Origin of the sequence: Roseibium album, assembly GCF_001404515.1 — a bacterium.
Taxonomy (GTDB): domain Bacteria; phylum Pseudomonadota; class Alphaproteobacteria; order Rhizobiales; family Stappiaceae; genus Roseibium; species Roseibium album.
In genome coordinates this window covers 346,030-403,700 of record NZ_CXWE01000007.1, presented here as the reverse complement: position 1 = coordinate 403,700, position 57,671 = coordinate 346,030, and the positions used below count along the sequence as shown (strand labels likewise).

Below are 57,671 nucleotides of genomic sequence, written 5' to 3'. Positions count from 1 at the left end.
CGCACCATTCGATAGAAGATTTCGCATGGATACGCGCCCTGCCGAATGTACCGGTGATTGCCCCGGCGGACCGCATTGAAACCGCCGCTGCGGTGAAATGGGCGGCAGAAAATGAAGGGCCCTGCTTTCTGAGACTCAGCAGGGTCGGGGTTCCTGATCTGTTACCGGCCGGCCATGTGTTTGAACCCGGCAAGGCGAACAGGCTGCGCGAGGGTGGTGATGTCACCCTGATTGCCAATGGTGTCCTGGCACACCGTGCCTTGAACGCAGCACAGTTGCTGGCGGACCATGGAATTTCCTGCAGAGTGATAAACATGGCCTGCGTCCGCCCTATCGACACCGATGAAATTATCGCAGCCGCATCGGAAACAGGTGCGATCCTGACATGTGAGGAGCACACTATCTTCGGCGGCCTCGGGAGTGCTGTCGCGGAAGTTGTCGTTGACCATCACCCGGTCCCAATGAAACGGTTGGGTGTCCCCGGTGTCTTCGCTCCCACGGGGTCCGCAAATTTCCTGCTCGACGAATTCGGGATGGCTGCGGAAAGTATTGCAGACAGCGCCAGGGAGTTGTTGCGCCGAAAAGGATAACAGATGGCACGCCAGGTGATTCTTGCAATCGATGAAGGTACGACGAATTCGAAGGCGATCTTGATTGATGAGAACGGCAGCATCATCGCGAGCGGATCCGCGCCTGTTCCTATCGAACATCCAAAACCGGGCTGGGTGCAACAAGACGCCAATGCGATATGGCAGGCGACACAACAGGCTGTCACGAGTTGCCTGAACAAGGCGCCCGACGCTGAAGTCACAGCCCTGGGCATTTCAAACCAGCGTGAATCCATCCTGGCCTGGGACAAGAGAACCGGTGAGCCCATCGGGCCCGTCATCACGTGGCAATGCCGCCGCACGGCGGAGGAATGTGACCAGTTGAAAGCCGACGGGCACGAGGCAAACGTGATCACCCGAACCGGCTTGCCTCTTGATCCGCTCTTCCCCCCCACCAAGGCGGCCTGGTTGCTACGGCATTATCCATCCGCGGATAGGGAAACCTGTATCGGCACTGTCGACAGCTGGTTGATCTGGAAGTTTTCCGGAGGCGCGCTCCACGTCACCGACAGTTCCAACGCTGCCCGGACACAATTGTACAATCTGGCCGAGGCACGATGGGATCCTGCATTGTGTGACTTGTTTGGCATCGATCAGGACATGTTGCCGGCAGTGCATGACTCGTCCCATGTCTTCGGGAAAACACAAGGCGCTGAAGTCATCCCGGACGGCATTCCAATCGCCTCGGCGATCGGGGATTCCCATGCTGCCCTGTTCGGTCATGGAGCGTTTGCCATCGGCGATGGAAAAATAACCTTCGGTACCGGGTCGTCCGTAATGACTACGGTGTCGGAATTTCTTGCTCCGCCACAAGGCATTACGACAACAATCGCATGGTCGATCAACAAGCTCCCAACCTTCGCCTTTGAAGGCAACATCCTGGTGAGTGCGTCGATCCTGCCCTGGACGGCAGAACTCCTGGGCCTGAAAAGCGTCGATGAGTTGCTGGATCTTGCTGCAACCGTCTCTGATACGAAGGAAGTTGTGCTGGTGCCGGCCCATGTGGGACTGGGCTCGCCCCACTGGGATTCGCATGCACGAGGGCTGATCAGCGGACTGTCGTTTGCGGCCGGCCGGGAACATGTGGCATTGGCCGCCGTCCAGAGCATGGCCTTTCAGGTCTGCGATGTCCTTGCAATCATGGAAGACACGTCCAGCAACATTGGACACCTTTATGTCGACGGAGGACCAAGCGGAAATCCCTTCCTGATGCAAATCGTGGCCGACCTGACAAAACGGCCGGTCCTGCCGGGCACCGATACCGAGCTTTCCGCACTGGGAGCCGCCTATCTGGCGGGCCTGGCGACTGGATTCTGGCCCGATATCGACGCGATTTCAAAACTCCCTCGTCACAAGGCGGAGATTCCGCCCCGCATGCCACCGGGCGACTGCGACGCGCTTATCGCGATGTGGAGAAACGCGATTGCCCGCAGCACTCTTAGAGTGTAGTGAATATTTATTCAAAACTGACTGCAGGAAACAACAGATGTCCCGACTAAATGAGCTTCGCATGATATCCCGCGTCGCTCAGATGTATCATGTCGAAGGTCAGCGTCAGGCCGCGATTGCCTCGCATCTGCGGATCTCGCAAGCTACGGTCTCCCGCATGCTGAAACGGGCGCAGGAAGAGGAAATCGTCCGCACAACGGTTGTTTCTCCGTCAGGTACATATGGTGACCTCGAGGCACAGCTCAGGGCGGACTTTGATCTGTCCGAAGCGTTCGTTGTTGAATGTTCGGAAGACCGTGATGGCGCGATCATGTCCCGAATTGGCGAGGCGGCTGCGCATTTTCTGGAAGCCACGCTCCAGACCGGCGAAATCATTGGTGTTTCCAGCTGGTCCGAAACCATTTTGAAAATGGTCGACAACATTCATCCCATGAAAAACGGCAAGGCCCGCTACGTGGTTCAGACCATGGGCGGTGTCGGGGATCCAAGGGTACAGGCCCATGCCAATCAGTTGACAACACGGCTGGCAAGGCTGACGGGCGCAGAAGCGCATCTTCTGAACACCCCCGGTGTTGCCCAGTCGAGGGAGGCCAAGCTTGTCCTTTTGAGCGATCCTTATGTGCGCGAAACCATGGATCTGTTCAGGAAACTCAGCCTGACCATTGTCGGCATCGGTTCGATTGAACCCTCAACCATGCTTGCGCGCAGCGGTAACGTGTTTTCATCGCGTGAATTGACGGAGGTAAAGGAAGCCGGTGGCGTGGGAGAAATCAGCCTGCGTTTCTTTGATGCCGACGGAAACTACGTGAAAACACCCCTGGATCAACGTGTCATCGGGATGACCCTGGAGGAGCATTCGGAAGTTGACCGTGTTATCGCGCTTGCTGGCGGACAATCCAAGACCAGGGCGATCCGCGCCGCATTGAAAACGGGCGTCATCGATATTCTCATCACCGACAAGTTCACCGCCCGGCGACTGGTCGGGTCCGAACCCTGATATTGCCGCCGGCTCGCGAAGGGCGGATTTTATCATTGCCCGGAAACTCAAACATGCAGCGGAACAAGGTCAGGCTGTCAACGCTCGGCTATGCGAACCTTCGCTGTCGGCATTGTACATTCACAAGATCTGCTGACACGTTCGCATAAACGTCGCTCTCGGGCTTTTGCCGCCGGAGGGGAATATCACCTAGCCTGAGAAAGAAGACCGCGGGCAAACAAGGGCATACCAGCCACCCGCACCGGACTTGCCCCTGGCTTCACCAGCCTATCCAATACAGGAAAGGACATCATTGAGTGTCCTTCCTCCGAACAAGTCCATCATCCTGCAATTCCGGCTGTCCTTCGCCTCGAATTTCGAAGCAGATCATAGTCGGCAGTTTCGTGTCTTGAATCCGGCACGCGTGCAGCCCGCTGGTGTTCTCCAGGTCAATGAGAGCGGAGAACCGTTTAACGCGGAGAAGGCACCAGATCGGTACACGTTGTATCCGCATGATGCCGGTTTGTGGAGCGGACACGGTGCTGATTAAATGAGTTACCGGAACCGGACGATGTACACTGATGTACACTGCGGATGACCCACAAGATCATGTTTCACGAATTGCTGAAAACGAAGCCCTTTGCGCTGCACTGGGCTTGCAAGACAAGACAGCAAGGTCACACACTACGATGACCACAACGCCTTGATCAGGCTTAAGTATTTGGCGGGAAACACTCTTGAAGAGTGATGGTGCCCAGGAGAGGACTCGAACCTCCACGCCCATAAGGGCACTAGCACCTGAAGCTAGCGCGTCTACCAGTTCCGCCACCTGGGCTGTGAGGGCGGCTTGTAAGGGCCGTACCCCTGCTTGTCAATCGGCAAGTGCGACTTTTTTTGATCATTCACAAGGAGCCCTTCACACCCGGCGCACAAAGGTCTAAGTAACTTCGTAAGGAGCGCGGTTTCTTCTCTTGCCCGCCCCATTCAGGATGCGACAGAAGGCATTGCAGGATGTCCACACCACTTAATGGCAAACTCGTCACGGTCTTCGGCGGATCAGGCTTTCTTGGCCGTCATATCGTTCAGGCACTCGCACGGCGCGGGTACTGCGTTCGAGCCGCGGTTCGGCGTCCGGATCTGGCAACACATCTGCAGCCGCTCGGCGCGCCCGGACAGATCATGCCGGTTCAGGCAAATCTGCGCTATCGCTGGTCGGTCGACCGCGCGATCATCGGCGCGGATGCCGTTGTCAATGCCGTCGGCATCCTGGCGCCGACGGGAAGCCAGACATTCGATGCCGTTCAGGGCTTCGGGCCCAGGGCTATCGCGGAAGCCGCGCGCGGGGCAGGACTTTCCGCAATCACCCACGTTTCGGCAATCGGGGCGAACAGCGACAGCAGTTCGGCTTATGCACGCACCAAAGCCGCCGGCGAAGCCGGCGTTCTGGAAACGTTGGCCGACAGCGTCATCCTGCGCCCTTCGATCGTGTTCGGTCCGGAAGATGATTTCTTCAACCAGTTCGCCGAAATGGCCCGGTTCTCCCCGGCCCTTCCGCTGATCGGTGGCGGCGTCACCAAGTTTCAGCCGGTCTATGTGTGCGATGTCGCCCAAGCCGTCGCACAGGCCGTAGACGGTCAACTCCAGTCTGGAGGGATCTACGAACTCGGCGGCCCTGAAATCAAAAGCTTCAGGGATTGCCTGGAAGAGATGCTCGAGATCACGCGACGCTCTCGCGCGCTGCTGCCGATCCCGTTCCCTGTTGCCAGTGCTATGGGAAAAGTCATGCAGCTGCTTCCCGGTGCGCCGCTCACGGCGGACCAGGTGGAATTGCTCAAGACTGACAATGTCGTTTCCGACACCGCGAAGTCAGAAGGCCGTACCCTGGAAGGTATCGGCATCGACCCGGCAAATCTGGCAAGCATTTTGCCGACCTACCTGGAGCGCTTCCGCGAGCACGGACAGTACGACGCGCATCGCGCCGTCTGATTTCAGCTTTGATCTGAAGTCAAAGGCGGGGTTCACCCGCCTTTATTCGTTGTGGCCTCACGTTGCCGCATCGGCAGATATCGCATACGCTCTTTCAGGTTAGGGGGAGCTGATGTCGTTTTTCGCCAAAGTAACAATGCTCTTTGTCGTCTTTGTCGATCTTCTGGGGCAAGGGTTGGTGTTTCCGATCCTCAACAGCCTGATCATGGAACCCGGCACATCGATGCTGGCCAAAGACACGACGGACGCGACGCGGCATTTCAACTACGGCCTGATCATCGGCATTTTCTTTCTCTGCTGGTTTTTCGGAGCACCCTACATATCCAAGCTTTCGGACGTGATCGGGCGGAAAAACGCCATCCTTATATGCCTGTTCGGCGCCCTTGGCGGCTACGCGCTGACTATTGCAGCGCTTTATCTCAACAGCTTTCTACTGCTCATTCTCGGTCGTGCCATTACCGGCCTGACAGCCGGTAACCAGCCAATTGCACAGGCCGCAATGATCGACGGCAGTGTAGATGACGAAGACCGGAACAGGAACATGGGCTATATCATCACCGGTGTCAGTTTCGGGCTGGTCGGTGGTCCGATCATCGGCGGTATCCTGTCCGACCCAACCATTCTGGGAAGCGTGGCGAGTGTCAAACTCCCTTTCTATGCCTGCTTCGTACTGGTTTTGATTGCGATCTTCCTGGTCCTCACCTGTTTCAAGGACCAGCACGACAAGGTCGCGGAACGGCAACCGTTCGTTTTCCGCCCTGCGGAAATTTTCGAGCTTTTGTGGCAGATCAAGAACTATCCGATTGTGGTGCGGTTGACGGTGGTCTTCTTCTTCTTCCACATCGCCAACCTGTCCTTTTACATTTTCGTGGACAATTACCTGACCAGCAAATTCGGTTACGGCACTTTCGGCGGCAGCATGGTGATGCTGACAATCGGCGTCGCGCTTGCCTTTTCGAGCACTTTTCTGGTCGTACCTGCGCAAAAGCGTTTCAGCAAGGAAGCCATCCTCGGAACAACCTTCGTGGTATGGGCCGTTTCTGCCGGTGCGTTTGTGGCATCTCCGGTCGCAATCCTGACCTTCATCCCGGTTTTCTGTTTTTACTTCGTCTTCGGCATCGCCTATCCGACATTTCTCGGACTTTATTCAGCAGCTGTAGGCGACGAAGAACAGGGCTGGGTAATGGGCGTCACCATTGCAATCTTCACACTGGTCGCCGGTGTCATTTCATTGCTTGGAGGGGAACTGATCGGCCTCGATCTGGACATTCCCTTCTTTGGTGTGATCGCTGCCGCGATCATTGCCCTGGTGGTCATGTTCCTTGCCTGGAACAAACCGGAAATCAAGACGCTAACGCGCGTATCCGGCGGCTGACATCTCGATGGCAGCCGCCGGAATTGTTCATTTCCAGAGCTTTGCGCCATACCTGTTCTGATGCAATTCTCTGTAGCCTTGTCCGGTCCGCATGAGGCCAATGTCCTTCAACTCCTCTTCATTCAGATGAGAAAGGGCACGGGCAGTTGCCCGGCGGCGAAAATACCTGCGGAGCTCGTCGGCACATATACGAAGAGCGGTGAACACAATGCTGCGGCTCTGCGCACGGCTGCGGAATACGGTGTCAATCTCATAGCTCATCTCTCATCTCCTCGGGGATCATGTCCGCCGTTTGCCGGCGACAAGGAGACAATGACAGGGCAATCCTGACAGCTGTGAGTCAGGTTTGATCTCGTTCTGTTCCCGGGATATGATTTTTTTTCCGATTAACCCTCTCAGGGCTATTTTTCATGAACCCGATTGAACGCGCGCTCGGCATTCTCCTGCTGCTGACCGGAGGCAAGCTTGTCTCGGCAACGGTGCTTGCCGAACGCTTCCAGGTGTCGCTTCGCACAGTCTACCGGGATATCGACCGGCTGATTGCTCTCGGCGTTCCCGTTGATGCAGAGCGCGGAGCAGAAGGAGGCTACCGGTTGGCGAGCGGATATCTGCAGCCTCCCGTCGCGCTTACGCGCAACGAAACGGCAGCGTTGCTGGCAGCGATGGCACTTGTGCGCAGCAGCAGGACAGTTCCCCTAGCCGACGACCTGACATCGGCCGAAAAGAAGCTGCTTGCCTCTTTGCCGAAGTCCGTTCACGGACTGCTGAAGGAAGCCGACCGGATCGTCGGGATCGAGCCCATACCGCCCGACATTTTTCACTCGGGCACAAAGGCCGAACCGACGGAAGACTGGCAACGGGCTCTCGACGGATTCATGTCCGGCATCCTGGACAGCAAGCGCGTCCGGTTCGAGCATGTCAATCCATCCCGCAATTCGGCCAAGGGGCACGATGTGGAGCCTTATGGCGTCATGTTCGACCGGGATCTGTGGTATCTTGCGGGCCGCTGCGTCGACACCGAAATGGTGAAAGTCTACCGGGCGGACCGCGTGCGCGATCTGGAAATCAGCGGCTTGTTCTTCCGGCCCGACAAGAACTTTTCCATCAAGACCATGCTCGGCGGTGCATGGCTTTCCCAGGCCATGCGCCGGTGGGAACAGGAAGAGGAAATCGCCAAGATCCTGATCACGGCCAAGCAGGCGAAGAAACTGAGCGCGGACTGGTATTATCGCCATGCGGTTTTCACGCCTGCCGGCGAGGGAAAGATCCTTGTCAGCATTCCCAGCACCGACCGAGCCCGTATCCTGCCGCTGGTGCGCTGGCTCGGCCCGGGAGCAGAACTGTTGTCTCCTGACGCGCTACGCCTGGAACTCTCCGAGGAGTATGCCGCGTTGACCGCGCTTTATCGCGCCGGAAGCCCGGTCACGAATTCAACCTAGAAAATAAAGCCCGGCGAATCCCGCTATCCCGACAAAAATCCGCCACCAGGCGAAGGGTGCGAAACCGTGCCGCGAGACAAAGTCCAGCAAGCCCTTGACCACAAAGACACCGGAAATGAAAGATGCAACGAACCCAATCACGATAAGCGTGAGATCATCGGCCGAGAGCACGTTGCGGTTCTTGTAGAGGTCATAGGCAAACGCGCCGGCCATGGTGGGCATGGCGAGAAAGAACGAGAACTCCGCTGCCGAACGCTTGTCGGTGCCCATGAGCAACGCGCCGGCAATCGTCGCACCTGATCGCGAAACACCCGGCACCATGGCCAGGCACTGGCAGAACCCGATCTTGAGACAGAGAGACAACGGATAGTCCATGACGTTTGTGTAGCGCGGTCGCAAGGGCAACCGATCAATCCACAGCAATATTATTCCGCCGACAAGAAGCGTGGTGCAAATCAGCGCAGGCGATTCAAACAGAACCTCCTTGATGAAGCTGTGCAAGAGAACGCCGATCACCGCCGCCGGGAGGAACGCAATCAGAATGCCAAAGACAAAACGCCGGCTGGTCGCATCGCTCGGGAGCGTTACCGCCAATTTCCAGAGCCTGCCGAAATAAACCGAAAGAATCGCCAGAATCGCACCGAGTTGGATCAAAACTTCAAAAGTTTTTCCCGTGCTTTCGAAGCCCAGAAAGTGTCCCAGAAGCAAAATGTGGCCGGTGGACGAAACAGGAATAAATTCCGTCAGACCTTCGACAATTCCTAAAATAAGAGCATTTACAATCGTTTGACCGTCCATTGGATGACATATCTCCGATAGCCGCGATGAAATCTGGCCTGAACAGGCAACATTGACGACTCAGGCAAAATACCTGATCGCTGCCTATTTGCCGGACCGACAAGGCAACGTCAAACCCTTGATAACCATATATGAGGCAAACTGGAGTTCGAATTCTTAGTCTTGCCACAGTTCGGGCTCTAAACCCTTTCATGCTCACGCTCTATCATCATCCCTTTTCACCGTCGTCCCGGTTCGTGCGCCTCATCCTGAGCGAGTACGGCGCGGCGTTTGAAGAACAGCATGTCGACCCCTGGGAACGGCCACAGCAACTGTTGACGCTGAACGCGGCAGGGACTGTCCCCGTACTGGTTGAAAATGAAGGTCCGGCCATCTGCGGTCCGGGACCCATCATGGAGTATCTGGACGAAACAAGGGGCTACGCGCTTTCCGACCGTCGCCTGATGCCTGACCATCCCGAAGCGCGGGCCGAAGCAAGGCGGCTGGTCGAGTGGAGCCTGACGAAATTCGACCAGGAAGTCGTCGGTCATCTCGTCCGTGAACGCATCTACAAGCAGATCATGCCCAAATCCGCGGGCGGCGGCGAACCGGACTCCGCGGCCCTTCGTGTTGCCCGGGCCAACATTCATCATCATCTCAAGTATTTCGGCTACCTGGTTGCCTCGCGCCGCTGGCTGGCGGGTGATCGCCTGTCCTTTGCCGATTTTGCCCTTGCGGCCGAGCTTTCCTGCGCGGATTATCTGGGTGAAGTGTCCTGGAGCAACGAAGAAGATGTCAAAAGCTGGTATGCACGGGTAAAATCGCGTCCCGGCATGCGTCCGCTTCTGAGCGAAAAGGTGCTGGGGATGCCGCCCGCCGCATCATATGCGGATCTCGACTTTTAACAGCTGCCGACGAACTTGGACAAGAAAACCCAAAAGCTCCTGACCGCTCTTGAAGACAAGGCGCAAACCCTCGGTTTTTGCGGGCTGAAAATTGCGCCCGCCGACAGTATCCCGGGCGCGGCAGACCGGCTGCAGGCCTATCTGGACAACGGCTATCACGGAACGATGGTCTGGATGAAAGAGACGGCTACCCGCCGTGCCTCCCCCCGAGCCCTGTGGCCGGACGTCAGGTCAGTGCTCATGCTGGCGATGAACTATGGGCCTGACGATACGCCTGAAAATCATCCGCTTGCACACCTGAACGACACAGGTACCGGCGGTCTTTCCGTATATGCACGCAACCGGGACTACCACGACGTCATCAAGGGCCGCTTGAAGGAACTGGCATCGTTTCTGATTTCAAGAGCCGGAGGAGGTGACGTCAAGGTTTTCGTCGATACGGCGCCGGTCATGGAAAAGCCGCTGGGCGAAGCCGCAGGTCTTGGCTGGCAGGGGAAACACACGAACCTTGTTTCCAGGGAACATGGATCCTGGTTTTTTCTTGGCTCCATTTTCACGACGCTCGACCTGCCGGCCAGCGGCCGCGAAACCGACCACTGCGGTTCGTGCAGGGCCTGCCTGGACAGTTGTCCTACGGATGCTTTCCCGGCGCCTTACCAGCTCGATGCGCGCCGTTGTATCTCCTACCTAACGATCGAACACCCAGGCCCGATCCCGCTTGAATTTCGCAAGGCAATGGGAAACCGGATTTATGGCTGCGATGATTGTCTTGCAGCCTGCCCGTGGAACAAGTTCGCGAGTGCGGCCAACGAAATCAAGCTTGTTGCCCGCAAAGACCTGAACAACCCATTGCTTGCCGACCTCCTCGACCTCGATGACGCCGATTTCCGGAAATTCTTTGCCGGATCTCCAGTGAAACGGATCGGACGCAACCGGTTCATGCGGAATGTCCTGATTGCGGCCGGAAATTCCGGCCAACGCGGTCTCCTGCCGAAAATAGACCGGCTGATGAACGATCCCGACCCGGTTGTCAGAGGCGCGGCGGTCTGGGCGTTTCGACAGCTTGCAGACGAGGGAGACGTTTCTGCCCGAAGCGCAACCAAGTTCGACACTGAAGCTGATGAAAACGTCCGCGCCGAATGGTTAGCCAATACTGGAGGTTTGTCCGCCCCGGAGTCGACCTCGTCACAAGAATGAGCCATAGTCATGGAATGGCCAGCAAGTAACAACTATATCGAAACAGACCGATTGGTTACGGTCCATTCTGATCATCCGATTTGGAGCCAAGACATTGTTTTTTAAGCCTGCATCTTCTTCCAACCCTCATCTGACCGGAAATCGTGCAAGATTTTTGACACTCAGCACCGCGATCGTCCTTCTCTCGGGTACTGCATTTGCCCAGGACACGGGCAAAGCCGCATTCGATGCCTATGTCGAAGGCCTGAACAACCTTGGCCTTGAATTTGAAAACGGAACGGTCGACTACGATGCAGGCAGTGACACTCTCACGCTAACGGACAGCAAGTTTTCTCTGAGTGGCAAGATCGAGGACTTCCCGGCGGAAGAAACGGATGTCACGGGCAATGACGGCGCGACCGACATCGATCCTTCCAAACTGGCGGATATCTCCTATTCGATCGCCATCAATTCAGGGACCGTCACCATCACGGGCCTGACGCACGAAAACAATAAATTCACCTCGACCAGCTGGATCTATTCCGACGACACCCAGATCGTGATTGAAGGTGCAGTGGAAGATGAAGGCCGGCTGAAAATGGATGGCCGTCTGGCTGGCATGAGCGCAACCAACTACGAGTTCGTGCTTCCCGATCTGCCGACGGAAGATGAAAGCCGCAAGGCAAGCCGATGGCTGCCATTCATAAAAGCAGCCTTGCTGACGTCTTATGACGAGGTGAAGGTCGACAATTCAGCCCTTACCATCGAGGCCTATGCCACTGAGGGCGACGCGGACACGCAGGTACTTTCCGGAACGGTCCAGATAGATGGATATCGCCTTGCAGGAGCACGGGATGGAAAGGTTGACGAATATTCGATCAACGGCATGACGCAGGTGATGAGGACGCTTGATGCGGCCTCCGGACAGATGCTGGCGCAAACAACCAGTCAGGGAAAGACTGTCTACAACACCATCGATCTCAACGGATTTATCAATCTCTTCGACCCCTCTGTTCCTGAAAACGGCGAAGAATGGACGCTGATCGGATCCGGGTCCGCGGTCGATTACAAATCGAGACAGGAAGTTGCCGAAGGCTTCGCAGTGCAAATGGAAGCAGAGCGAGCCACTCTTGACAACGTCACGATGATCAAGCGGGACAACAACGTCCTCAGCCTTCTTGATCAGGTCCTGAACAAACAGGCGCCCTCCCCCGAGGAATTGATCACGAACGTGTTCCAGTTCTACCGGTCCTTCGCCATTGGCGATGCCCGGGTCAGCGGGATTTCCGTAATAATTCCAATCGGCCCCGGACTGGAGTCAGCCGTCAAGATCAAGGAAGTGGCGATGACAGACATCGGGTCGGAAGGCATCGGTGAAATGATGCTGGTCGGTCTCGATGCGCCAAAACTTCCGGAAGGGGCTTCGGTCAAGCTGGACTGGGCCGCGATCGGAAACATCGAGTTTGCCGACTACACACCAATGGAAGAAATGATCGGCAAGCTGATCGCAGACCCAAATTACGGCGAGAACAACCCGCTCGAGGTTGCTCGCGCGTTCATACCGAGATCATTCGCGTATGAGGTCGAGGGTCTTGATGTCAACATTCCGGACGTCGGGCGGACCGAAATCGGCAAGGCCGAAATGACGATTTCGACGACCGTGCCTCCGATCCCGACCAGTCTGCACATCAAGAGCGACGGCATCCGGGTTCCTGTCAGTGCAATCGACGATCCGGAGGCACAGGCCCTGTTTCAGGCGCTTGGTCTCGAAACAATCGTCTGGTCAGACGAAGCCCGGCTTTACTGGGATGAAGCAACTCTGGATCTTCGCCTGGAACGGTTGATGCTCGAAATCGAAGGTCTTGGCCGGGCTGAGGCCTCCTTGCGGTTCGCCAATGTTCCCAAAGCCCTGTTCGAAGATCCCGAGGGACAGGGTCAGCTGGCCGCGATTTCGGCCCAGTTCGTTGACGCGTCGATCATCTTCAAGGACGCAGGCGTGACGGCAAATGGTCTCAAGTTCTTTGCCGAAGCACAAGGTCTGCCAGAAAACGTCCTGAGGGAAGCACTGGTTGCACAGGCGGCACAGGCGACCGCACCGATCCAGAATGAAGCCTTCACGAAGATGGTCAGCGACGCTGTGTCGACATATCTGAATGACCCGAAGGAACTGAAAGTGACGCTTTCACCCGCCAATCCCATACCTTTGGCGCAGATCCTCGGCAGCATGGCAGCTCCCCAGACCCTGCCCGATCTTCTGAACGTGAAGATTGAAGCGAACTGACTGAAACAGTTTTTGGAATTGAAAGGGCGGCTCAAGAGGCCGCCCTTTTGTTTGTCCGTTATTCGGCTGCCTGCTGGTGCTCGGCAGGTCCTACGCGCGCGGCACAGAACTTGAACTCCGGGATCTTGCCGAAGGGATCGAGCTGCGGGTTGGTCAGGAAGTTCGCCGGTGCTTCGAAGAAGCAGAACGGGATGAACATCATTCCGACCGAGACATCCCTGTCGGCCCGGAGCGTCAAGGTGATTGCTCCGCGGCGGGTTTCGACCGTCACCTGCTGACCGATTTCCAGGCCTGACATCTTGATGTCGCGCGGGTTCATCGAAACAACCGGTTCCGGTTCAATGGCGTCAAGAACCGTGGCTCTCCTGGTCATTGCACCGGTGTGCCAGTGCTCCAGCAGACGTCCTGTCGTGAGCACAAGCGGAAAGTCCTCATCCGGCAGCTCACTGGGCGGCACGAGGTCCGTCGGCACAATCTTGCCGCGCCCGTCCGCAGTCGGGAAGGAATGGCCGAAAAGGATCTCGTTGCCCGGCTTGTCCGGCGCGTCGGCCGGATAGGTAACGGTTCCGTCGCGCTCGAGCCTCTCCCAGGAGATGTTATTGAGCGAGGCCATGTGCGAACGCATTTCCTCATAGATTGCCGGAACACCGTCATAGGTCCAGTTCAGACCCAGGCGGTTGGCGAGATCGATGAGGATCTGCCAATCGGCACGCGCTTCTCCGGGCAGCGGAACACACGGCCGTCCGATCTGGACCTGACGGTTGGTGTTGGTGTAGGTGCCAAGCTTTTCCGCATGAGCCGACGCCGGCAGGATGACATCCGCATGCCAGGCCGTTTCCGTCAGGAAGATATCCTGAACGACCAGATGCTTCAGCGTGGACAGCGCCTTGCGGGCGTGGTTCTGGTCCGGATCGGACATGGCCGGGTTCTCGCCCTGAACAAACATGGCTTCGATGCCACCGGCGAGAATGTCGTTCATGATCTCGACAACCGTCAGTCCCCGAACCGGGTCAAGCGTCCGGCCCCAGGCATCTTCGTAACCGGCTCGGATATCCTCGTTCCCGACGGCCCGATAGTCGGGATAAAACATCGGAATCAGACCAGCGTCGGATGCCCCCTGGACATTGTTTTGTCCGCGAAGCGGATGAAGGCCGGTGCCGGGACGGCCAATCTGACCGGTGGTCAGCGCCATGGCAATCAGGCAGCGGACATTGTCGGTTCCGTGCACGTGCTGGGACACGCCCATGCCCCAGAAAATGATCGATTTCGCACTGGTTGCATATAGCCTTGCAACTTCACGAAGGGTCTGGGCTTCAATGCCGCAAACGGGTTCCATCGCCTCAGGTGTGAAGTCCCTGATTTTTTCCTTAAGGGCCTCGAAGCCGTCGACATGGGCTGCGATGTACTGACTGTCGTAGAGCTCCTCGGTGATGATCACGTTGAGGATCGCATTCAACATGGCGACATCGGTGCCCGGCTTGAACTGCAGGCCGTAATCCGCATGCCGCATCAGGTCCTGGCCACGCGGATCCATGACGATCAGCTTGCCGCCTTTCTTCGCTGCCTGCTTGATATAGGTTGCCGCGACCGGATGGTTCTGTGCCGGACGCGCACCAATAACGATCATGCAATCGGCATCTTCTGCGGCGTTGAACGGAGCCGTCACGGCACCCGATCCGATCCCTTCTATGAGGGCTGCCACAGAAGAGGCATGACACAGACGCGTGCAGTGGTCGACATTGTTGGTCTGGAAACCCTGGCGGATCAGTTTCTGGAAAAGATAGGCTTCCTCGTTGGACCCCTTGGCAGACCCAAAGCCGGCAACACCTGCGCCACCCTTGGCCTCGAATGCCGCTGTCAGGCCGCCGGCAGCCCTGTCCAGCGCTTCTTCCCAGGTTGCCTCGCGGAAATAGTCGAGGTGATTGTCCCGCGTCATGGAAATGTCGCCGCGTTTGGGCGCGTCGTCCCGCCGGATCAAGGGTTTGGTCAGGCGCTCGGGACTGGAAACATAGTCGAAGCCAAACCGTCCCTTGACACAAAGACGGTTCTCGTTGGCCGGACCATCCCGGCCATCGACCTTGACGATCCTGCCATCCTTGACCGAGACGGACGTCAGGCATCCGACACCACAGAAGGGGCAGACACTGTCGACGGTTTCCTCGGTGAAGATCTCGCGAACCTTGCCGGCCTCATCCAGAAGGCTTTTTTCCATCAAGGCGCCGGTCGGACAAGCGGAAACGCATTCGCCGCACGCAACACACGTGGAAATCCCCATCGGGTCTGCCAGATCGAAGACCGGTGCCGTGTGGGAACCACGGTCCGCCATGCCGATCACATCATTGACCTGAACTTCCCGACAGGCGCGTTCACACAGGTTGCACGCAATGCAGGCATCCAGGTTGACGGCGATCGCCGGATGGGAAACGTCCTGTTCTGGCTTTTCACAGGGAGCGAACCGGCTCTGCGTCACACCGATCGTGTCGGACCATTTCCAGAAGTCGCTTTCCGGGTCCGGGTGTGCATCCCGGCTCGGTTGATCGGCGGCCAGAAGTTCAAACACCATTTCACGTGCCTTGGAGGCGCGTTCGGTCGCGGTCTTGACGACCATACCTTCCGATGGCTCACGAATGCACGACGCTGCAAGTGTCCGTTCACCTTCGATATCGACCATGCAGGCGCGGCAGTTGCCGTCTGACCTGTACCCGGGTGCATCCTTGTGACACAGGTGCGGAATGGCGACGCCTTCGCGCTTGGCAATCTGCCAGATGGTTTCGCCTTCCTGGGCGGTGACGTCCTTGCCGTCGAGGGAGAAAGTGATCTGGCTCATCTTTCGAATTCCTCCGGGAAAAATTTGAGCACCGATGCCACGGGATTGCCTGCCGCCTGGCCAAGACCGCAGATGGACGCAGAACGCATCACTGCATCGAGATCAGCGATCTTTTCCTTGTTCCAGTCGCCGGACACCAGGAGGTGTTCCATCTTTTCCGTTCCTGATCGGCACGGCGTGCACTGGCCGCAACTTTCGTGCCTGAAGAACCGCATCAGGTTCAGCGCCACGTCGCGCATGTCATCCTGATCGGAAAAAACGACGATCGCATGACTGCCGATAAAGCAGCCGTGACTGTCAAGCGTGCCGAAATCGAGCGGTTCGTCGGCGAGCGATGCCGGCAAAATTCCACCCGAGGCGCCGCCCGGCAGATAGCCCTTGAATGTATGGCCATCTTCCATGCCACCGCAGAACTCTGCCAGAAGTTCGTTCATCGTAATCCCGGCCGGAGCGAGTTTAACGCCCGGTTCCTTCACACGTCCGGAGACAGAAAAGGATCGGAACCCCTTGTGACCCCGACGGCCTTGAGACGCGAACCACTCCGGTCCCTTCTCGACGATATCTCGAATCCAGAAGAGCGTTTCGACATTGTGATTGAGCGTCGGGCGCCCAAAGAGTCCGACCTGGGCAATAAAGGGTGGACGGTGGCGCGGCAAACCGCGCTTTCCTTCGATCGACTCGATCATTGCGCTTTCTTCGCCGCAGATATAGGCCCCGGCTCCACGGCGCAGTTCGATATCGATGTCGGTGATGATGCCCGAAATCCGCAGTGCTTCGATTTCCTTCGCCAGAATTTCCAGAACTGCCGGATATTCATCGCGCATGTAAAGATAGATCCGGGCGGCGGAAATCGCATGGGCGGCGATCAACGCGCCTTCCAGCAGGCGGTGCGGATCGTGTTCCAGATGGTAGCGATCCTTGAAGGTTCCCGGTTCGCCTTCGTCTCCGTTGATGGTCAGGTATTTCGGTCCGGGCAGATCGTTGACGATCTTCCACTTTGTGCCGGTAGGAAACCCCGCCCCGCCAAGCCCGCGAAGGCCTGCCTCAAGTACCTTGCCTGCAATCGCAGCCGCGTCCAGTTCACCTGTACGTACCTGTTCGAGCAGCCGGTACCCTCCTTCGGCACGATACTGATCCAGCCCTACGTGATCCGGAATGATCGGAGCGTTCGTGCCTTCATACAAAACCGAACGAACGGATATTTCACTTGCGTTGTCGACGGCACGTTTGCCGACCTGCACTGACGGCGCTCCTGCGCACCGTCCAATACAGGGAACTTTCTGGATCCTGACCTTTGCAGGATCGACGCCATTCTCCAGAGCGGCAGCAAGTGCATCCGCACCCTTGATTGAACAGGCGATGCTGTCGCAGACCCTCACCGTCAACGGTGCCGGCTTTTGCTCATCCTCACGAACGATATCGAAGTGATGATAGAAGCTTGCGACTTCATAGACTTCCACCTGCGACATCCGCATCTCGGCCGACAGCGCCTTGAGGTGGCGGGCCTCCAGGCACCCGTAGGCGTCCTGGATCTTGTGCAGATGTTCGATCAGCAAGTCGCGGCGACGGGGTTCGTCACCCAAAAGCGCCTGAACTTCACTCAGGGCAGCATCTTCCAACTGACGCCCTTTTGGCTGGGACGGCTTTCGTGAAAGCCCCTTGCCGAAAGACATTGGCGTTCCTCCTAAACGTCCGGAACACGCAGCCTGTTCGCGTGTTCCTGCAATGGTCCGGTGTTTAACCGAATGCTTGAACCGCGCACGGTTGCAAAGCTCTCAGTCAATTTGGCCGGATGCTAGCGTTCGAATTATGCCTTGTCTGTTTGAAAAACGACAACGGGACTTCAAATGCTGACGCTTTGAGGATGTCGTGAAAGAGAGATCACGCAGTGAGGTGAGAGAACGCATCAACGACCCGTTCATAAACCGGTCTCTTGAATGGCACGATCAGGCTTGCCAAACGGTCTGCGTGTTCCCATCGCCACGCACCGAATTCCGCCTTGTGTCCTTCCGGCGGTTCCAGAATGTTGATTTCCTCATTCTCACCTTCAAAGCGGTATGCCAGCCATCGCTGCGCCTGTCCGCGGTGCTTGCCCCTTCGGGACTTCCGAACGACTTCTTCGGGATAGTCGTATGCGAACCACTCCGGTGCCTCCTCGAGAAGTGTCACCGATCTCACAGATGTCTCCTCGTAGAGCTCCCGGCGGGCCGCCTGCTCCGGGCTCTCGCCCTTGTCGATCCCCCCCTGCGGCATTTGCCAGGAAAATTCGTAGTTGGATGAGCTTCCACCGTCATCGCGGCTTCCGATCCAGACCATACCATCCCTGTTGATCAACATGATGCCGACACAAGGGCGGTACGGCAGCCCTTCGGAAGGTTCGGGAAATCCCGGTCCGAGCGCAAGCTTTGTCACTTGTTCACCTATCTGAAATTCAAATGCTATCTGTCGATGGTCCCGCTGACAGGCACAAGTTGAAGACCGCGTTGCTCCAGGTCCTGCACCCATTTCTCCAGTTGGCGTACGGTCACCGGAAGTGCGGACCCGGATGCAACGGCCACGCCACGGGATCTTGCAATACCTTCCAGCTGCAACAGTTTCGCGTCAATATTGTCTTCGCGCGGAACTTCATCAAGCACCACATCAACTCCAGCGAAGGGAAGGCGCAGATCGCCAGCCGTTTCAGCCGACAGGCTGCGCGATGAGGTACCGTTGTCGACGAACATGAGGCCGCGAGACTTCAGCTTTTCCAGGAGATATTGCATCGACGGTTTGGTGGATGTGAACCGGGCCCCCATGTCGGGAATGGTACCCACGTAGTTTGTTGCCCGCGTCAGCAAGAATGCCAGCCTGTCCAGCATTTCTTTCGGTTGCAGGCTAACCATGAGCGTATGAGGTCCTGGATCGTTGTCCGGGAAATCAAAGGGTTCCAGTGGAAGCTGCAACAGCAGTTCGTGCCCCTTTGAACGCGCCTGCTGCATCCAGAGATCAAGGTCATCGCCATAGGGAGCAAGCGCGAAAGTTACTTCAGGCGGCATGCGGTCGATGGCATTTTGGGTCCCGGTCTCACTCAATCCCATTCCATTCACAATAATCGCGATCTTGGGAATTGAAGAGAATTCACGAATGACGGGCCGGGAATAGGCATCCAGTGGACGTACGCCGGCATCACTGACTTTCGGAAGAAAACCGTAGTCGGACCTTTCGCTGACCCTCGTATCAGGGTTGGCCGACAGACTGGTAACAGGTTCACCTGTTCCCTTGCCATCGGGACGCTGGACCATTTCATAGCGAGGTCCAAGCAGATCCCGGCCGGATTCAGGTCTCAGATTCGGTCCGAGATCACCTGCAAGACCCGGACGGATTTCAACAACCTCGATATCCTGCGAGGTCACGCCTTCCACCATGGCATCAAGCGGAATGACGGCAACCGGCTCACCGCCCAGGGGATCATCGACAACCGCCAGCCAGATCATCGTTGTCGTGACGAAAACGCTCAATAGTCCGACACCGATAAGACCGAACGGCAGCCTGACCAGCCGCCGTTTGCCCATTCCTAGGGGAGCTGTGAGATCTTCGCTCGACATGTCGTCCTGAGCCTTTTTTCCGGCAGGGCGCCGGAATCAACTTTGTTTTTGGAATACGCAGAACGAGAACGAGAAGGCTGCGCGCCGGCAATGCGGCGCGCAGTCAGACGATTAGTTTTTAACCGCGGCGCTGTCTGAAACCGGCGGGAAAGCGCTGTTGGCCTGTTCACCGCGCAAAAGATCCAGTGCCAGGTTCAGCTGTGTGTCGTCTTCCGGATCCGGCGGGACATATGCCTGGCTGCCAGACTGCTCTTCGCCATCAGCTTCCAGGTGACCGCGCAAACCGGCTTCACCCTTGGTCTCTACACGACCGACAAGCTCTTCGGGCAGTTCCTGAAGGGCTTCGATGTCCGGCACGATCCCCTTGGCCTGAATGGAAGTTCCGGCAGGCGTGTAATACCGCGCCGTCGTCAGGCGGATCGCTCCATTGGCACCGAGCGGAATGATGGTCTGGACCGACCCCTTGCCGAATGACCGTGAGCCGAGGATCGTCGCACGGCGATGATCCTGCAGGGCACCTGCGACGATTTCCGACGCAGAGGCAGAACCACCGTTAACAAGGACGATCACGGGTTTGCCGTCGGTCAGATCACCGGCGCGAGCGTTGTAGCGCTGTGTTTCGTCCGCTTCCCGTCCACGGGTCGAGACAATCTCGCCGCGATCAAGGAAGGCATCGGAAACCGCGATCGCCTGATCGAGCAGACCACCCGGATTGTTGCGCAGATCGATGATGTAGCCCTTCAGCTTGTCTTCACCGATTGCAGCCGTCGTTTCCTCGATGCCCTTTTTCAGGCCGTCGAACGTCTGTTCGTTGAACTGCGTAACGCGGACATAACCGACATCTTCTTCCTCCCGCCAGCGGACGGAACGAATGCGGATGATGTCGCGTGTGATCGTGATGTCGAATGGTTCGGCGCGTCCATCGCGGCGGATCGTGACGATGATGTCGGTGTTGACCGGACCACGCATTTTCTCGACAGCTTCATTCAGGGTCAGGCCCTGGACCTGCTCGCCATCGATATAGGTAATCAGGTCGCCGGCCAGAACACCCGCCTTGGCGGCCGGTGTCTCGTCGATCGGGGAGACGACCTTCACAAGGCCTTCTTCCATTGTGACCTCTATGCCGAGACCGCCGAATTCACCGCGGGTCTGGACCTGCATGTCCCTGAAGCTCTTCGGTGACATATAGCTGGAGTGCGGATCCAGCGATGTCAGCATGCCGTTGATCGCGCTTTCAATCAGTTGGGCGTCGTCCGGAACTTCCACATAGTCTGACCGAACACGTTCAAACACGTCGCCAAACAGGTTGAGTTGCCGATACGTATCCGTCGCTGCCGCATTTGCTGCCACTGACACATTGAGCGGCATCTGGGACATAGTCGTAACTGCCGCAGCCCCCACAAGGGCACCCACCAGCAGCAAGGAAGCTTTCCGTATCATCCGCGAGCCTTTTCTTCTTCTGTGCGCGACCACCAGGGTGTGGGATCGATCGCACGTCCGTCCTTCCGAAATTCAACATATAGGATCGGCTGGGTCGAACCCAAACCGAACGTCGATGCGCTTGCCCACTGGGTTGCGCCCATAACACCAACCGGTTCCCCGGTAAGAACAAACTGCCCCAATTCCGCGTCTATCCGGTCCAGACCGGCGAGGAGCACATGGTAGCCATCGCCGGTGTTCAGGATCAAGAGCTGTCCGAACGAACGGAACGGACCGGAATATACAACCCAGCCATCGGCCGGGGAAGTCACATTAGAACCCGGTCTTGTGGCAATAGATTGTCCTTCAGTCAAACCACCGAATTCATCTTCCTGACCAAAACCCTTGAGCATCGTACCGGCAACCGGCTGCGGCAACCTGCCCCTGGCATCGTCGAACGCAATCGCCGGAGCAATTCTTCCCGGATCCGCGAACGGATCAAAATTGCGCGAGGCATTCCTTTTTGCGGTCAAAGACGCCTGTCGTGACTTTTCAGCCGCGTCCCGTGCGCTTTCGATCTCGACTTCCAGATTTGCAATCAGCTCCTGGAGAGACCCTGCCTGTTCAGCAAGCTCCGCAGCGCGTTCCTTCTCCTCCTTGAGCACCTCAATCGACTTCAGATGTTCCTGTTTTTTGGCGCTCAATAGAAGTTCCAGTCGGGACTTTTCCTCAGCCAATCGCATCGCGTCGCCGCGAAGCCTGTTTTTTTCCTCCGCAATGACCGACTTGAGCCGCTGCAGTTCCTGCAGGTCGGCCGCCAAAGCCTCCGTCTCGACTTTCAATTCCGGCATGACCGCATTCAGAAGAATCGCACTGCGCACAGCCGACAGCGCATCACTCGGGCGCACGGCCAGGGCCGGAGGCGGGCGCTTGCCCAATCTTTGCAGCGCCGCAAGCACTTCTGCGAGAATATCCCGGCGCGCAATCAGCGACAGCCGGACAGCATCTTCATTTTCTCCCAGGCTCATCAGCCGGCGTTCAGTGTCGGTCAGCTCGGTTTCAAGACCCTGGATCGTATCGGACGTACTGATGATCTTTGCATTCAGCGTTTCCCTGTCCCGGTCAAGAGCCCGGATCTCGCGCGCAATGGCAGCCTGGCGGTCCGACGAAACGTCTATATCTCTGGAAAGCGCAGCGAGCTCCTCTTCACGCTCTGTCTTGCGTTCGAGAAACGTATTTATCTCCGAAACTTCGGGCGTGGCCGTTTCAGGCTGCTCATCGAGACTTTCGCTTGAAATTGCAGAGCCGGAGGCAAGCATCAATCCCAGCACAGCCACACTCAAGAACGGGTGTGAATACCGCCGCCTCCCAAGTCCTGGACGCACAGCCATGATGCGATCCGGTTTCAAACTGCTTCAGCTCCCAAAGGTTACCCTACCCTGCGATACACAGACTGCGTTAACGAACCGTTTACTCAAGTGACCGGTTCGTTAAGCCGGCGTCAGGAAACAGCTCCCCTTTCACCGAACCTGTGGTGCCTGTCTTGTCCATCATATCCGTTACGGGGGGAATACGGCGACATACGGGCAAAACCGTGTTTTGCTGCCACATTGACCTTAACAATCGTTCACGTCCCGACTACCGGCAAGCCTGTTTTGATGCTGGAAGTGCGGCGACCGCTCTGTCACATGCCTGAACGCAGGCGAGACGTCGATCAGGCAGTCAGGCAAGGAAAAAGCCCGCGCCGGAGGCGCGGGCTTCATTGTTGTCGGTGTTGTTTCGCTCCAAAGAGCTATCAGGCTGCCTTGCGGCGGCGAGACATTACTGCCAGCGAACCAAGACCGAAGATCATCAGGAAACCGGCCGCAGGAAGCGGTACAACAGCGGAGCCTCCGAAAGAGTCTTTTTCAGTCGCAACGATACCGCCATCGACAAGCGCATGTGTACCGAAGGAGCTGTCGCCTGCTGCGAGACGCTCGAAGGTCACGTCGAACGTGAAGGTACGGTCGACCGAACGATCGTACATGCCTTCGGCTGTGTCACCTACGCAAGCACCGGTATCCGCACCTGTACATACGACGGATACACCGATCTCGGGCAAACCGGCGCCCAGATCGTCGACGGTCACTTTCGTGTACTCGTCAAAGCTTGTGGTAACACCAGCGAGAATCGCATCGACGATGTCAGACGGCGTAGATCCACCGGCAAACGTGGTCCCGCCGACGGCATTGATAGCGCCAGCAAATGAGCCGCCACCAAAGTTCAGACCGATAACATTGACGTTTTCCGCATCAAGAGCGGCTTTTGCGTCCGCACTTGAAACAGGGCTGTTCTTGAAGGACGAATCGCCCAGGACAACAACGAAGCGGTTGGAGCCAGCACGCCAGCTAGCATTTTCCGCGACGCTTTTCAGGCCTTCATTCCCTCTTTCCGCGAAATCGCCGCCATTGTTCGGTACGCCGGCTGCAAACGTGTTGATTTCCGCGATCGTCGTAGCTGCGTTGCCGGTAAGGTCCTGCGTCACGCCATTGAATGCCGGATCTCCGTAAAAACCGGCACCCGTAGTCACGCTACCAAAACCGCCAAGGCCTGTAATGATATTGCTCGCAGCTGATTTGGCGTTTGCGATTGCGCCACCCATGCTGCCTGTCGTGTCGAAAAGAAACATGACGTCCAGCAATGCGCTGGTCGTGCCTGCGGCCTCGATTACGACAGTCTTGCTGATTGTTACCTTGTCTCCCACACCGAGAGTATCGTTGGTGTAGGTGAGCGGCGAGATCGTATCCGCTAAAGCGACACCCCCGAACACGCCCATTGCTGCAATAAAGGTTGATATTCCACGAAACATAGTAGGCTCCCCGTTTGCACTAGCACGCTTCCAATCTGGACTGGCAAACCCCGAAAAACTTGAATAAGCAAAAATCCAAATCGGAAAAATTAATAATATCAAACACGCAAACTTCCATTTACGTGATGTGCACTATAACACAAATCTATCGGAAGATTACAAAAAATTAACGCAAAATTAACATCGAGGTTAAGCCACTCTTCGAATTGAGATTTCTTGTTGTTCTTTTTCTCAAATTCGCTTTTGATCCGTATTCCGGGCTGTTACACTTTATTTGAACCAAGTATGAAAAGCTCGATACACTTTACATATTTCAATATTTTCAAATATTATTTCAATATAGACTTCAAAAATAACCATGATTTCGTAATTTTTTCTTTAACAACAATTAAACTCATTGTTTTTTACTAAATTTACTATTATAGTTACGCTAAATGCAATTTCGCGTTGGAGTTTCCCGCAATTATGCAGGCAAGATTCCGGCACAGACTTCACATCGCTTTGAAGATAACGAAAATTTGAAGAGACCCAGGTGTTGCGATGAGAGATCCAGACTCAATTTCCAGAAAATTTCTAAAATACGTTTTCCTTGCTGCTCTGGCCTTTGCCACTTCATCAGGAGCTGTGGCAGCAACCATCGAACAATATCAAGGCATGATGAAAACTGACCGCTTCGCAAAATTGCGACCTGACCAGCGTGCGGCTTTGGCGAACGCGATGGAGGCGTTGTACAATAGCGAGTTTTCCGTAAGCGAGACAATTACACGCGAACTAATTTCCACGTCACCCGACATTGCAGAAGCGTGGCAGATTCTCGGCCTCGCCCTGGCCAACCAGAACCGTTTCGAGGAAGCCGTCTCGGCGTTAGACGAATCCGCCAAACTCTACACAATCAATTCCGAACCCCTCATCATCAAGGGAGATATTCTCCTCGAGCTTGGCAGGGCGGAAGAAGCCCGTACCGCATACGAGGAAGCACTTGCACGGGATCCGGATAACTGGCGCGCGCCTCAAAGTCTTGCGCTTATGGCCGAAAGGCAAGGAAAGTGGCAAGAGGCCAGCAGGTACTATGAATCGGCTTTGAAAATTGCACCGGCTGACAATTACGAATTGGCGCTTTCGCACACGCGCCTCCTGCTTGTCTATTCCACGCCACAAGAAGCCCTGAACGTCGTTGATCCGGTGGCAAGTCAGGAAAACGCTCCTGCGGTCGTCCTCGAGACAGCCGCCCGGCTGAACCTTGAAAACGGAAACCTCGAAAGGGCGCGGTTTTTGTTCAAACGCATGGAGATACAGTCTCCTTCGGTAGCCAGTGCGATCGGACTGGCGGCGATCGATCAGGCAGAGGGTCGCATGGGATCAGCGGAACAAGCGTTGAAACGTTCGGTCGAACGTTTCCCACGCGATACGAAAGCCTATCTGGCCCTTGGCAATTTCCTCGGATCGACGAAGCGATACGGCGAAGCACTCGACACTTACGAGGGCGGGCTCCAGATTGCTCCCAACGATCCTGAACTCTTAAGAGGGGCAAGCGGCGCCGAACTGCGCCTCGGACGCACCAAGGACGCAATCAAACGCGCACGTTCGCTCGCGGAGCGCCCGGAGCATACGGCGAGCGACCTTGTCTGGCTCGCAAGCTTACTTGAGACCGAAGAAGGAAACAGGGACGAGACCCGAGCTGCCTATGCCGAGGCCATCGAGCTGCAGCCTGACAATTGGGTGGCGCTCAACAATCTTGCTTCTCTGGTCGTGGATGACGATCCAGCAAAGGCTCTTGGTCTGGCGCAAAAGGCCGCCGATATCGCTCCCAACTCGAAAAATGTACAGGACACACTTGGCTGGGCTGCGCTGAAGGCAGGAGACACGGCCAAAGCCGGTGCCATTTTTGACGAACTGCACAAGGCCGATCCGGATAACCCCGTCCTTACCTATCGTCTGGCCATGGTGAGGCTGGCGGAAGGCGACGAAGTTGAGGGCCGGAAACTTCTGGAAACTGCGCTGGCAGCCGACCCGGATTTCCGTTATGCGGAAAACGCCAGGGCGGCGCTGAACAGGTAACAGACCTGCACGTCACCAGTTCCCTGGCGGTGCGACCGTCAGGGGACTGTGCAATTTCGCTCAAACGCCCGGCCCGCGATGGTCCTTAAAAGTGCCGGTAAACAAGATCCGCCTGATCAGGTCGCTCGGCTTCATCGTCCAGTCTCGCACCCAGGCGTTCCGCGAGGCGTCGGGAGCGAACATTGTCCCGATCGATGTAACTTACCAGGCTTGGCAGGCAGCGCTCGTGTCGTGCCCAGTCGGCGAACCTTTGCGCAGCCTCGTAGCCGATACCCCTTCCCTCAGCGGCCGGATAAAGAAACCATCCGAGTTCATGTTCGGGAAAAAGCGGCCCATGGTTTATCCCGACCTGCCCGAGACAAGTGCCAGTCTCCCGGTCATCGAGCATCAAGGCACCGTTTCCCATCAGCGGCCATTGCGCCATATCGTGACAAAACAGCGCCCAGGACATCTTTTTCTGAAATGGCCCCCCCATGCCGAGCGATCGATCGCTTTGCATGAATGAATAATAGTCATCCCAATCGGCCATCGTCATCGGCCGCAGGGTCAGTCGATCCGTTTGAAGGGTCGGTATCTCGATCATGCCGTTGTTCAGTGTCCTTGAGAGCGCCATGCTGGCAGCCAATGTAGTGGTGTCTGTCATGCTTCAAATCCGGTGGTACGGGTGCCCGGAAAGGATCGTCATGGCGCGGTAGACCTGTTCCGCCAACAAGATGCGCGCAATCTGATGGGGCCATGTCATCGCGCCGAACGCCAGCTTCAGATCCGCCCGGGCGAGAAGTTCCTGCCCGTGCCCGTCAGCCCCGCCAATCGCAAACACGACCTCCGGAATGCCCTCATCCTTCCAGCTTTCGATCTTGCGACTGAAGTCCGGGCTGGTCAGGTTCTTGCCGTTCTCGTCCAGAACGACGACCCGCGCAGAACCTGAGACAGAATTCAGAAGGCCTTTTGCTTCTTCGGCCTTCCGGTCTTCAGAGCGCTGAGCGCGGCTTTCGGATAATTCGCTGACCACGATATCGGAGATGCCCAACCCGCGTCCGGTCTTGCGCGCACGGTCAATATACCGGTCGAGGAGGTCTTTTTCCGCACCGGCTTTCATCTTGCCGATGCAGGAGAATGTAAAGCGCATAAGATCCTTGCCGGTTGAAACTCCGGTCTTCAGTTTCGCGGCAAATTCGATCGCCGTTCGAGACAATTCTCGGCTCAACCTGCTTTCGACATGACAAGCTCGAAAGCAGGAACCAAGATCCCGTTCAGCCGATATATTGCGGCGCTTCGTCCGTGTCCGGTGCCCACATCTTTTCGAGATTGTAGAAACCGCGTACCTCCGGACGGAAAATATGAACAATCACATCGCCTGCATCGATCAGCACCCAGTCACAGGTGCTCTGACCTTCCACCGTTGCCGATTTCAATCCGGCCGATTTCAGATCCTTCAGCAAATGGTCCGCAATGGCCCCAACGTGACGATGGGACCGCCCGGACACAATTACCATGTGATCCGCGAGGGAGCTTTTGCCTGCGATGTCGAGAGTTATCAGGTCCTCAGCTTTGGAATCGTCAAGGCTGCTCAGAACCGTATCGAGGAGACCTGCCGCAAGATCAGCGCTTACGGAAGCCTGCAGAGGAGAGGACAATTCTGTCCGCCCACTTTCAAAGGTCATGGTCAGGTGTAGTGCCTTTCGCCGTTTATGCCGCCCTGTGTCCAACGTCGTCACGAACCAGATAGTTCGGTTTCTACGTCACCCGTTTTGAATACAGGACCGGTTGACCGTACCTCGGCCGCGTTCATCGCGACCACCCCTATAATACAGCTTCCCTTTTGGCATTTTCAAGACAGCGCCGTTTTCTTGGTAACTTTGGCAATGTCTAATGTGTTAAATTTCCGCAAATCCGTAGACGATGTGCGGTCGAGTGGTGCATGCAAAAACGTCCAGACTGGTGGGTCCAAATTCGGCAGCAGCGCCGCGTCTTCCTCGGGAAGCCTATATTTTTCATAGGCTTTTGCCATTGGCGACGAAAGAGCTGAAAGCGATGCACCCGGCCTGTCTACGATTGCGACCGGAACGGAACCGAGAATGGCGCGCCAGTCCTGCCATCGATGGAAACCGGCAAGATTGTCAGCACCCATAACCCAAACGAATCGCACTGAAGGCCGCATTGCGCGCAAAGCGGCAATTGTCCTGGCCGTATAGGGAGTACCCAGAACAACCTCGTAAGCGGTCACTTTCATTCGCGGGTGATCCGCCAGAGCGCAGGCCAGATGCATGCGCAATTCAAGTGGCGCCAGGTCGGCATGACTCTTGAGCGGGTTGCCGGGCGTCACGAACCACCAGACCTGATCAAGCCCCAGACGCCTCAGGACCGTTTCAGCAACCAGACGGTGGCCTGAGTGGGGCGGATTGAAGGATCCGCCGAACAGGCCGATGCGGTTCCCGGGTTCGACATGGGGCAGCTTCAGCCAATCTCGGTCGAGTTCCCCTCCAGGACCGAATGAAGTCATGGACGCGTCTGACCCTCACCATGAACCTTGTATTTGAAGCTGGTCAGCTGTTCGACGCCGACGGGGCCGCGCGCATGCATGCGTCCTGTCGCAATTCCGATCTCCGCTCCCATGCCGAACTCGCCGCCGTCGGCAAACTGGGTCGAAGCATTGTGAAGAACGATGGCTGAGTCCACCTCTGCCTGAAACCTTTGTGCAGAGGCACCGTCTTCCGTCAGAATGCAATCGGTATGGTTCGACCCGTAAGTGGCGATATGATCCATCGCCGCCTCAAGGCCCGGCACCACTTTGACAGACACGATCTTGTCGAGATACTCGGTCGACCAGTCATCTTCGCTGGCGGGAACGATATTCTCGCAGATGTCCCGTACGACATCGCAGCCGCGAACTTCACATCCCTCGTCCTGCAAGGCTTTCACGATGACGGGCAAGTGACCGTGCGCGATTTCCTCGTCAACCAGCAGCGTTTCCAGCGCCCCGCAGATGCCGGTGCGCCTGAGCTTCGAATTCACGACAATATCAACGGCTTTCGGCAGGTCGGCTGCCTTGTCGACGAATATGTGAACCAGACCTTCCAGATGGGCAAAGACAGGCACGCGTGCTTCTGTCTGGACACGTTCTACGAGACTGCGTCCTCCGCGCGGAACGATAACGTCGAGATTTCCATTCAGCCCCTTCAACATCTCACCGACAGCCGCCCGGTCTGTTACCGGCACGATCTGGATCGCGTCTTCCGGCAACCCGGCCGCTTTCAGTCCCTTTTGCAGTGCTTTATGGATCGCCATGTTGGATTGAATTGTGTCGGAACCTCCGCGCAACACCACGGCGTTGCCGGCCTTGAGACACAACGCACCTGCATCCGCGGTCACGTTCGGGCGGCTTTCATAAATGACACCGATCACGCCGAGCGGTGTTCGTACACGCTCTATCTTCAGGCCGTTCGGGCGTTCCCATGCTGCAATCACACCACCGACAGGATCGTCAAGGGCAACGATATCCTCCAGCGCCCTGGCAATCGCCTCGATCCGTTCTTCACTCAGTGTCCCCCGGTCGAGAAAAGCCGCCGTTTGACCATTGGCGGTCATGGCCTCGACATCGCGCCTGTTGCCGGCAAGAATATCCGGTGTCGCCGCACGCACCGCCTGCGCCATCTCGCTCAGGGCGCGGTTTTTCACAGCAGCTGGTGCCGTGGCAAGAACCCGGCCGGCAGCCCGGGCACGCTGCCCGATCTCTGCCATGAGATCTTCTGTTGTTCGGGCCTCGACCACTTCCAGCATACTCACAAACTCCTCGAATAGCGGCTCTGTGGACCGCAGAACATGCAGCGTTTTAACGTGTTCCGTTCAAAAACGCATCCTCAAGCACCAGATCATCCCGGTGGATCATTTCCGCCCGGCCCGGATAGCCGACAATCGCCTCGATTTCGCGGCTGTTGCGACCGGAGATCAATCTGGCTTCGTCGACGTCATAGGCGATGAGACCACGTCCGATCGTTCTTCCGTCCGGACGGAGGAGGACAACGGCATCACCACGAGAGAACGTACCGGAGACAGAAATGACACCTGCCGGCAGCAAGCTCTTGCCGGACTTCATTGCCCTGACCGCTCCTTCATCCAGTGTAACGTCACCGCGCGTTTCCAGATGACCGCCGATCCACGCCTTGCGCGCGCTTGCCGGGGTCGCGAGTGCCGGAAACCATGTTCCCCGCCCGCTTTCTGTCAGACGCGACAGCGGATGCAATTCCTTGCCCGAGGTGATGACCATGGAAGTTCCGGCGGCTGTTGCGATCCTGCCTGCATCAATCTTGGTTTTCATACCGCCACGGGACAGTTCTGATCCGGCGCTTCCGGCCATCGCTTCAATTTCCGCAGTTATGCGTGAAACTTCAGGCAGGAAGACGGCATCCGGGTTCTGCGCAGGTGGCGCGGTGTAGAGCCCGTCGATATCCGACAGCAGCACAAGGCAGTCGGCACTCGCCATGGTCGCGACACGGGCGGCCAGGCGGTCATTGTCACCGTAGCGGATCTCGGACGTGGCGACGGAATCGTTCTCATTGATGATCGGTACGGCGCCCATCTTCAAAAGGGTTCCGATGGTTGCCCGGGCATTGAGATAACGCCTCCGTTCCTCCGTATCTCCCAGCGTGAGCAGGATCTGGCCTGCTTTTCTTCCGTGCCTGCCGAGCGCCCCGGCATAGGCCTGCGCCAGTGCAATCTGTCCTGCAGCCGCCGCCGCCTGGCTTTCTTCCAGTTTCAGCGGTCCGTTCGGCAGACCAAGTGCGCCCCGTCCAAGGGCGATCGAGCCGGACGACACGATCAGGATGTCGGCGCCTTCGGTCGTTAGCCGCACGATGTCGGAAACAAGAGCCTCCAGCCAGTCGCGCTTCAACTCTCCCTTTTCGACCAGGAGAGCAGAACCGATCTTGATAACAATCCGCTTGAAGGAGCTGAGACTTCGGGAGGCTGAAACCGACATCAGGGGTGCCATCCCTCCTGTTCGGGAGCCGGAACCTGATTGGCGGCATCCTCCTTGTCCTTGTCGATCGCGCGCACGATCATGCGCAATGCCCGGTCCACGTTCAGGCCGCTTGCCGAGGACAGGATCAACGGTTTCTGACCACAGGATGCCTCCAGGCTTGCCGACCTTTCGGCGATCAGGTCTTCCGTCAGGGCGTCACACTTCGAAAGTGCGACGATTTCCGGCTTCTCGGCGAGCCCGCCGCCATAGGCCTTCAATTCGCCGCGCACCACCTTGTAGGATTCACCCGGATCCTCCAACCCGGAACCGTCCACCAGGTGCAGAAGCACACGCGTCCGCTCCACGTGACCAAGAAACCTGTCGCCAAGTCCGGTTCCCTCGTGAGCCCCTTCGATCAGACCCGGAATGTCCGCCATGGCAAAGCTGTTGCCATCGATCTGAACGATCCCGAGATTGGGATGGATCGTCGTGAAGGGATAATCGGCAATCTTCGGCTTGGCGGCCGATACCTTGGACAGGAATGTCGACTTGCCAGCATTCGGCAAGCCGACCAGTCCGGCATCGGCGATCAGTTTCAATCGCAACCAGATCCACTTTTCCTCGCCTTCCAGGCCCGGGTTGGCCCGGCGCGGTGCCTGGTTGACCGACGATTTGAAATGCGCGTTGCCAAAGCCGCCATTCCCGCCCTTCAGAAGATGAACCTGTTGCCCGAGTTCCGTCAGATCTGCAATCAGCGTCTCGTTGTCTTCTTCGAGTATCTGCGTCCCGACCGGAACCTTCAGCACGACGTCCTTGCCGTGGGCTCCGGTGCGATTGCGCCCCATGCCGTGAATGCCGGTTTCGGCCTTGAAGTGCTGCTTGTAGCGGTAATCGATCAGCGTGTTCAGGCCATCGACACATTCAACGATCACGTTACCGCCCTTGCCGCCGTCGCCACCGTCCGGACCGCCATATTCGATGTATTTCTCGCGCCGGAACGATACACAGCCGGCGCCACCATTGCCGGAACGGACGTAGACCTTGGCCTGATCGAGGAATTTCATTTTTCTTCTCTTTGTATCCTGTTGTCAGGCCATGACCATGGTTGGTCAAAGACTGCTCAAATAGTCTGTTCGCGTCATTTCACTTCTGATGGCCGGCAGGGTTTCACCGCGTGACACGCTTGCGCAACCGACTTCGCCAACCGGCCGAAATCCGGCTTTTTCCATCACCTTGATCGAGGCCTGGTTCTCCGTCATGGCTTCACAGGCCAGCCGTTCGTGTCCGGTGTTTTCGAACATCCAGCCGATAGCTGCATCCAGAGCCTCGCTCATGAACCCCTTGCCCCAATAAGGGCGCCCCAGCCAATAGCCGATCTCCGGGGTCTCCTGCAACTTTTTGAAGCCGACACCTCCGATCAAATCGCCTTCATGGTCAATGTGAAAGCCGAGTTCATCCGCGTCCGCGATGTTTTCCCAACGTTTCACGGATCTTGCCAGATGCTGCCGCCCCAGTTCGAGATCATAAGGGTACGGTACGCGCGACAACATCTTGGCAACTTCATAGTCGCCGAGAAGAACAGCACACCGGTCAAGATCCTCCGGGTTCGGCGCCCGGAGAACCAGTCGGCTTGTCCTGATGACCGGCTTGCTCATGCGGCTTCCTTCCGCGCCTCGAAATCGGCTCGAGACAGCCGCACGACAACATTGGAGACCCTCCGGTCAAGCGCCTTGGAGAAACGCTCGGTGATGCTGTAAGGCTTGAACCCGAGCTTGCGCAGAAGGCCCCTGGAACGGAAATTGTCCTCAAAGGCCCGGGCTGCTATGGCATCGCTGCCATAGGCGGCAAAGGCCCAGTCGATGATTGCCTCCACCGCTTCGCTGGCATAGCCGTGCCCCTGGAACGCCCGACCGATCCAGTACCCGATGGTGGGATGATCGGACAGGTCCTCAAGATCGCCCGGCGCCTCGACGGCCGCGATACCAATGAACACGCCGCCAAGCGTGATTGCATATACCGCCTCGGTCTTCAGCGGGTCCTTGCCGACGACTGTCGACAAAAAGGCTTCGGCAGAACCATCTTCGTAAGGCCAGGCAAAGGACGTCATCCACCGGGCGACCTCGAAGTCCTTGCCACCAAGTTCCATGATTGCTTCTGCATCCGACATGGCGATTGGCCGCAATATCAGGCGCCGTGTTCTCAATTCCGGCAATATGGTCATCGTCCCTGCCCCCAGCCTTTCAAGGATTTCCAAACAGCTCTTTCCAGTGTGTACCGCTCGATCGGTACGGAGCCGCCCGCACCGACGGAACGGATCATCGCCTGATCCCGATACTGGAACCCGGATTTGACCAGGACGCGGCGCGAAGCCGGATTGGTTACCCTGCACGACCCCTGAAGCTCTTCGATGTCGTTATACGCAAAAGCGTGATCCACCAGGGAATGCACCGCCTCCGTTGCGTAACCTCGACCCCAGAAGGGCTCGCCCAGCCAGTAGCCGACATGGACGACGCCGTCCTCTTCCACCGCTGCGTATTTCGCAACGCCGATCAAGCGGCCGGTGCTCTTCAGGCGAATGGCGAAGAGGGCGGAATTTTTCCGCACCTGCCCGGCCCGTGCGATCAGGGTGCGGCCATTGTCGAGTGTGAACGGATGAGGCATCGCGGCAAGGTTCGCCGCCACGGTCTTGTTGTTGGCCAGAAACACCAGGTCGGCCACATCGTCCTTGCGCGGCTTGTCGAGCCGTACATGAACCGCTTCCTGCGGCAACGGGGCCGCTGCCAAACTGCTTTCGTCTAACAATCCATCGCTTTCAACAACCATCTTTTCCTCCAGGCAAAACAAATCAAGGGAGAGATGGCGCCCCATCTCCCCCTTGGATCTTCGACTGGTCTCTGGTTGCTGACCTGTCTCGAACTGCCGGGGTCTTGTGGGACGCCGGCGTTTCGAAAATTCACGTCGGCTTTACTCCGCAGCTTCCGCCACTGGGACCACATTAATGAGGGTTCGTTTGTTGGCTGCCGCCTTAAACTGAACCTTGCCTTCCACGGTCGCGAAAATGGTGTGATCCTTACCCATGCCCACGCCGGTGCCCGGGTGCCACTGGGTGCCACGCTGACGAGCGATGATGTTGCCGGGAATCACGGCTTCCCCGCCATATTTCTTGATGCCGAGACGGCGGCCAGCTGAGTCGCGGCCGTTGCGGGATGAACCGCCTGCCTTCTTGTGTGCCATCGTTAGAACTCCTCGTTCTTCGAATACTTAATCAACAGGTGAGAAACGGCGGCTCAGTTGCCTGCCAGTTCCTTGGCCTGCTCAACCCAGTTGTCGCGTTCGATACGTCCCTTGAAATTCAGGACCTCATCAACGCGGGCGATGTCTTCCGCTGAGAAGTTGACGATCTGCTCATAGGTGGTGATACCCAGAGCGTTCAGCTTCTTCTCAAGAACCGGGCCGACGCCGGAGATCTTCTTCAGATCGTCCTTGCCTTCCGGTGCGGTGAAGAGCGGCTCAACGGCTGCTTCTTCCTTTTTGGCTTCCTTCACGTCTGCCTTGGCTTCTTCAGCTTTCGGAGCTGCCTCGGCTTTCGGCTCGTCGGCCTTCGGCGCAGCCTTTTTCGGCGCTGCCTTCTTGGCCGGCTTTGCACCACCCGTCAGAATGTCCGTCACCTTGACGAGGGTGTAGGACTGACGGTGACCATTGCGACGGCGGGAATTCTGGCGCCGGCGCTTCTTGAAAATAATGATCTTGCGGCCACGGCCCTGATCGACCACTTCCGCAACAACGCTGGCACCTTCCACGGTCGGAGCCCCAACGGTGGTGTCCGTGCCGTTGCCTACCATGAGCACGTCTTCAAAAGTGACGGTGCTGCCGGCTTCGGCGTCAAGTTTCTCGACCTTCAGGAGGTCGTCTGCGGCAACAGTGTACTGTTTGCCACCAGTTTTGATTACAGCGAACATGTCGCGCACGTCCTTCTTTTCGTTTTTGACACGCCGGTGCAGGCCATTCGGCTCAAGCAGCACCGGCTGCATTCAGGTCAAACTGAGGCGCCTGCCCCTCCGGATTGTCATCCGGCAGGCAGATCTTTGTGTCGGGTTGCGTGAAGCTAAAAGCCCGCGAGGCCTAGATCGACAAAGAAAACTCGAAAAAGATGAACCTTTTCGAGCCCGCGCAATATAGCCGCCCAGCTCTTGTTGTCAAACGGAATTATTGCAGACTGAAGGACGCGCGCGCCCGATTGACCACTCCGGGACAGCCTCAATTCCCACAGGGGTCCCCATCACCGGTCACTCTCCGGACGGTTGGAAATCCGCCTTGAATTTCAGCCGTTATGAATATGCGCGCAAAAAGTCAACGTAGGCGGTGAAGAATGCAAATCGGGTCTTGCAGGCGCGAAAGAGCTTGTCTATGTTCCGCGCCACTTGAGACCCGTTTTGTCGAAAGTGCCGCGGAGAGGTGCCGGAGTGGTTGAACGGGGCGGTCTCGAAAACCGTTGAGCGCGCAAGCGTTCCGGGGGTTCGAATCCCCCTCTCTCCGCCATGTTTCACATACTCTGCTGATTTGAGAAAGCGACTGCGGAACTGACAGACCGACCTGTCACCGACGGGTTCTTTCAAGGTCCGACGCTTAATCAGGACCCTGCCAAGCCAGGCTATTGCACGATATTGCAACAGCGCCTGCCTGATATGCATCTCGGGTTTGTTCCCGACTTTTTCCCGCGATTGAACCTTCAATATCGGAAGCGTCCGCCAAGGAAAAACCCCAAGCTTTTCGTCCCAGGAGAACAGCGCCTGACCTGCAGATGTCAGGATCAAGGCCATGCCCCCCATAACGGCGCAGGACCGTCGGGAGCGCGCGGCAAATGCCTTTCTGTTCCTTGTCGACATTCGGCCTTAACCTCTGCGTGGTGCAATCGGTCCGGAAAAGTGGCCTGATCAACGACGCGATCAGAAGAGCCGTTCCAATTGTCGTCGCGATATCCGTGATAATTTGCCTCGTTGTCACACTTGCCGGCCCTGCCCTCCGGCTTCCGTTTCTTCTCCAGTTCATTTCAAGGAACATCCATGAAACTGAAAGACAAAAACGTCATCATCACGGGCGGGGCTGGCGGCATCGGTGCGGCCCTGGCCAGAAAGTTTGCAGAAGAAGGCGCAAGGGTCACCGTGGCGGACCTGGACAAGTCCGGAGCCGAGGCAACGGCGTCGCAAATTGGCGGCCTTGGACTTGGCTGCGATGTCACCAAGGAGACCGATGTCCAGGCCGTCGTTGCTGCTGTCGAAAGCCAATTCGGACTGGTGGACCTGTTCTGTTCAAATGCGGGCATTTGCCTGAACGAACCGTCTCACTCAGCCTCCGCCGGCAACGATGTCTGGAACAGGAGCTGGAATATTCACGTGATGGCCCACGTATATGCTGCCCGTGCAGTGCTGCCCGGCATGATCGAACGAGGTGAAGGCTATCTTCTTCAGATGGCTTCCGCCGCCGGATTGCTGAGCCAGATCGGAAACGCGGCCTATTCGGCAACGAAGCACGCAGCGGTCGGTTTTGCGGAATCTCTTGCCATCACGCATGGCGCAGACGGTATCAAGGTATCTGTCATCTGCCCCCAATATGTGGCAACGCCGATGCTGGGATATGGGGACGAAAATGCCGGTAGCGATCTGCCGGGCGTGATTTCTCCGCAAGCCTTGGCGGAGACAGTCGTTCAGGGTGTTGAAAAAGAAACTTTCCTCATTCTGCCTCATCCTGACGTGGCGAAGTATATCCAGTTCAAGTCCGGCGACTACGACAAGTGGCTGGGAGCCATGCGCAAGCTGCGCGGCAGCATTCTGGACCGGGTCGGCACAACCGAGATCGAAGCCATGCATAAACTGGTTTGAACCAATGTTCGCCGGTGCATGCCAGGCAGCGCAGGCAATCCCGGCCAGCTTCCGATTGGACGGCGAGGAGCAGATGAAGCTGCCGTCAAAGAAGATCAATCCTCAATTGAGGACACACACTGCGACCCGGCCGTTTCAATCTTTCCAAATTTGGCCGTCCATGCGATCGACCTCTCCGGGCATGACCGGGCGAAGGGAAAGAGCAAACCCGGCATCCATACCTGTGGAACCAGGGTCACCACGTTTTCCAGAGTTTTGAACCTGCTGGGCGTCTGTCTCGTCGGACATTCGATGGGCAGCACAGTTGCCCCGGAGGCATGGCTGTTGTCCCGGGAACTGGTGACGCCGCTCTGCCTGGTCACCGGAACAACTTGGATCGGCAACCGCAGGATTTCGTTGTTAAATCAGCGCGACCAGTTTTCCAGATCTTCGGCAAAACCTGTCACCGCTGCCTCGAGCAGAGCCTTGCCGTGTTCCGCTGTTGCAAGCGCCGAATGAGATCCCACGCGCCCGTCCGGGAAAGCGCGGCGGTGTTCGTCAGGCGGGCCGTGCCGGTCACCCGCATGGTTCCTGATATATTCCGCCGACAATTTCTGGGGCGGTGCCGATGCGGCACCCGGAGGCAAAACGCGATGGGTAGCCTGGGTGATCGCAACTTCCGATGGCGTTGCATGCATGCCCTCCCAATCGCCGTAGAGGTCCTTTCGGAGCTTGCCCACGGCCTCGAAATCCCACCAGGAGCGGATTCGGATATCCAGGCTTTCAACGACTTCGGTCTCACCGGCTACCTGGCCAACCGGTTCCAGATTCGCGCCATGGCCGTTCAGGAAATAGAACCTTTGAAACCCTTGACCGTGCAGGCACGAAACGATCTCTGACACCATTGCCTTGAATGTCGCAACCGACACTGAAATTGTTCCCGGAAACGCCGTGTTGAAAGGCGCAGGCGTCAAGGCGAGCGTGGGCGCGACAAGTGTTGAGGTTCGCTCTCCGGCATGTCGGGCGATGGTCTGGGCACACAGTGCGTCCGTACCGATCAGGCCCATGGGGCCGTGCTGTTCGGTCGAGCCGACAGGCAGGATGATGGTCCGGCTGCGTTCGAGATACGTTTCCACCTCAAGCCAGCTGCAAAGATCAAGCCTCATCTGGTTGCCATCCATGCCTTGAGGCGTGGCCCATATTGCGCAAGCTCATCGGAAACAGCCTTGTGCGCATTCAGGCCCTGGAGGTAGCGCTGCATGCGGGAACTCAGGACGGGAGCCGTCCGGAAATGCTCCGTCAGTTCGTTGATCCACCGGCAGGTGACCGGCATACCGCAATCAGCAAGCGTCAGCCGGGGTGTGGTTTCCGGGAGCAGTGTTTCCATTTGCGCCAGTCTTTCGGCCAGGGCATCCCACTTTTCAGAAACAGCTTGCGTGCTGGGACCGAGCCCGATCATCGGAAAGAGCGCACGCAAGGCCGGTTCAAGCCGGGTGTCGTGAAATCTTGACCGTTCGCGAATTCGGGCGCGCTCAAGGCTGTCGCCCGGCAACATCTCGGGCGCGGGCCACACTTCATTGATGTATTCGGCAATTGCTTCGGAGTCGCTAAGCAAATGTCCGTCATGCTGCAGGGCGGGCAAACTGCCGCCGGGAACGAGATCTTTGTAGGTTTGAGACCCGTAGCCGCCTGGCGGAGGTACTTCTTCCCAAACCAGTTCCTTGTGACGGAGCGCGATGCGAAGCTTGGCGCAGTAAAGGCTCACGGGGATAGCGAACAGCTTTAACATGTAAGGTGGCGAGGCATTCCGGTTCGAATGCCCCTCTCCGCGTTATCGGCGTTCAAGACCTATTCCTTGAGGCGCCACTTCTTGCCCAGGGCATCAAAGAACCCGCGCTCTTCCTTGAGGGCAATCCAGGTGTTTACATAGTTGATCCATACCTGGTCGCCCTGTGGCAGCAGCATTGCAATTGGGGTCGGCGCTTTGGGTGCGCTCACCGGCACGATCATCATTTGCGGGTATTTTTCAACGAGCTTGAGTGCTTCGACGTTGGACGTGATATGCGCGTCGGCGCGTCCCGCCAGCACTTCCTGGAAATCACGCGCCGGCGCTTCGACGATCTGATGCTGCGCATCGGGGAAGAAGTCCTTGACCTGTTTTTCCTGGGTGGTGCCGAGCGTTGCCGCGACGGTTACATCGCTCTTGTTGAGATCGTCCCAGTCCTTGAACTTTTCCGCACTCGTTTCAAGAATGAGCGGGACGGTTGCCAGCGAGAAATAGGACGTGGAATATCCGGCCGCCTTCGCCCGTGCGGGAGAAACAGACGCCGATCCGGTGAGGTGATATTTGCCTGCGGTGACACCGCTGACCAGCGTTTTCCAGTCCGCCGGAACGAACTCGACCTCGACATTGAGATCCTTTGCCAGTTCGGTCATGACGTCGATGTCATAACCGGTATAGGTGTTGTTCGCGACGTCCTTCATCGTCATGGGGTTCCAGTCGCCGGTGGTGCCGACCTTGAGAACACCGTTGTTCAGAATGTCGTTGAGCGCTGATTGAGCCGTTGCCGGAAGGGTGGCAAGTGCCAGAAAGCAAAGCGTGGCTGTTGTCTTGATCAGTTTCATGCCGTTCTCCTCTCAGGATGAGGTAATGGTCCGTTGTGCACTGCAGTTTTGCCAGTTGATAAATTTATTGCACTACACTCAAATACATGACTAACTAATGGTCAAGACTTCCTTTTGTGCAATGTTGAATTTGTCCGCGAAGGCCATGATCAAAGTTGAAAATATTTCGAAGACATTCGGTGACTTTCACGCCCTGAAAAACGTTTCCCTTGAAGTGCTTACGGGCGAAAAGGTGGTGGTGTGCGGACCATCCGGCTCCGGCAAGTCAACGTTGATACGATGCATAAACGGGCTTGAACGGCACGATGAGGGCCTGATTGAAGTCGCGGACAACAGACTGACACATACAAGCTCGAGTTTGCGTGCAGTACGTTCCTCGGTCGGAATGGTCTTTCAACAATTCAATTTGTTTCCGCACCTCACCGTCAAGCAGAATTTGACACTGGGACCGGTCAGAACCCGAAAACTGTCGCAACCGGACGCCGACAAACTCGCCATGGCTTATCTGGAGCGAGTTCGCATTCCCGAACAGGCAGACAAGTTTCCCCGGCAGCTCTCCGGTGGCCAACAGCAGCGGGTTGCCATTGCCCGATCGCTTTGTATGGAACCGCAAATCATGTTGTTCGATGAGCCGACATCCGCACTCGATCCGGAAATGATCAACGAGGTTCTTGATGTCATGTCCGAGCTCGCGGGAAGCGGAATGACGATGATTTGCGTAACCCACGAAATGGGCTTTGCGAAACGCGTCGCCGACACAATGGTGTTCATGGATCATGGCGAGATCGTCGAAAAGGCACCGCCGGAACAGTTCTTCAGCAATCCCGGCACAGAACGGTGCCGGGACTTTCTTTCAAAAATTCTCGCGCATTGAGACAGAAAGAGGGCCAGATGACATTCTGCCGACTTGCAGGTCTTTGCTGCCTGACCCTGCTGCTCACGGGCTGCTCCGGGAATTGGGGCTGGTATGTTGTTGATCCGACGGTGCCTGCAGGATGGAACAATCTCAAATTTCTACTGAGCGGGCTTTACTACACGCTCCTTCTGTCCTTCACGGCGATCGTGATTTCCATCGTCATAGGCCTTGCTGTGGCGTTGCCGGCATTGTCGGCCAATCGGGCACTCAGGCGGTTCAACAGGGTCTACGTGGAACTGGTCAGAGCCGTACCCATTCTGGTCTTGATCCTCTGGGTTTATTACGGACTGCCTCAGATGACAGGGCTGTCCATCACGGTTTTCTGGGCCGGCGTGATCGCGCTTGCCCTTTCCGACAGCGCGTTTGAAGCCGAAATCTTTCGCGCAGGCATTCAGTCAATCGACAAGGGCCAGTACGAGGCCGCACACTCCATTTCGCTCAGCTACACAGACATGATGATGTACGTCATTCTTCCGCAGGCCGTGCGCCGGATACTTCCGGCACTTGGGAACCAGCTGGTTTACATGCTGAAAATGTCTTCCCTCGTCTCTGTGATCGGGATGCAGGAACTTACCCGAAAAGCGAACGAACTCGTCGTCGTTGAATACCGGCCCCTGGAAATTTATACGGTGCTTGTTCTTGAGTACCTTGTCCTGATTTTGATCGTTTCGGCCGGTGTCCGCTGGCTGGAGCGTAAATTGCAGTCAGATCAACGTGGTTAGGAGATACCATGGCAGCCTGGATCGAAATGATCTCCGACGAGGACGCAGATGCCGAATTGACGGAAGTGCTTCAGCTAGCGCGAACACCGCACGGCACGGTCGACAATGTGATGCGCGTGCATTCCCTGCGGCCCAATTCAATGAAGGGCCACGTCATCCTCTACCGGGCCGCGCTGCACGATGACGCCAACACACTGCCCGAATGGCTTCAGGAAACCATTTCATCATATGTTTCGATCCTGAACGGCTGCCCGTATTCGCTTGCCAATCATTGGGCAAATGCGCGCCATCTGATCGGCGACGACGCACGGGCGGATCAAATTGAAAAGGCCCTCACTGCTCGGCAGCCCGAAGATGCGTTTTCAGGCCTGGAACTGGAACTGCTGAATTACACTGAAAAGCTTACGCTGCGTCCCGCCGACATGACCAAATCGGATGTTGTCGCCCTGCGTGACCTCGGCGCGGATGACGGCCAGATCCTGGAGGCCAACCAGATCATCGGCTATTTCAACTATGTGAACAGGCATCTGAACGGCCTCGGGGTCACGACAGACGGAGATACCGTCGGATATTACGCATCGAAGTAGTTGCATATGGATAAAAGTTTTGCATAGAATGCAATAATTCTTCTAATGACAGGCGGAAACATGGTCTACGCTGAAGCCAAACCGATGGACTCGAACGAGATCCCGGTCATCGACATCACTTCCCTGCGAGACGGAACCGATCCGCATTCGGTGGCCAAAGATCTGCACGCGGCCAGTACCGGTCTGGGATTCATCTATATCAGCGGTCATGGCATTCCGGAGACCTGCATCTCGGCAGCCCGCAACCTTGCCTTCGACTTTTTTCGAAGCCCGCCGGAGCAGAAAGAAACCGTACGTGTGTCCGCCAGCCATCGCGGATGGCTGGCTTCGGGTGGCGCCAAAATGGGCGACAAGTTGAAGGCGGACCTGAAGGAGAGCTTCGTTTGGGGCATGCAAGATGAAAACGGCGACACTGTTGCCGATCATCCGCTCAGAGGCCGCAACCAGTGGCCCGAGTTCCTTCCGGATGTCGAACCGGCGGCCATGGACTATTTCCGCCAGGCGCATGAGGTGGCGCATCATCTGATGCGCGGTTTCGCGCTTGGTCTTGGACTTGAAGAGGGATTTTTCCTCAAAACAGCCTCACGTCCGTTGAGCAGGGCCTCGTTCGTCTACTATCCGGCCCAACCGGAAGACATGGGGGCCGACCAGTTCGGCGTTGGTCCCCACACCGATTTCGGCGTCCTGACACTTTTGTGCCAGGACGCTGTCGGCGGTCTCCAGATCGAGAACATTGACGGCGAATGGCTGCAGGCTCCCCCCATCGAGGGAACCCTGATCGTCAACGTTGCCGATCTTCTTGCCCGGTGGACCGGCGGCGCCTACAAGTCGACCCCGCACAGGGTCGTGAACAGCTCCGGTCGGGAACGTCTTTCGCTGGTGCTGGCATTTGATCCGAACCCTGAAACCGTTATTGATGCGCGGCAAATCTTCGGTGCCGGTCATATGCCTGCCGAAAGTGCCACGACCTGCGGTGAATACCTTCAGTGGCGGTTTGACCGCGCCTTCGCCTACCGGAAAACCGAGTGAATATGAACAATGACATCGACGGTGCAATCGGCGCCGCACTCAAGGATTTCAGACTTCGAAACGGATTTTCCGCCAGGCATCTTGCCGCACTGTCCGGCGTTTCCGGCGCGATGATAAGCCGAATCGAAAGCGGACAGGTCTCACCGTCGATTTCAACGCTGAGCGCGCTGGCCACCGCACTGAAAATTCCTCTTGTAAGCCTGTTTCGTGAAACAACATCGAATTACACGGATTACACGTTTGTTGAAAACGGTGCAGGCCTCAAATCGACCCGTATCGTCGACGAACATGTTCATGAATACGAAAACCTCGCGATTCATCTGCGGCGTGATCTGCAGTTCGGCGCCCGCATCGTGACACTAAAACGCCAGGAGGCCATTCCGCCGGTCTACGTGGGCAATGGTGTCGTCTTCGTTCACGCGCTCGAGGGAGAGGCCGTGTACGGCTATGGGAAACAGGAATTCACCTTGCGGGCGGGAGACAGCATTTGCGTCGACGCCGAGATGCGTCATGGAATCCTGTCAGTGCACACACCTGAATTCAGATTCCTGACAGTGCAGGCCGAGGTGCAGCGATGAGGACACCTTTCAAAACGAAAGGCGGCGTCCAAAACCTACTGCAGAATTGCATGAAGGTGAAGGCCGGTGACTTCGTTCTGATTGTTTGCGAGAATCCGGCGCTCGGCTGGTACGACACAGCGGCTCCCGGCCTTATCAAGACCGCTCTTGAGGAGTCCGGGTGCCGTGTATCGACAATTCTTGTCGGCGCCCCTGACGACACACTCCCGGCGGACTATGAAGACCAGTTGGCTGCACACGATACGATTGTTTTTCTCGCCCGTATCGGTGATCAGGACAGGTTTGCCGACAAGCTGCCCGGCAAAAATGTTGCCATGCTCTATGTGCGGAACCAGAAGTCACTGAAATCCGCCTACGCGGCAACAAACCATGATGCCATGGTTGCGATGAAGACGTCAGTCGACGCGGTGGCACGAACTTCGGATCGCGTGTCGATCATCTGTCCCCTGGGCACGCGCCTGGAAGGCCGGGTTGAGATGGAGGATGTTGTTGATGGAGAAGTCTCGGTCAAGAGATTTCCCCTCTGCGTACCGCAGCCAGTCCTTACACGTTCGATCAGCGGTCAGGTGGCGCTGAAGCGCTGGCTGACACCCACCGGTTCGCGATCTTATTCACCCGCATCTGTGCGTATCGACGGTGTTGTTATGGCGCATGTCGACAGGGGGCGAATTGTAGGATTTGAGGGTGACCGGCACAGCGTCAAGACAATTGAAGACCACTATTTCAAGGTAGCGGATCAATTTGATCTCGATAAGGATGCCATTCACTCGTGGCATGCCGGCATTCATCCGGCATGTTTCTATGAAGGCAATATCGATGATGATCCTGACCGTTGGTCAAACAATATTTTCGGAAATCCGCGCTTTCTGCACTTTCACACATGCGGAAGCTCGCCTCCGGGCGAAATCTGCTGGATGGTTCTGGATCCGACAATTGCCTTCGATGGCAAGGCACTGTGGCGCGATGGATGCCTGCAGCCGCAAAATTTTGAGCAAACTGCCGCAGTTGTGAAAGCAAGGCCGGAATTGTCGACGCTTCTTGCAGAACACCCGCTTCCGGTCGGCCTATCACAATAGCATTGGACACCGACCGTTCTTGCCGGACATCTACTCGATCGCCAACGAGCATCGGCTTGCGGGAGCATGGCGAAAAACGGTCAAAAACAAGTTGCGGGCGCGCGATCCAGTCATGCGACCTTTCTGGGACGTAGAACCTGAGGTGACGTTTGAATTTGGGGCCTTTGTACAAATGCAGGACGCGCGCACCCTTCCGTTTTTCCTCTGATCAATCAGATCACCGAAACAGAAACCGACAGGGCCTCATGATCGAATTGTGTCAGTGTTCCATTTCGCGGTAGCAGAATTCGATCCGTTCGACTTCACCCGAACATCCCAGGATCACTGAGATTCTCTGATGGTAAGGTTGCGGTCCAGGAGGACGAGACAGGCCAGAACATTCACACTGGCAAGGACGGCGTGATCCTCCGCTACGGAAGTGGTCCGCCATCGTGACTATTCGGCCTGCAGACACGGAAATAGCTTGTAGCGGTGACGCGGGCACAGCCCTGCCAACAAAAATGACGGTGTTTTCGAAGCGGGCTCATATCCAGTGAAGCGTCGAGTGCACCTCGCCCGTTGGCAGCAGCTGTATTCGTCTCAAGCCACCTTTTGTGGGCGTTCGATTGTGTTCGGGCAGTGGATGTTCATGAACCAGCTGCAGACATGTTGAAGGACCGAGAAGATATTTGACGCCGGTGCGTTCAGCCTCCGATGCGGAATGAAGATGACCGCTTGCAACGGCGCGAACATTCCCTGCGCTGTTGACGACATCCAGGAACGCGTCGGCATCTGCAAGTGTGCAATCAGGGTCCGCGCAGGTTGAAAGCGGCGGATGATGAAGACCTACCAGGACGTGCCCGTCCCACTCCTTTGCCAACCCGCCGAGTGTCAAGAGTTCAGCTTCACCCAATAGCCCGCCCTGGTCGCCCAAATTGGAATCGAGCACGACAATTCGCCAATTCCCTGCATCAATGCAGCGTCTTTCGATTCCGTTTTGCTGCAGTTTCGCGCCGAGCATCTCCGGATCATCATGATTTCCGGGTGAGACCAGCAGCGGTCTTTCGAGCCGCGCCAGTTGATCGAGCGCTTTTTCGTATGCCGCTTCATCGGCATTTTCGAGCAGGTCACCGGTGTGCAGAACCAGATCAAACCCGACATCCGAAACGCTTTCCAGAATGCGTTCAAAGGTTTCATCCGTTGTCGATCCATTCAGCATCGCTGCGGCATCAGCCAACGATTTCGGCGGGACAGACGGTGCTGTTTCAGGAGCCAGATGGGTGTCTGTAATGTGCAACACCTCAATGTTCCGGCCCGGATCGATTTCCACTTTCAAATGTCGGTCCCCCTTGTTCGGATTGGCTGAGAGCCAGGTCGGCACCGCCGTGACGGCAAGACACGCGGATCATGGCATGAGGTTCCATGTCCGATCCAGTCCACTGCTGACGCCTCGTCGTCACAAAGGCTGCGGCCACCGGTGAAACGGCTGCGCCAATGATCGAAGTCGGTCACGCTGCAAATTTAAGGGTCGTATTCCAGATCAAATGCGTGCACATACTGCACAGTGAGATTTGCGGCCGGTGTCAATTCAACCGGTTGCGCTCGAACAGGGTTCATTCGGACAAATGCAATTTCCCGAACCCTGCCGATGGAACAAGCCCGGACGATCTTGACGCCAGTTCCTGAAACACCAGTCAAATTCGACCTGAAACTCCCAGTTTGCAAGAGGTGATCATGTCCAAACCAGACCGCAAGGAAAGCGACTCGTTCGGTGCTCTGGATATTCCGGGTGACAAATACTACGGCGCGCAGACAGCCCGCTCGCTCATCAACTTTCCGATCGGCGGTGAAACCATGCCGCTGCCGCTGGTGCATGCACTCGGGATCATCAAACAGGCCGCGGCACGGGTGAACAAGGACCAGGGCAAGCTGGCACCGGATCTGGCAGCGGCCATTGATCAGGCCGCCGGCGAGGTTGCCACCGGAAAGTTTGACGACAATTTCCCGCTGGTTGTCTGGCAGACCGGGTCGGGCACGCAATCGAACATGAATGCAAATGAAGTGATCGCCAACAGGGCGATTGAAATACTTGGCGGCAAGATCGGGTCGAAGACACCTGTGCACCCCAACGATCATTGCAACATGAGCCAGTCGTCCAACGACACGTTTCCAACGGCAATGCACATTTCCGCCGCTCGTGAAATCCAGAAGTCTCTCCTGCCCGCCCTTGCCCACCTCAAGGCGGCCCTGAGCGCGAAGTCGGAAGAATGGGCGGATATCGTCAAGATCGGGCGAACCCACACCCAGGATGCGACGCCGCTCACTCTTGGTCAGGAATTTGGCGGCTATGCCGCTCAGATCGAAAAAGGAATCGGCCGCGTCGGCGAAGCATCCGACGGCCTTTATGAACTTGCGCAGGGGGGGACGGCCGTTGGCACCGGCCTCAACACCAAAAAGGGCTTCGCCGAGAAATTTGCCGCAGAAGTCGCAACCATTACCGGCCTGCCTTTCCGGACCGCACCGAACAAGTTCGAGGCACTCGCAGCACACGATGCCTATGTCTATGCGCATGGCGCGCTCAACACCGTTGCGACGTCCCTTTTCAAGATCGCGAACGACATCCGGCTGCTGGGGTCCGGACCGCGATCCGGGCTGGGTGAACTGTCGCTACCCGAAAACGAGCCCGGGTCGTCCATCATGCCGGGCAAGGTCAACCCGACCCAGTGCGAAGCCATGACCATGGTGTGTGCACAGGTCTTCGGCAACGAGACGACGATGTCCATTGCCGGCAGCCAGGGCCATTTCGAACTGAACGTCTACAAGCCCGTCATGGCCTACGCGATGCTGCAATCGATCCGGTTACTGTCGGACGCATGTATCAGCTTTACCGATCGCTGCGTTGCCGGCATCACGGCAAACGAAGACAACATCAAGGCCCTGATGGAACGATCGCTGATGCTGGTGACTGCACTGGCACCTGCCATCGGATATGACAAGGCAACCGAAATCGCGAAGACCGCGCACAAGAACGGCACTTCGCTGCGGCAAGAGGCTCTCAACCTGGGTTATGTCACCGCCGAGGAATTTGACCGGCTCGTCCGCCCGGACCAGATGATTTCCCCCGGTTAATGGCTTGTTGAACCTTGCTGAATTGGAGCAAACCTTAACCGACCACCAGGAAGCTCCAATCCACCAGTATTGTTCCAAGGCTGCAGGTTGAACCGGGAAGCAGATGGCACGTTCAATTGATACGCGCAGCCTACTGGACGTGCTGCCTTACATGTTTCCACAAACTGTCGCTGTGGGATGCGGAAAGAAAATGTCCGGCTCCCTCAACTGGCAGAACCAGCGCATCCGGCCGGTCTGACACCACCTCCCTGACATCTTCAAGATCGGTCAGGGGATCTTCGCTTCCATGCAGAATCAGGAGCTTTGCCTTGGTTTGACCTGGAAGCCGAAGGCGCTGCAGCGCGAAGGAATAGTCTTCGGCAATTCCGGACACCGATGTCTGGTACAATTCGGAAAACCATCCATACACGGGCGATGCATTGCCCTTGCCTTCCAATACATCCAGGTCCGACGCACTCGCGCTGAACATGCGATGCAAGATCCAGCGTGACCGGTTTTCGTCAGGGTAGTGAGCACTGAATTCCAGTGTCACCGAACGCGCAAGACTTTCTGTTTCGATCAACCGCCGATATGCGTTGTAGAGGTTGCTCGCGATGCCTTCCTTGTCTGGATTTGCGTGCGCAAGATTTGTCGAGACGAGTATCAGTTTATCGACCAGGTCCGGGAAGCGACTTGCAAATTCAAGCGACAGGGCACCTCCAAAGGATTGCCCAAGGAGAAACCTCTGACCCGAGGGCATGTTTCGCATCAGGAACTCTAGGTCCTTCAGGCTGGCTTCCACATGGTGCGTTTTTGCCCGGAGCCCCAGAACAGGGCGTGCATCGAGATATCCGCGGCGCACCGGGATAACCAGACGGATGCCATGGGTGCACAAATCCTCCAGCACGCCGGAAATCAGCATACCGAACATCATTCCATGACAAACGAGCACCGGGATTCCGGTCTCGGGCCCAATCTCGATCACATAGATCTTTTCGCCATCGTCTCTGCTTTGTACCAGGAGTGAAGCGCCCTGCTTGATATGGTCCGCCAGAAATCCCTCGATGACCTTTGCCTGCTGCGAAACGTCGTTGGAGAGATTCAGAACATGCACCATCTGCCCCAGCAGAATGCGCACCAGATCCAGTTGGCCATTGCACTGCATCTTTGCGGACGCACTTTTGATGTGCGCACGTTTGGTTTCTATCCCGACATCGTCGAGTTCAGATGCTTCGCGAAGTGACAAGCCGCCCAGCAACTGAAAGGCCACACGTCGCTCTGATGCCGTCAGTCCGCGCCCGCTGTTGAAGTGCATGACGACTGAATCGAATGTCTCCTGATTGATCCTGAAACCGCGGACGAATGGCGTGGATCCGGAGTGGGCCGGTGCATCATACACAGGCAGGAACCAGAAAAACGTGTTTGTGTCTCGCTGGTACAGGACCCGCCCCGCCTCCGCGCCACCGTCTGCCACGACACTTGCCATTTCGCCGAGGACAAGATCGCTCGAGGGCTCGCTGACGAAACGGGTCAGGTAATCCGACAACGTAGTGGAACCCCCACGCAGAAACCGGCCGGACCTGGTGAAATCGGCCCACTTCAGCGTTGGATTGACCTCATGTTGCTCCGACTTCAATCTTCTCAGGGCTTCGTCTGAGGCAGCTTGCACCAGGTCATCCGGAAGAACGGAAAACACTCGCTGGAATTCTGAATGCAAATTACCCGGCAATTTAAAATACCTTGCTTACAATCACTCACCCGAAAACTTCCACATTTTCTCGCCGATTGCTTTACCCATTTGGGTAACGTGGAGGCTTGTTCCCAAAACCACCCTAACACTGTTCCTTTCGAAACTTGCGGAAGTTCCGGGAGTTCCGGGAGTTTCAAATGAACCAATCTTTGTTGCTGTCTCTGCGGTCATGACATAGGCGAGCGTCGCCCAAGCAGCACCTGTGACAGATGCAGATTTGACATTCGACGATGCCGCAGTTGTCGGCACCGCGTTTGTCGTTCAAACGACCTTTGACGCAAGCGGTGTAATTGCTGGCAACAATTTGTGCTCCTTTCACCCAGTTTCGGAGTCAATATTGGCGTTGTAACCGATTTTCGCTGTCCGGTGGGGGACCTTCGCCGTTTCAGGGTCGAAACGAATTGCATCCGATGGCGGCAGAAATGCCTCTTTTGACGCGTCCGACTACGGGTTCGCAGATGGAGCTTACATCAGTTACTTGTTTGTTACCCGTTTCAGTGATGTTGAGGCCTTCCCCTTTGCAGTAGCAGCCATGATCGGGGTTCTCGTTGTCAATCCAACTGTCGCTGCTCAATTGCCAGGCGCCGTGTCGGGTCTTGCAGGCCTTGCAGCGGTGTCCGGCAGATGCGAAAACAAAAAACCGACTGGAAGAGGGTTTTAACATCGTGACATTAGCCACACCGACCTCCGTATACGCACCCGCTGTTTAGGTCGCCGAAAAGCTGACCCTTGTGAGAATTCGGTCATTCGATCGCAGCCGCGGACACGAACCACTTCCGCACGCGTTCTGCATTTTCACTCAGAGGACGGGATTTCGACCAGACGAGATAAAATCCCATGCCAGTCCGCCAGCTCCAGTCCATTCGGGCATTAAGCAGCTTCTTCCTGACCAGCGGACGAGCCAGGTGGTTCCACCCGAATGCAATGCCTTCACCGGAAATGGCGGCATTCAGAACCAGGGCGTAGTCGTTCAAACGCAAGCCTGAAGGCGGGATCGCAACATTGCATCCCTGCGCATCGAACCAGTCCTTCCAGCTGGGGCGCTCACGGACGGGTTCTTCCAGGTGGATCAGCGTATGACCGAGAATATCCGCCTTGTGCCGGAGCTCAGCAGCCGTCATCAGAGCGGGACTGGCAATCGGGTAGATAGTCTCCTCGGCAATCAGCGCGGCGTGACATCCCGGCCAACGCCCGTCGCCCCGTCGTATCGCCAGTGTGATGCCACCATCGTCTATATCCGGCTCACGGTCGCTGGATTGCAGGCGAAGGTCGATATTCGGGTGCAGGTCACGCAAGGTTCTCAGACGCGGCATCATCCAGTAGGTGTTGAAGGCGGTCGAGGCACAGAGGGTGACGATAGCGTTCCGGGCTCCCGCCTGGACTGCATGCGCCGCTTCAAGGATCTGATGCAACCCCTTGGACGTTTCCGCATAGAACCGGGCTCCGGCCGGTGTCAGCTCCACCTTCTTGTGCGACCGGCGGAAGAGTGGAGCACCGAGAGCCTGCTCAAGCCGTTTGACCGCCGCGCTGACGGCCGGTTGCTGGACATTCAGTTCTGCAGCCGCCCGGGTGAACGAGCCATGCCTGGCAGCCGCCTCGAAAATGAGAATGTAGCGCGGAGAACCGACGATCTTCCAGAGATTCTGCATAACTTCAGTTTATGCATAGAGTGACATTTTTCAATCGTCACAACATGCCTCGAAAACAGTAGCGTCACAGGATTGGTCCAGTGAAAGGTGACAGGATGGCGAGACGTTCGCGCGCGGCGCGCGGCCGCGTTGAAAACACACAGGTGGCAGCCCCGTTTGTCAAACGTGTGCTTCCCTATTTCGATCTCCTGGACGAAGAGCGGCTGGCCGCCCTGGAAGCCCAGGTCGACTGGATCTTCGAGGATGTCGGCGTTGCCTTTCGCGATGATCGGGAAGCGGTGCGGATCTGGAGAGACGCCGGTGCGAAAATCGACGGCGACATCGTGCGTGCCGACGCGGCCTGGATCCGCTCGCTTTGTGCCCTTGCTCCCCGCGAATTCACGCAGCTGGCGCGTGATCCGAAAAAGTCCGTCGTCATTGGTGGCAAAAACCAGGTGTTCGCACCAGTCTACGGATCCCCCTTTGTCCGCGATCTGGAAGGTGGGCGCCGATACGGAGATATCGCGAGTTTCGAGAAGCTGGTGAAGCTCACCTATATGCATCCCTTTCTGCACCATGGCGGTTTCGTCACGTGCGAACCTTGTGATGTGCCGGTATCCAAACGCCACCTCGACATGCTGTTCGCGCATATGACGCTCAGCGACAAACCACACCTTGGCGCAATTACCGAAATGAGCCGGGCTAGGGACAGCGTCGACATGGCTGAAATCGTCTTCGGTCAGGAGGTCATGGCGCAAAACTGCGTAATCATGGGCAACGTCAACACCAACTCTCCACTCCTGGTGGACAAGGTGGCAAGCGAGGCAGTGCGTGCCTATTGCGGACGCGGTCAGGGAATTGTCGTCGTGCCGTTCATATTGTCCGGCGCGATGGGTCCGGTTTCGACAGCAGCTTCGGTCTGCCAGGCAATGGCCGAAGCGATGATGGTCTGCGCCTTTTCGCAGATCGTGTGGCCCGGTGCACCATTCGTACTTGGAAACTTTCTCAGCTCCATGAGCCTCAAAAGCGGGGCCCCGACCTTCGGCATGCCTGAACCTGTCGTTTCGAACTATGTCATCGGCCAACTTGCACGGCGTGCCGGCCTGCCACTGCGGTGTGGAGGCTCGTTGACCGCTTCCAAGATCGAGGACGCACAGGCCGCCTATGAAAGCGCCGACTCAATGCATTCCACCATGCTGGCAGGAGCCAATTTCGTGATGCACGCCGCCGGTTGGCTCGAAGGGGGCCTATGTACCGGATTTGAAAAGCTGATCATGGATGCCGATCGTCTCGGGTCGTATCAAAAGGTCCTATCGGGCGGCCTCGACACGTCGGAGGAAGCCTTCGCGAGGGATGCCTACGGCGAAGTTGGACCCGGTGGTCATTTTCTTGGATCGGCTCACACCATGCGGAACTACCAGACGGCGTTTTACGAGCCGAAGCTTTCCGACAGTGAAAATGTCGAGAGCTGGGAGGAAGGTGGCTCGAAGGACATGCGCCAACGCGCCTTTGGACGCTGGCAGACCATGCTCGCCGACTACCAGCCACCGAAGATGGACGAGGCGACACGTGAGGAGCTGGAAGCATTTGTTGCCAGGCGAAAGGAAGAGTTGCCCGATGCCTGGTATTAGGATCACCGGCCTGAGGGCGACGCCCGTCAATATCCCGCTGGAAAAACCGATGTGGTGGACCGGCGGACATTATCCCGGCACGTCAAAGACCGTTATCGAGGTCGAGACCGATCAGGGCCTTGTCGGTCTTGGAGAAGCGCCGTCGGTCGATGTGCTTTCGACCATCAGGGAAATGGGTGAACGGCTGATCGGAGAAGATCCGCTGGATATTGCAGGTTGCGAGAACCTCTGCGTACCGCCCTGGCAGATCGTGCAGAACACGGACGACAGTTCCGTGGTCAAGGCATTCGGAGCCATCGAAATCGCCCTGTGGGACCTGCGCGGCAAAGTCACGGGCGAACCGCTCTATCGTCTTCTTGGCGGTGCTGTGCGCAAGAACATCCCCTTCACGGAATACTTCGCCTTTCGCGAGGGCGGAGAAATGCGTCCGGAGGAGATCGCCGACTATTGCGTCCGCATGCGCGAGGAACACGGTGCCACCATGTTCGAAGGCAAGCTGATACTGGGTGACCCGAACCTGGAAATCGAAACCGTCAGGAGACTGCGTGCTGCGCTCGGGCCGCAAGACATGATCAGGCTGGACAGCAACATGCAATGGTCGCTGCCGAGTGCGATCCGGATCTTCCGTGAAATCGAACCATTCGACATCCGCAACTACGAGGACCCGGTCGCCACATTCGAGGAGATGGCCCAACTCCGCAGGCATTCCTCCATCCGGATATCGACGCATGCTCCGGACATCCGTCGCGCCGTCGCACTTGGCGTACCGGACTACATTGTCACAAATTTCGCGGTGCTTGGCGGTATCTCCAGAACTGTCCGCTTTATCGGCGCCTGCGAAGCCATGGGTGTCGGCTTCTGGTGCTATTCCGGTGATGCCGGGATCGCGACCGCCGGCTATCTGCACATGTCTGCAGCCATGCCCTGGATAACCGAGCCGAGCCAATCCCTGTTCCGCTGGCAGGTAGGTGACGTCATCGAGGGTGGCCCGTTCCGGCAGACCGACAATGTGATCGCCGTTCCCGAAGGACCCGGGCTTGGTGTCACACTGGACCGTGATGCCTTGGCGCACTGGCACCGGCACCTGGTCGAAAACGGGCCACTCGACCATTTTCGCGACCCCGCACTGCCTGGCCGGTTCAGGCGACTGCCACTCGATTGAGGAGATCCGAGATGCCCGAGATCCAGAAAGACGAAACCGGTGGCGGCAAGAAACTGCCAAGTCACGCGCGGGTCGTGGTGATTGGCGGCGGGGTCGTCGGCTGCTCGATCCTGTTTCACCTGGCGAAGTTCGGCTGGAAGGATGTCGTGCTCCTGGAACGTGACGAGCTGACCTCCGGATCCTCCTGGCACGCGGCAGGACAGATTCATACTATCAGTTCCGACCCGAACATCTCGCGCCTGCAGTCCTACACAATTGATCTCTACCGGGAAATCGAGGAGATCTCCGGGCACAGTGTCGGGCTTCACATCACCGGCGGGTTCTACCTGGCATCGACCAGGGACTGGTACGATTATCTCAAGCGTGAACGTTCCAAGGCGCGCTACATGGGCCTCTCCCAGGAGTTCATCAGTCCCAAGGAAGTTGCAGAACGCCATCCACTGATCGACCCGAAACACTACCACGCAGCACTCTGGGACGATCAGGACGGAGATCTCGACCCGTCAGGCGCGACCTATGCCTTCGCCAAGGCAGCGCAACATCACGGCGCCCGTTATTTTACCCACACGCCGGCAACCGTAACGACGCAGCGCACGGACGGATCCTGGGATGTGACCACTCCCAAAGGCGTCATCAACGCCGAACATATCGTCAATTGCGGTGGCCTGTGGGCTCGGGAAGTCGGCATCATGCAAGGCGTGCACCTGCCGGTGCAGCCCATGGAGCACCACTATCTGATCACCGAAACGATCCCGGAGATCGAGGAAAGGATGAAGCAGGGCGAGCCAGGGCGACTGCCTGCCGGGATCGACTATGAAGCCAATATCTATTTCCGTCAGGAGCGTCACGGCATGCTGCTCGGGACCTATGAACCGAAGGGCACGCCCTGGATGGTTGACGGAACCCCCTGGAGCTTCGGTCATGAATTGCTGCCACCGGATATCGATCGTGTTGCGGACCGTCTCGAAATGTCCTTCGAGCGTATTCCGGCCATGGGCAATGCCGGCATCAAGAACATCGTCAATGGTCCCTTCACTTTCGGCCCCGATGGCAATCCGATGATCGGTCCCGTGCCGGGCATGCGCAACTACTGGTGCGCCGTCGGCGTCATGGCGGGGTTCTGCCAGGGTGGCGGTGTCGGCCTGACCATGGCGGAGTGGATGATCGACGGCGAGCCTTCGATCGATGTCTGGGCAATGGATGTTGCCCGCTTCGGCGACTTTGCGACACCCGACTGGGGAACCGTCAAATCGACCGAGAATTACGAACGCCGTTTCGTCATGACATTTCCGAACGAGACGCTGCCCAGGGGGCGCCGTCAGAAGACGACTGCACTGTTCGACCGACTGGTTGCCAGGGGCGCCGTGATGGGACAGGGCTTCGGTCTGGAAAATGCGCTCTGGTTCGCCGACGGGCCTGAGGATGCGCGAGAGGACCCAACCTTTCAGCGAAATCGCAGTCACGATTATGTCGCCCGGGAAGTGAATGCCGTGCGCGAGGCGGTCGGCGGGATCGAGATCGCCAATTTCGCCAAGCATGAATTCAAGGGAAGCGGTGCGCGTGCCTATCTTGACCGTGTTCTGGCAGGCCATGTACCCAAGCCGGGCCGGTTGACGCTGACGCCGATGCTGACCGAAGCCGGCCGGCTTTACGGCGACCTGACCGTAGCTTGCCTCGAGGAAGGGCACTTCATGCTGTTCGGATCGGGAGCAATGCAGGAAGCGCATCGACGGTGGTTCGAGCGTGATCTGCCGGAGGATGTGTCCTACGCCAACGTGTCCGACGACTGGCACGGCGTCGCATTGTCGGGGCCGAATTCCCGCGAGTTGCTACGGCGGCTGATGCGTGAAGACATTTCGGCGGAAGCCTTCAGGTTCCGTGATGTACGCCATAGCTTTGTCGCCGGCGTACCGGTCATTCTCAACCGGATCAGCTTTTCAGGCGAACTCGGCTACGAGATCTATTGCCGCCCTCAATACCTGCTCCGTCTCGCCGAATCCATCGAGGCTGCCGGCGCTGATCTCGGCTATCGCTGGTACGGCGCGCGTGCCCTCATGTCGATGCGCCTGGAAAAGAGCTGGGGCGTGTGGACGCAAGACTATCGGCCCGATTTCAACGCCGTCGAAAGCGGCTTGGACATTTTCATCAACTGGAAAAAGGACTTCGTCGGCAAGAAGGCAACGCAAGCTTTTCGCGACGAGGGTGTCCAGCGGAAGCTCGTGACCATGACGATCGATGTCGATGGAATAGACGTGTCGACTGATGAGGCGATCCTGAAGGACGGTATTGCCGTCGGATATGTGTCTTCCGGCGGTTTTGCGCACCATGTCCAGCGTTCGATGGCAATGGGCTATGTTTCCACGGAATACAGCACGCCGGGGACTTCTCTGCAGGTAGAAATTCTAGGAGAGTTCTTCGACGCAGAAATCCTGGGATCTCCGATCTATGACGCGAACGGGGCAAACATGCGCGCCTAGCGCACTCGCTTGACAATTCCCTGCAGCATTCGGGTCAAAGCCGCCGTGTTTCCTTGAGGCGCTTTTGCTGCCCGAGGCTCACACGCGCGTCCGGGCGACGACACTGGCGTCGGTCTGGCGTTCCGGCTTTCTGTGTTTTCGGCAATGCATTCGGGCATTCCGTACATGGCTTACATGCCGGTTACATTAGATACAAATGATACAAACTAATTGTTGGAAGTGAGTATTTCTGTTCCTAAGTTGAAGGAGTATCAAAACTTCTTTTGACACCTCGCCTTGTAGATATTTGAAAGATTATTTGATCATCATACGCCAACTGATCTGAACGGTTACGTAGATCCGGCGGCAATTTGCAACATTTTTCCGGGATACCCGCCATGCCGATCTATTCCTCAATCGGGATCACTGCCTCTGTTGGGCGAAGCGGCCAGAACCGCGCGCAGGACGTTGTCGCTGTCCAGCAACGGCTCAACGACCTCATGCACTCACCGCGCATTCCGCTCGTGGTCGACGGGCAGTCCGGTCCGAAGACCCGAGGGATGATCAAGGACTTTCAGAAATCCGTGCTCGGCTTTCGCTGGCCCGATGCCCGTGTCGACCCTGCGGCAAAAACGATCATCGCGCTGAACGATCCATCTTCGGAAGGTATATGGGCGCAGATGTCCATCCCCGAGTTTCCGCCCGATCCAGGCCCCCAGCCCGAGGAAGACGACGAAAAGGGCAAGGGCGGAGCCATCACCAAGCAAGACGTCATTGACAGCACGATCGACAAGATCAAGGCAACACAGAGTATTACTTCCCAGGAAGAAACCTACTACCGGCAGATCCTGGAAGACATCTGGAAAGCCAACAAGGGCGCCTATACGGATGGTGGCGCCGGCCTGACGGTCGAACAGCGCGAGAAGCTGATCACAATCGGACTGAATGGCTTCAAGATCGTGAAAATGTCGCTCACATTCGCGGCTGCCGGCTCTGCGGCCGCCACCGTATTCGGTTACATGAGCATGCTGGCACCTTTCCTGATGGTCTATGGATTCTATCGTGCACTTGGCCACGCCATGGATTCCGGCGCACGGGTCTACGGCGGTATCAGCATGGCCTACTACACGACCTATTGGGTCTTCGGCGGCATGAAGCCGGTGAGCTGTCCGACATTCGTCAAGCGCAACGAAGAAGCTCCCGAACAATGGCGGACGGACCCCGACAAGCTGGAAACCCACTGGCGCAAGGGGCAGAAGGACGCCAGGCGCGGCCTGGAGGAGTATTGCAAGAGCGTCGCCGCCAAGACCGGTACAACACAGGCAGAAGCGGAGGCTGTCTTCAAGGCTGCGCTACGCATCGGCAAACCATCCATGCTTGCCCGCGCTCTGCTTACGGATATCTCCAAGAAGGCGCGTGCCGAGGGCGACCACAACGTTGCCAATGTACTGAAGCTGTTTGCCGACGAACTGATTTATCCGAAGTGAGGAAAGCCGGATGATTCACGCCATCTGGTGGACGGATTGACCGCCCTGCGTGAAGACCCGCTGATTGTGCGGGGTCACGCCGAAGCGGTTCTGATAGGTACGAATGAAGTGGGATGGAGACTCGTAGCCGCAGGCCAGAGCGATTTCCGAAATCGACTGTTCGGTCTGAAGGAGCAGGTTCCGGGCCTTGGTGAGCTTCTGGTTTATCGCGTATTTCTTCGGCGACATCTTCAGATGCTTCTGGAACAGTCTTTCCAGTTGTCGTGTTGAAATACCGATACGGCGTGCGATCTCGGAGGTTGGCATGAAATACGGTGCGCTTTCATTGAGCAACCGGATCGCCTCGGCAATGTGCGGATTGCGGATACCGTAGCGCGCCTGCACGGATATCTGCTGCGTGGCATGTGCCGG

General features: G+C 57.1%; 51 protein-coding genes and 2 tRNA genes (2 of these 53 only partly in view). 24 read left to right on the top strand and 29 right to left on the bottom strand.

Features of this window, described 5'->3' with window-relative positions:
• The 3 genes in view from LA5095_RS24365 to LA5095_RS24355 are tightly spaced (at most 37 nt apart) and all read left to right on the top strand, a layout consistent with a single transcriptional unit that may run on beyond the window.
• Positions 1-590: the 3' portion of a transketolase family protein gene (locus tag LA5095_RS24365; protein ID WP_055119704.1), read on the top strand. It extends 370 nt beyond the left edge of the window; the window shows 590 of its 960 coding nt (coding positions 371-960); its start codon lies off the left edge, out of view; its stop codon occupies positions 588-590.
• Between the two features lie 3 nt (positions 591-593).
• Positions 594-2,057: an FGGY family carbohydrate kinase gene (locus LA5095_RS24360; protein WP_055119702.1), complete on the top strand. Its 1,464-nt coding sequence runs from the start codon at positions 594-596 to the stop codon at positions 2,055-2,057.
• A 37-nt stretch (positions 2,058-2,094) separates the two neighbouring features.
• A complete protein-coding gene (locus tag LA5095_RS24355; protein WP_055119700.1) occupies positions 2,095-3,054 on the top strand; it encodes a sugar-binding transcriptional regulator in 960 nt (319 codons plus the stop codon).
• A 727-nt stretch (positions 3,055-3,781) separates the two neighbouring features.
• Here the strand turns inward: LA5095_RS24355 and LA5095_RS24345 are convergent.
• Positions 3,782-3,868 (bottom strand) — tRNA-Leu (locus tag LA5095_RS24345).
• A 176-nt stretch (positions 3,869-4,044) separates the two neighbouring features.
• Here LA5095_RS24345 and LA5095_RS24340 point away from each other — a divergent pair.
• Positions 4,045-5,019, top strand: coding sequence for a complex I NDUFA9 subunit family protein (locus tag LA5095_RS24340; RefSeq protein ID WP_055119696.1), 975 nt, complete (start codon positions 4,045-4,047; stop codon positions 5,017-5,019).
• A 112-nt stretch (positions 5,020-5,131) separates the two neighbouring features.
• Entirely contained in the window at positions 5,132-6,394 is a 1,263-nt protein-coding gene (locus tag LA5095_RS24335) for an MFS transporter (protein WP_055119694.1), read from the top strand.
• A 27-nt stretch (positions 6,395-6,421) separates the two neighbouring features.
• Here the strand turns inward: LA5095_RS24335 and LA5095_RS32160 are convergent, their stop codons facing one another.
• Positions 6,422-6,655, bottom strand: coding sequence for a YjiS-like domain-containing protein (locus LA5095_RS32160; protein ID WP_082442561.1), 234 nt, complete (start codon positions 6,653-6,655; stop codon positions 6,422-6,424).
• Positions 6,656-6,804: 149 nt separating this feature from the next.
• Between LA5095_RS32160 and LA5095_RS24325 the strand changes: the two genes are divergently transcribed.
• Positions 6,805-7,833: a helix-turn-helix transcriptional regulator gene (locus LA5095_RS24325; protein WP_055119690.1), complete on the top strand. Its 1,029-nt coding sequence runs from the start codon at positions 6,805-6,807 to the stop codon at positions 7,831-7,833.
• Here LA5095_RS24325 and LA5095_RS24320 read toward each other — a convergent pair.
• The gene (locus tag LA5095_RS24320; RefSeq protein ID WP_055119688.1) at positions 7,825-8,631 is read right to left on the bottom strand and encodes an undecaprenyl-diphosphate phosphatase; all 807 of its coding nucleotides are present in this window, start codon (positions 8,629-8,631) and stop codon (positions 7,825-7,827) included. The two genes, LA5095_RS24325 and LA5095_RS24320, sit on opposite strands and share 9 nt — an antisense overlap.
• A 191-nt stretch (positions 8,632-8,822) precedes the next feature.
• On the opposite strand from LA5095_RS24320, the gene LA5095_RS24315 reads away from it, so the two are divergent.
• From LA5095_RS24315 to LA5095_RS24305, 3 genes are all read left to right on the top strand, one after another.
• Positions 8,823-9,515: a glutathione S-transferase family protein gene (locus LA5095_RS24315; protein WP_055119686.1), complete on the top strand. Its 693-nt coding sequence runs from the start codon at positions 8,823-8,825 to the stop codon at positions 9,513-9,515.
• A 15-nt stretch (positions 9,516-9,530) separates the two neighbouring features.
• Positions 9,531-10,712, top strand: coding sequence for a tRNA epoxyqueuosine(34) reductase QueG (gene queG / locus LA5095_RS24310; RefSeq protein ID WP_055119684.1), 1,182 nt, complete (start codon positions 9,531-9,533; stop codon positions 10,710-10,712).
• Positions 10,713-10,866: 154 nt separating this feature from the next.
• Positions 10,867-12,972, top strand: coding sequence for an aq_1923 C-terminal domain (locus LA5095_RS24305; RefSeq protein WP_144436133.1), 2,106 nt, complete (start codon positions 10,867-10,869; stop codon positions 12,970-12,972).
• A 58-nt stretch (positions 12,973-13,030) separates the two neighbouring features.
• Here LA5095_RS24305 and fdhF read toward each other — a convergent pair whose 3' ends face one another.
• The 7 genes from fdhF to LA5095_RS24270 form a co-directional block, all read right to left on the bottom strand.
• Positions 13,031-15,799 carry a formate dehydrogenase subunit alpha gene (gene fdhF / locus LA5095_RS24300; protein ID WP_055119679.1) on the bottom strand — a complete coding sequence of 923 codons (2,769 nt, stop codon included), beginning with the start codon at positions 15,797-15,799 and terminating at the stop codon, positions 13,031-13,033.
• Positions 15,796-17,472 (bottom strand): NAD(P)H-dependent oxidoreductase subunit E, encoded by a 1,677-nt coding sequence (locus LA5095_RS24295; RefSeq protein ID WP_055119677.1) that lies wholly within the window; start codon positions 17,470-17,472, stop codon positions 15,796-15,798. Before LA5095_RS24295 ends, fdhF begins: the two co-directional genes overlap by 4 nt.
• Before the next feature lie 208 nt (positions 17,473-17,680).
• Positions 17,681-18,211, bottom strand: coding sequence for an RNA pyrophosphohydrolase (locus LA5095_RS24290; RefSeq protein ID WP_055119675.1), 531 nt, complete (start codon positions 18,209-18,211; stop codon positions 17,681-17,683).
• Positions 18,212-18,237: 26 nt separating this feature from the next.
• Positions 18,238-19,383, bottom strand: a complete 1,146-nt coding sequence (locus LA5095_RS24285) for a divergent polysaccharide deacetylase family protein (protein ID WP_208992842.1) — start codon at positions 19,381-19,383, stop codon at positions 18,238-18,240.
• Positions 19,384-19,494: 111 nt separating this feature from the next.
• On the bottom strand, positions 19,495-20,823 hold the full coding sequence (locus LA5095_RS24280) for a S41 family peptidase (RefSeq protein WP_055119671.1): 1,329 nt from the start codon (positions 20,821-20,823) through the stop codon (positions 19,495-19,497).
• A complete protein-coding gene (locus LA5095_RS24275; protein ID WP_055119669.1) occupies positions 20,820-22,193 on the bottom strand; it encodes a murein hydrolase activator EnvC family protein in 1,374 nt (457 codons plus the stop codon). Before LA5095_RS24275 ends, LA5095_RS24280 begins: the two co-directional genes overlap by 4 nt.
• A 404-nt stretch (positions 22,194-22,597) precedes the next feature.
• Positions 22,598-23,650 (bottom strand): VPLPA-CTERM sorting domain-containing protein, encoded by a 1,053-nt coding sequence (locus LA5095_RS24270; RefSeq protein WP_082442559.1) that lies wholly within the window; start codon positions 23,648-23,650, stop codon positions 22,598-22,600.
• A 654-nt stretch (positions 23,651-24,304) separates the two neighbouring features.
• Here LA5095_RS24270 and LA5095_RS24265 point away from each other — a divergent pair.
• Positions 24,305-25,708, top strand: a complete 1,404-nt coding sequence (locus tag LA5095_RS24265; RefSeq protein ID WP_158510435.1) for a tetratricopeptide repeat protein — start codon at positions 24,305-24,307, stop codon at positions 25,706-25,708.
• Between the two features lie 85 nt (positions 25,709-25,793).
• Here the strand turns inward: LA5095_RS24265 and LA5095_RS24260 are convergent, their stop codons facing one another.
• From LA5095_RS24260 to LA5095_RS24205, 12 genes are all read right to left on the bottom strand, one after another.
• Complete coding sequence (locus LA5095_RS24260) at positions 25,794-26,351, bottom strand: GNAT family N-acetyltransferase (RefSeq protein WP_306361724.1); 558 nt, start codon at positions 26,349-26,351, stop codon at positions 25,794-25,796.
• Between the two features lie 3 nt (positions 26,352-26,354).
• The gene (rlmH, locus tag LA5095_RS24255) at positions 26,355-26,837 is read right to left on the bottom strand and encodes a 23S rRNA (pseudouridine(1915)-N(3))-methyltransferase RlmH (RefSeq protein ID WP_055119849.1); all 483 of its coding nucleotides are present in this window, start codon (positions 26,835-26,837) and stop codon (positions 26,355-26,357) included.
• A 124-nt stretch (positions 26,838-26,961) separates the two neighbouring features.
• The gene (gene rsfS, locus LA5095_RS24250; protein WP_029061939.1) at positions 26,962-27,372 is read right to left on the bottom strand and encodes a ribosome silencing factor; all 411 of its coding nucleotides are present in this window, start codon (positions 27,370-27,372) and stop codon (positions 26,962-26,964) included.
• 167 nt (positions 27,373-27,539) lie between these two features.
• Positions 27,540-28,211 carry a nicotinate-nucleotide adenylyltransferase gene (locus tag LA5095_RS24245; protein ID WP_055119662.1) on the bottom strand — a complete coding sequence of 224 codons (672 nt, stop codon included), beginning with the start codon at positions 28,209-28,211 and terminating at the stop codon, positions 27,540-27,542.
• Positions 28,208-29,488: a glutamate-5-semialdehyde dehydrogenase gene (locus LA5095_RS24240; RefSeq protein ID WP_055119660.1), complete on the bottom strand. Its 1,281-nt coding sequence runs from the start codon at positions 29,486-29,488 to the stop codon at positions 28,208-28,210. The genes LA5095_RS24245 and LA5095_RS24240 overlap by 4 nt, the downstream gene beginning before the upstream one ends.
• A gap of 52 nt (positions 29,489-29,540) precedes the next feature.
• Positions 29,541-30,686: a glutamate 5-kinase gene (gene proB, locus LA5095_RS24235; RefSeq protein WP_055119847.1), complete on the bottom strand. Its 1,146-nt coding sequence runs from the start codon at positions 30,684-30,686 to the stop codon at positions 29,541-29,543.
• Positions 30,686-31,732 (bottom strand): GTPase ObgE, encoded by a 1,047-nt coding sequence (obgE, locus tag LA5095_RS24230; protein ID WP_055119658.1) that lies wholly within the window; start codon positions 31,730-31,732, stop codon positions 30,686-30,688. The genes proB and obgE overlap by 1 nt, the downstream gene beginning before the upstream one ends.
• Positions 31,733-31,777: 45 nt before the next feature.
• Positions 31,778-32,323 (bottom strand): GNAT family N-acetyltransferase, encoded by a 546-nt coding sequence (locus LA5095_RS24225; protein WP_055119656.1) that lies wholly within the window; start codon positions 32,321-32,323, stop codon positions 31,778-31,780.
• Positions 32,320-32,889 carry a GNAT family N-acetyltransferase gene (locus LA5095_RS24220; RefSeq protein WP_055119654.1) on the bottom strand — a complete coding sequence of 190 codons (570 nt, stop codon included), beginning with the start codon at positions 32,887-32,889 and terminating at the stop codon, positions 32,320-32,322. The genes LA5095_RS24225 and LA5095_RS24220 overlap by 4 nt, the downstream gene beginning before the upstream one ends.
• Positions 32,886-33,491: a GNAT family N-acetyltransferase gene (locus tag LA5095_RS24215; protein ID WP_055119652.1), complete on the bottom strand. Its 606-nt coding sequence runs from the start codon at positions 33,489-33,491 to the stop codon at positions 32,886-32,888. Before LA5095_RS24215 ends, LA5095_RS24220 begins: the two co-directional genes overlap by 4 nt.
• 141 nt (positions 33,492-33,632) lie before the next feature.
• Positions 33,633-33,902, bottom strand: a complete 270-nt coding sequence (rpmA, locus tag LA5095_RS24210) for a 50S ribosomal protein L27 (RefSeq protein WP_055119650.1) — start codon at positions 33,900-33,902, stop codon at positions 33,633-33,635.
• Between the two features lie 53 nt (positions 33,903-33,955).
• Positions 33,956-34,627, bottom strand: a complete 672-nt coding sequence (locus LA5095_RS24205; RefSeq protein WP_055119845.1) for a 50S ribosomal protein L21 — start codon at positions 34,625-34,627, stop codon at positions 33,956-33,958.
• A 490-nt stretch (positions 34,628-35,117) separates the two neighbouring features.
• Between LA5095_RS24205 and LA5095_RS24200 the strand changes: the two genes are divergently transcribed.
• The 3 genes from LA5095_RS24200 (at position 35,118) to LA5095_RS33540 (ending at position 37,045) form a co-directional block, all read left to right on the top strand.
• A tRNA-Ser gene (locus LA5095_RS24200) sits at positions 35,118-35,207 on the top strand.
• A 524-nt stretch (positions 35,208-35,731) separates the two neighbouring features.
• On the top strand, positions 35,732-36,547 hold the full coding sequence (locus LA5095_RS24190; RefSeq protein WP_055119646.1) for an SDR family oxidoreductase: 816 nt from the start codon (positions 35,732-35,734) through the stop codon (positions 36,545-36,547).
• Between the two features lie 18 nt (positions 36,548-36,565).
• Positions 36,566-37,045, top strand: a complete 480-nt coding sequence (locus LA5095_RS33540; protein ID WP_368681476.1) for an alpha/beta fold hydrolase — start codon at positions 36,566-36,568, stop codon at positions 37,043-37,045.
• Here LA5095_RS33540 and LA5095_RS24180 read toward each other — a convergent pair.
• The 3 genes from LA5095_RS24180 to LA5095_RS24170 are packed head-to-tail and all read right to left on the bottom strand — an operon-like array spanning position 36,952 to position 39,151.
• A complete protein-coding gene (locus tag LA5095_RS24180) occupies positions 36,952-37,692 on the bottom strand; it encodes a creatininase family protein (RefSeq protein ID WP_055119842.1) in 741 nt (246 codons plus the stop codon). The genes LA5095_RS33540 and LA5095_RS24180 overlap by 94 nt on opposite strands.
• On the bottom strand, positions 37,689-38,315 hold the full coding sequence (locus tag LA5095_RS24175; protein ID WP_082442556.1) for a glutathione S-transferase family protein: 627 nt from the start codon (positions 38,313-38,315) through the stop codon (positions 37,689-37,691). Before LA5095_RS24175 ends, LA5095_RS24180 begins: the two co-directional genes overlap by 4 nt.
• Before the next feature lie 59 nt (positions 38,316-38,374).
• A complete protein-coding gene (locus tag LA5095_RS24170) occupies positions 38,375-39,151 on the bottom strand; it encodes a transporter substrate-binding domain-containing protein (protein ID WP_055119641.1) in 777 nt (258 codons plus the stop codon).
• A 145-nt stretch (positions 39,152-39,296) separates the two neighbouring features.
• Here LA5095_RS24170 and LA5095_RS24165 point away from each other — a divergent pair, with 145 nt between their 5' ends.
• From LA5095_RS24165 to LA5095_RS24140, 6 genes are read left to right on the top strand one after another with little or no spacing between them, the layout of a single operon-like run.
• Positions 39,297-40,025, top strand: coding sequence for an amino acid ABC transporter ATP-binding protein (locus tag LA5095_RS24165; RefSeq protein ID WP_082442566.1), 729 nt, complete (start codon positions 39,297-39,299; stop codon positions 40,023-40,025).
• 17 nt (positions 40,026-40,042) lie between these two features.
• A complete protein-coding gene (locus LA5095_RS24160) occupies positions 40,043-40,789 on the top strand; it encodes an amino acid ABC transporter permease (RefSeq protein WP_055119638.1) in 747 nt (248 codons plus the stop codon).
• Positions 40,790-40,797: 8 nt separating this feature from the next.
• Positions 40,798-41,376 carry a carboxymuconolactone decarboxylase family protein gene (locus LA5095_RS24155; RefSeq protein WP_055119636.1) on the top strand — a complete coding sequence of 193 codons (579 nt, stop codon included), beginning with the start codon at positions 40,798-40,800 and terminating at the stop codon, positions 41,374-41,376.
• A 60-nt stretch (positions 41,377-41,436) separates the two neighbouring features.
• The gene (locus tag LA5095_RS24150) at positions 41,437-42,405 is read left to right on the top strand and encodes an isopenicillin N synthase family dioxygenase (protein ID WP_158510434.1); all 969 of its coding nucleotides are present in this window, start codon (positions 41,437-41,439) and stop codon (positions 42,403-42,405) included.
• Positions 42,406-42,407: 2 nt separating this feature from the next.
• Positions 42,408-42,983 carry a helix-turn-helix domain-containing protein gene (locus tag LA5095_RS24145; protein WP_029064409.1) on the top strand — a complete coding sequence of 192 codons (576 nt, stop codon included), beginning with the start codon at positions 42,408-42,410 and terminating at the stop codon, positions 42,981-42,983.
• A 50-nt stretch (positions 42,984-43,033) separates the two neighbouring features.
• Positions 43,034-44,059, top strand: coding sequence for a hypothetical protein (locus LA5095_RS24140; protein ID WP_144436132.1), 1,026 nt, complete (start codon positions 43,034-43,036; stop codon positions 44,057-44,059).
• Between the two features lie 523 nt (positions 44,060-44,582).
• Here LA5095_RS24140 and LA5095_RS24130 read toward each other — a convergent pair.
• The gene (locus tag LA5095_RS24130; RefSeq protein ID WP_055119630.1) at positions 44,583-45,368 is read right to left on the bottom strand and encodes a metallophosphoesterase family protein; all 786 of its coding nucleotides are present in this window, start codon (positions 45,366-45,368) and stop codon (positions 44,583-44,585) included.
• A 404-nt stretch (positions 45,369-45,772) separates the two neighbouring features.
• Here LA5095_RS24130 and fumC point away from each other — a divergent pair, with 404 nt between their 5' ends.
• Positions 45,773-47,167: a class II fumarate hydratase gene (gene fumC, locus LA5095_RS24125; RefSeq protein WP_055119628.1), complete on the top strand. Its 1,395-nt coding sequence runs from the start codon at positions 45,773-45,775 to the stop codon at positions 47,165-47,167.
• 130 nt (positions 47,168-47,297) lie between these two features.
• Here the strand turns inward: fumC and LA5095_RS24120 are convergent, their stop codons facing one another.
• Entirely contained in the window at positions 47,298-48,815 is a 1,518-nt protein-coding gene (locus LA5095_RS24120) for a bifunctional helix-turn-helix transcriptional regulator/alpha/beta hydrolase (RefSeq protein ID WP_144436131.1), read from the bottom strand.
• 824 nt (positions 48,816-49,639) lie between these two features.
• Positions 49,640-50,545, bottom strand: a complete 906-nt coding sequence (locus LA5095_RS24110) for a LysR substrate-binding domain-containing protein (RefSeq protein ID WP_055119622.1) — start codon at positions 50,543-50,545, stop codon at positions 49,640-49,642.
• Positions 50,546-50,625: 80 nt separating this feature from the next.
• Between LA5095_RS24110 and LA5095_RS24105 the strand changes: the two genes are divergently transcribed.
• The 4 genes from LA5095_RS24105 to LA5095_RS24090 all read left to right on the top strand — a co-directional run bounded on the left by LA5095_RS24105 (position 50,626) and on the right by LA5095_RS24090 (position 57,260).
• Positions 50,626-52,155: a trimethylamine methyltransferase family protein gene (locus LA5095_RS24105; protein WP_235814790.1), complete on the top strand. Its 1,530-nt coding sequence runs from the start codon at positions 50,626-50,628 to the stop codon at positions 52,153-52,155.
• Complete coding sequence (locus tag LA5095_RS24100) at positions 52,142-53,317, top strand: mandelate racemase/muconate lactonizing enzyme family protein (RefSeq protein WP_199485849.1); 1,176 nt, start codon at positions 52,142-52,144, stop codon at positions 53,315-53,317. The genes LA5095_RS24105 and LA5095_RS24100 overlap by 14 nt, the downstream gene beginning before the upstream one ends.
• An 11-nt stretch (positions 53,318-53,328) precedes the next feature.
• Complete coding sequence (locus LA5095_RS24095; protein WP_055119618.1) at positions 53,329-55,794, top strand: GcvT family protein; 2,466 nt, start codon at positions 53,329-53,331, stop codon at positions 55,792-55,794.
• Positions 55,795-56,171: 377 nt separating this feature from the next.
• A complete protein-coding gene (locus LA5095_RS24090) occupies positions 56,172-57,260 on the top strand; it encodes a peptidoglycan-binding domain-containing protein (RefSeq protein ID WP_055119616.1) in 1,089 nt (362 codons plus the stop codon).
• 15 nt (positions 57,261-57,275) lie between these two features.
• Here the strand turns inward: LA5095_RS24090 and LA5095_RS24085 are convergent, their stop codons facing one another.
• Positions 57,276-57,671 carry the 3' portion of a GlxA family transcriptional regulator gene (locus LA5095_RS24085; RefSeq protein ID WP_055119834.1) on the bottom strand. 582 nt of this gene lie beyond the right edge of the window, so 396 of the gene's 978 nt are visible here — the last part of the coding sequence; its start codon lies off the right edge, out of view; its stop codon occupies positions 57,276-57,278.

What these genes read in the sequence shown, in the direction of transcription:
- LA5095_RS24360 (WP_055119702.1), top strand. Translation starts at nt 594, where the DNA reads ATGGCACGCCAGGTGATTCTTGCAATCGATGAAGGTACGACGAATTCG.
- LA5095_RS24355 (WP_055119700.1), top strand. Translation starts at nt 2,095, where the DNA reads ATGTCCCGACTAAATGAGCTTCGCATGATATCCCGCGTCGCTCAGATG.
- LA5095_RS24340 (WP_055119696.1), top strand. Translation starts at nt 4,045, where the DNA reads ATGTCCACACCACTTAATGGCAAACTCGTCACGGTCTTCGGCGGATCA.
- LA5095_RS24335 (WP_055119694.1), top strand. Translation starts at nt 5,132, where the DNA reads ATGTCGTTTTTCGCCAAAGTAACAATGCTCTTTGTCGTCTTTGTCGAT.
- LA5095_RS32160 (WP_082442561.1), bottom strand. Translation starts at nt 6,655, where the DNA reads ATGAGCTATGAGATTGACACCGTATTCCGCAGCCGTGCGCAGAGCCGC.
- LA5095_RS24325 (WP_055119690.1), top strand. Translation starts at nt 6,805, where the DNA reads ATGAACCCGATTGAACGCGCGCTCGGCATTCTCCTGCTGCTGACCGGA.
- LA5095_RS24320 (WP_055119688.1), bottom strand. Translation starts at nt 8,631, where the DNA reads ATGGACGGTCAAACGATTGTAAATGCTCTTATTTTAGGAATTGTCGAA.
- LA5095_RS24315 (WP_055119686.1), top strand. Translation starts at nt 8,823, where the DNA reads ATGCTCACGCTCTATCATCATCCCTTTTCACCGTCGTCCCGGTTCGTG.
- fdhF (WP_055119679.1), bottom strand. Translation starts at nt 15,799, where the DNA reads ATGAGCCAGATCACTTTCTCCCTCGACGGCAAGGACGTCACCGCCCAG.
- LA5095_RS24295 (WP_055119677.1), bottom strand. Translation starts at nt 17,472, where the DNA reads ATGTCTTTCGGCAAGGGGCTTTCACGAAAGCCGTCCCAGCCAAAAGGG.
- LA5095_RS24285 (WP_208992842.1), bottom strand. Translation starts at nt 19,383, where the DNA reads ATGTCGAGCGAAGATCTCACAGCTCCCCTAGGAATGGGCAAACGGCGG.
- LA5095_RS24280 (WP_055119671.1), bottom strand. Translation starts at nt 20,823, where the DNA reads ATGATACGGAAAGCTTCCTTGCTGCTGGTGGGTGCCCTTGTGGGGGCT.
- LA5095_RS24275 (WP_055119669.1), bottom strand. Translation starts at nt 22,193, where the DNA reads ATGGCTGTGCGTCCAGGACTTGGGAGGCGGCGGTATTCACACCCGTTC.
- LA5095_RS24270 (WP_082442559.1), bottom strand. Translation starts at nt 23,650, where the DNA reads ATGTTTCGTGGAATATCAACCTTTATTGCAGCAATGGGCGTGTTCGGG.
- LA5095_RS24265 (WP_158510435.1), top strand. Translation starts at nt 24,305, where the DNA reads ATGATGAAAACTGACCGCTTCGCAAAATTGCGACCTGACCAGCGTGCG.
- LA5095_RS24260 (WP_306361724.1), bottom strand. Translation starts at nt 26,351, where the DNA reads ATGACAGACACCACTACATTGGCTGCCAGCATGGCGCTCTCAAGGACA.
- rlmH (WP_055119849.1), bottom strand. Translation starts at nt 26,837, where the DNA reads ATGCGCTTTACATTCTCCTGCATCGGCAAGATGAAAGCCGGTGCGGAA.
- rsfS (WP_029061939.1), bottom strand. Translation starts at nt 27,372, where the DNA reads ATGACCTTTGAAAGTGGGCGGACAGAATTGTCCTCTCCTCTGCAGGCT.
- LA5095_RS24245 (WP_055119662.1), bottom strand. Translation starts at nt 28,211, where the DNA reads ATGACTTCATTCGGTCCTGGAGGGGAACTCGACCGAGATTGGCTGAAG.
- LA5095_RS24240 (WP_055119660.1), bottom strand. Translation starts at nt 29,488, where the DNA reads ATGCTGGAAGTGGTCGAGGCCCGAACAACAGAAGATCTCATGGCAGAG.
- proB (WP_055119847.1), bottom strand. Translation starts at nt 30,686, where the DNA reads ATGTCGGTTTCAGCCTCCCGAAGTCTCAGCTCCTTCAAGCGGATTGTT.
- obgE (WP_055119658.1), bottom strand. Translation starts at nt 31,732, where the DNA reads ATGAAATTCCTCGATCAGGCCAAGGTCTACGTCCGTTCCGGCAATGGT.
- LA5095_RS24225 (WP_055119656.1), bottom strand. Translation starts at nt 32,323, where the DNA reads ATGAGCAAGCCGGTCATCAGGACAAGCCGACTGGTTCTCCGGGCGCCG.
- LA5095_RS24220 (WP_055119654.1), bottom strand. Translation starts at nt 32,889, where the DNA reads ATGACCATATTGCCGGAATTGAGAACACGGCGCCTGATATTGCGGCCA.
- LA5095_RS24215 (WP_055119652.1), bottom strand. Translation starts at nt 33,491, where the DNA reads ATGGTTGTTGAAAGCGATGGATTGTTAGACGAAAGCAGTTTGGCAGCG.
- rpmA (WP_055119650.1), bottom strand. Translation starts at nt 33,902, where the DNA reads ATGGCACACAAGAAGGCAGGCGGTTCATCCCGCAACGGCCGCGACTCA.
- LA5095_RS24205 (WP_055119845.1), bottom strand. Translation starts at nt 34,627, where the DNA reads ATGTTCGCTGTAATCAAAACTGGTGGCAAACAGTACACTGTTGCCGCA.
- LA5095_RS24190 (WP_055119646.1), top strand. Translation starts at nt 35,732, where the DNA reads ATGAAACTGAAAGACAAAAACGTCATCATCACGGGCGGGGCTGGCGGC.
- LA5095_RS33540 (WP_368681476.1), top strand. Translation starts at nt 36,566, where the DNA reads ATGCCAGGCAGCGCAGGCAATCCCGGCCAGCTTCCGATTGGACGGCGA.
- LA5095_RS24180 (WP_055119842.1), bottom strand. Translation starts at nt 37,692, where the DNA reads ATGAGGCTTGATCTTTGCAGCTGGCTTGAGGTGGAAACGTATCTCGAA.
- LA5095_RS24175 (WP_082442556.1), bottom strand. Translation starts at nt 38,315, where the DNA reads ATGTTAAAGCTGTTCGCTATCCCCGTGAGCCTTTACTGCGCCAAGCTT.
- LA5095_RS24170 (WP_055119641.1), bottom strand. Translation starts at nt 39,151, where the DNA reads ATGAAACTGATCAAGACAACAGCCACGCTTTGCTTTCTGGCACTTGCC.
- LA5095_RS24165 (WP_082442566.1), top strand. Translation starts at nt 39,297, where the DNA reads ATGATCAAAGTTGAAAATATTTCGAAGACATTCGGTGACTTTCACGCC.
- LA5095_RS24160 (WP_055119638.1), top strand. Translation starts at nt 40,043, where the DNA reads ATGACATTCTGCCGACTTGCAGGTCTTTGCTGCCTGACCCTGCTGCTC.
- LA5095_RS24155 (WP_055119636.1), top strand. Translation starts at nt 40,798, where the DNA reads ATGGCAGCCTGGATCGAAATGATCTCCGACGAGGACGCAGATGCCGAA.
- LA5095_RS24150 (WP_158510434.1), top strand. Translation starts at nt 41,437, where the DNA reads ATGGTCTACGCTGAAGCCAAACCGATGGACTCGAACGAGATCCCGGTC.
- LA5095_RS24145 (WP_029064409.1), top strand. Translation starts at nt 42,408, where the DNA reads ATGAACAATGACATCGACGGTGCAATCGGCGCCGCACTCAAGGATTTC.
- LA5095_RS24140 (WP_144436132.1), top strand. Translation starts at nt 43,034, where the DNA reads ATGAAGGTGAAGGCCGGTGACTTCGTTCTGATTGTTTGCGAGAATCCG.
- fumC (WP_055119628.1), top strand. Translation starts at nt 45,773, where the DNA reads ATGTCCAAACCAGACCGCAAGGAAAGCGACTCGTTCGGTGCTCTGGAT.
- LA5095_RS24110 (WP_055119622.1), bottom strand. Translation starts at nt 50,545, where the DNA reads ATGCAGAATCTCTGGAAGATCGTCGGTTCTCCGCGCTACATTCTCATT.
- LA5095_RS24100 (WP_199485849.1), top strand. Translation starts at nt 52,142, where the DNA reads ATGCCTGGTATTAGGATCACCGGCCTGAGGGCGACGCCCGTCAATATC.
- LA5095_RS24095 (WP_055119618.1), top strand. Translation starts at nt 53,329, where the DNA reads ATGCCCGAGATCCAGAAAGACGAAACCGGTGGCGGCAAGAAACTGCCA.
- LA5095_RS24090 (WP_055119616.1), top strand. Translation starts at nt 56,172, where the DNA reads ATGCCGATCTATTCCTCAATCGGGATCACTGCCTCTGTTGGGCGAAGC.